The following is a 57671-nucleotide window of genomic DNA, read 5'->3' as shown; positions in this document are numbered from 1 at the left end:
CAACTTCGGCGTCGCCGCGCACCTGAAGACCTGGGTCGACGCCCTGATCACCGACCCCCGGTTCGCGCCGGGCGGCACGCCCCTCGCCGGCCGCCCGGTCGTGCTCGTCGTCTCCCGGGGAGGCGGCTACGGGCCGGGCACCCCGCGCGAGGGCTGGGACCACGGATCCGGCTGGATCACCCGCATCCTGCGCGACGTGTGGGGTGCCGACGTGACCGTCGTGGAGACGGAGCTGACCCTGGCCGACGTGGTGCCCGCGATGAGCGAGCTGCGCCCGCTGGCCGCGGAGAAGCGCGAGCGCGCCCGCATCGACGCCCGGACGGCCGGGGAGCGGGTCGCCGCGGTGACGTCGGCCGCGTGAGGCCCGGTCAGGGGGCGGCGCGCAGCGCGGCGAGCCGTTCCCGGGCGTAGCCGGGCTCGACGGTCCAGCAGACGGCGACCTCCCACGCGTCGACGGCACGGCGGGCCTCGCGGGCAGCCCCGGGCCCACCGTCGAGGTCGAGCGCCGCCCGGTCCACCCGGCACTCGTCCCAGTCGAGCAGGCCCGGACGTCCGTCCCGGACCCGGATGTTGCCCGGACCGGGATCGCCGTGGACGACGGCGACCGGACCGCCCACCACGGCCCACGCGGCCCGGCACTCCGCGACGACGTCGGACGGCATCGCGGTCAGGTCCACGTCCCCGCCCCGGACGGCGCCCGCGAGCAGCTCGACCGTGCCCACGAACCCCGGCCGCTGGCTACGCCCCGAGGTGAGGGCGTGCAGCCGGTGCAGCTCGGCGGCGACGGCTGCCTCGTCGCCCGGCCCGGGTGGGTCGCCGTCGAGCCAGGTCCGGACGACGACCGCCCCGCACCGCCGCCGTCCGTCACCGGTCGGGACGACGTCGGGTACGCGGAAACCGTGGGCCCGCAGCTCGCCGGTCAGGTCGAGCTCCCAGTCCAGCGCCGCGGGTGTCCGCCCGCTCCGGTGGACCACCAGCCGCCGGCTCCCGTCCGTCGCCGCCCAGACCGCGCCGCGGTGCCCGCCGCCGAGCCGGGCCGTGATGCGCAGCCCCGGCCAGGCGGCGAGCCCGGGCGGCGTCAGCCGGCCTTCGGCTCCCACAGCTCCGGCCGGTCGGCCAGCTTCAGCGGCAGCCCGAAGTAGCCGAACAGCTCGGTGTTGAGGAAGATGCTCAGCCCGGTGACGGCCCCGTCCTCGATCCGCAGGGCCGTGATGCCCCAGGCCTCGAACTCGCCGTTCGGCCCGGACGGCTTCCACTGGGCGAAGCCGACCGTCCCGTTGATCTCCACCGGAGCCACCCGCGACCCGCGGCAGCCCTGCCCGGGGCCGGTCGCCATCCAGGCGATGACGTCGTCCCGGCCGCGGAACCAGAGCTCCAGCGGGGGCATGTTCTGCTCGACGTCCTCGTGGAGCAGCGCCGTCAGTGCCTCCATGTCGAACGCCTCGAACGCTGCCATGTAGCGCATCAGCAGCGCGGTCTGCGCCGGGTCCATCGCCGGGGAGGTCTGCGGCGCCGCCTCGGAGATGCCCTGTTCGCCCAGGGTGGCGCGGGCGCGCTGCAGGGCGCTGTTGACCGACGCGACCGACGTGTCCAGCAGCTCGGCGACCTCGGCGGCCTTCCAGCACAGGACCTCGCGCAGGATCAGGACGGCGCGCTGGCGGGCCGGCAGGTGCTGCAGCGCCGCGATGAACGCGAGCCGGATCGTCTCCTTCGCGACGGCCTTGTCCGCCGGGTCCCCGGCCGGCGTCGACACCCGGGCGTCGGGCATCGGTTCGAGCCACTCGGCGTCGGGCAGCGGCTCGCGCAGCGACTCGGCGACCGGGGCGCCGGGGCCTCCGATGTCCATCGGGACGGCGCGGCGCTTGCGCCCGTTCAACGCGTCGATGCAGACGTTGGTCGCGATGCGGTACAGCCAGGACCGCAGCGAGGAGCGACCGTCGAACTTCGCGACGCCCTTCCAGGCCCGGACCATCGTGTCCTGCACCGCGTCCTCGGCCTCGAAGGCCGAGCCGAGCATCCGGTAGCAGTAGCCGGTCAGCTCGCGCCGGTGGTCCTCGAGGCGTTCCTCGGGTGGCCGCTCGTCCACGGTGGTGTCGGCGGCCCGTGCGGGTGCGCTCATGGTTCCCCCTCGACGTACCCGTCCGGGTGGGTCCCGGTCCGTCTGGCCGCGAGTGTGCCGCGCCACACCGACAAAGTGGAGGGCCCGCGCGACGAACGGCCGCCGAACAGGGGCGACGTGCGCCGACGGGCCGGCCGCGACGTGGGATGATCGGGGTCGACGGCGTTCCGCTCGACCCTCCCGGTCCGCCGGTCGCAGGCACGACGGAGGAGTCGAGGAGCACGGCGGGGCGACGATGTCAGCGGTGACCGAGAACGACGGGATCGGGAGTACCGGCGGGGGCGGGGCGCGCCGCGCCGGTCGTCGCCCGGTCACGTCCCGCTCGGAGATCGAGCACATCGCGCTGGAGATGTTCAGCGACCAGGGGTTCGAGCACACGACCGTCGACGACGTCGCGCACGCCGCGGGGATCGGGCGTCGCACGTTCTTCCGGTACTTCGCCTCCAAGAACGACATCGCCTGGGGCGCCTTCGAGGAGCAGCTGGTGCGGATGCGCGCGGTGCTCGCGGCCCAGCCGTCGGACCTGCCGACGCTGGAGGGGGTCCGGCGGGCGGTGCTGGAGTTCAACCACGTCGAGCCGGACGAGCAGCCCTGGCACCGGCGCCGGCTGCGGCTGATCCTGCAGACCCCGGCGCTGCAGGCGCACTCGACGCTGCGCTACGCCTCGTGGCGGGAGGTCGTGGCCGACTACGTGGCCGAGCGTCGTGGCGAGGACGCCTCGGAGCTCGTCCCGCAGAGCGTCGGACACGCCTGCCTGGGCGTGTGCATCGCGGCCTACGAGCGCTGGCTGGCCGACGACGGCTCCGAGCTCGCCGACCTCCTCGACGAGGTGCTGCGGGCGCTGCAGCGGGGCTGGGCGACCGAGCTCCCCTGAGACGCACCGCGACGGCGCCCCGGTGCGGGACGCCGTCGCCTGGTCGTGCCTGCGTCGCAGGTCAGCGGGTGGTGCCGAACAGTCGCTCCCACAGGCTCGGGCGGGTCGGCGCGGCGTCCCGGGTCCGGGCGTCGGCCGGGGCCTGCGGAGCGGCGGTGCCGTCCGGGGCGGTGGCGACGGCCGGGGCGCCCGGTGCTGCCGGGGCCGCGGGCACGGCGGGAGCGGCCGGGGCGCCCGGAGCGGCAGGGGCAGCCGGAGCGCCCGGGACGGCCGGGGCCGACGGAGCGGTGGGCGCACCCGGGACGGCGGGCACCGCCGGGGCCGCGGGAGCACCCGGGACGGCCGGGGCCGCCGGCGCCTGCGGGAGGGCCGGGGTCTGGGGGGCCGCCGGGGTCTGCGGAACGGCCGGAGCGCCCGGGACGGCCGGGGGCTCGGGGGCCTGCCCGACCGCGGTGTCCGAGGTGACGGCGACGGCCGGGGTCACCGAGGCGGCCGGCGCCGCGGGGGCGACCGGGGCGGCCGGCGCCGCGGGGGCTGCCGGGGCGGCGGGCGCCGCGGGGGCGACCTGCGCCACCGGAGCGGCCGGAGCCGCCGGAGCCGCGGGCACGGCGGGCGCGGCCGGCGTCCCCGGGACGGTGGGGGTGGCCGGCACCGCGGGAGCGGCGGGGGCCGCGGGCACGGCCGGAGCGGCGGGCGCAGCCGGGACGGCGGGCGCGGCCGGGACGGCGGGCGCGGCCGGTGCCGCCGGCGCCCCCGGAACGGCCGGGGCGGCGGGAACCTGCGGCGCGGCCGGCGCGCCGGGGACGGCCGGCGCGCCGGGGACGGCCGGAGCGGCCGGGGCGCCCGGAGCCGCCGGAACGCCCGGGGCGGCCGGGGTCGGCACGTCCTGGACGGGGACGGTGGTGTCCGCGGGCGTCGCCGGGGCGGTCGCCGCGCCGTTCCCGAAGAGCGTGTCGAACAGCCGGTCCAGCGGGCCGTCGGACGCCGCGGCGGGCGCGTGGGTGACGGTCGCGACCGGGGCGGAGGCACGAACGGGCTCGGCCGCGCCGGCCACGCCGGCGCCGTACACACCCAGGGTGCCGATCATGAGGGTCAGGGCGACGGAAGTGGTGACTCGGGATCGCACGGTCTCTCCAGTTCGCTGTGCTGCTGCACGGGGTGACGGACGGCGCCGAGCTTGCGGTCACCGGGCGTCGTCCACCAGTGGCCCGATCGTGGCCACACGAGTCACAGGGGCCCCATCGGTCACGCTGCGAGCCGATCGCACCGCAACGCACCCGGAACGGGCGACCCCGTCCGGGGGCGGAGGAGGCCGCCGGACGGGCCCGGACCGCCGTCACCACCCGAATCGGGGAGGGCGGGCGCCCGGCGCTCACCCGACGGCGTGGAACACGTCCTGCGCTCACCCGTTCGGGACGGCGATGACCGCCCGTCGCCGATCGGCGGATCGGATCTCACGTTCCGTGATCGCGCCGGAATGGTGCGACGGGCGGTCGGCGTCGCGGAACGGGCCCGTGCGGGGGCGTCGAGTGAGGACGGTCGACGTGCCGGAGAGCCGTGGTAGCGTCCGCGTCGGTTGCAGTCGTTCTTCTCCGATCGCCGCGAAGCGTCCGTGTGAAGTTGTGACGGTGGGCGTCGTCGATCGGTGCTGAGGTGCCACGGCGGTGTCCACGCGACCTCCGGCTCTTGCTGTGAGGGCCGGAACCGCTCCATCTGAGAAGGACACACGCTATGCCGCAGGGCACCGTCAAGTGGTTCAACGCCGAGAAGGGCTTCGGCTTCATCGCCACCGACGACGAGGGACCGGACGTCTTCGTCCACTACTCCGCCATCGAGTCGAACGGATTCCGCACGCTGGAGGAGAACCAGCGCGTCGACTTCCAGGCCAGCCAGGGCAAGAAGGGCCCGCAGGCCGACTCGGTCCGCGTGATCTGACTTCTGCGCGGGCACGACCCGCGCACCGCGACGGCGCCGGCTCCCCTCGGGGACCGGCGCCGTCGTCGTTCTCGGGGTCAGCCGAAGGCCGGCCGCAGCCCCTCCCGCGCCCGCAGCGCCGCCGCGACGACCACCGCCACGACGCCGAGCGCCGCGACCACGGTCACCGGCACCGTCCCGGCCCCCAAGGACTCCACCGCGACCCAGACCAGCGCCCAGACGGCCGTCGCCGCGTAGGGCAGCGCCGCCGTCGTCCGCCGGGCCGCGACGCCCGCGGCCAGCACACCGGCACCGAGGAGTGCCGCGGCCGTCACCGGGCCGAGCGGCGCGCCCCAGTAGGTCAGCGTCACCGAGAACCCGGCCACGGTCGCGAGTGACACCCAGCCCGTGTAGAAGGCCAGCGGGCCGTGCAGGAGTGCCCGGTCGGCCAAGCCCTCGGCGGGGAACGCGGCGAGCCGGTGCAGCACCACGGCCAGGGTCACCAGCAGTGCCACGATCAGCAGCTGCGCGGTGCCCAGGAGCTCCTGGGAGAACACGACGATCCAGCCCGCGTTGAGCGCCGCCGTCGCCACGAACAGCCAGCCGGTCGCCCGGTGCACCGGGCGCGACCGCTGCCCGGGCAGCGACTGGTACACCGCGTACACGAGCAGGGCCAGGTAGATGAGGCCCCACACGGAGAACGCCACCGTCGCCGGGGTGACCAGTGAGGGGTAGCGGTCGCTGAGCACCCGCTGCGACTCCCCGAACGTCCCGCTGCCGCCGAGCGAGCCCGCCACCGCCTGCAGCACCGCCGCGGCGAGCACCGCCCAGGTGCGTGCCGTGTCCATCCCGGTGGCCGGGCCTGCCGTGCGGCCCGCCCTCGCCGTCGTCGACGCCATGTCCAGTCCTTCCGATCGTCGCAACCATCTCGATGATAAAGACAATCGACGCACGAGGCATGTCGAGCGGTACGACGACCGGCACTGCGCCGGACGGCGGCGGGGTTGCCACCGGTCGTCGGTCCGCTGCGCCCGGTCACCCGCCGTTCACCGGTGGTCGCGACGCCGTGCGGTCGGCGTTCCCCGCTCGTCTCGCCGCTGCGCACCCTCGCCGCGTACCCCTCGCGAACTCGTGCCCGGAGCCCGATCCTGGTGTTGTACTTCACAGGGAAAGCGGCACCACAGGGGTTGTCGCACAAGCGGAAGGAAGTGACCTCCATGTCCTGGTGGGACAGCTACCGAGCCGTCTACGGCGCGGAGCTGCGAGCGGCCGCTCGCGAGTACGCCGACCACGGTTGGCCGCTCGTGCCGGGGCCGGGCGCGGAGGTCATGCTCGCGACGGGCGACGTGCTCGACGTGGTCGAGGTCCCGGCGGCCATCGGTCGCCAGGTCTGCCGGACGCTGCGTGAGGCTGGCGAGGTCGTGCCGGTCGCCGCGACGCCCGAGGACACCTGGTGGTTCCCGATGAGCCCGCGGCACGCGCTCCCGGCCGAGCTGAGCCTGCACACCGACGTGGTGCTGCACACCGACGGCATCGGCGTCGTCGCCCCGCCGACCGAGCGGCCAGAGGGCTGGGTGCAGTGGCGCGTGGCCCCGGCGCGGGTCGGCTACCGGGTGCCCGAGGCCGCGGTCGTCGTCGAGGCGATCTGCGACGCGGTGCGCCGTCGCGACAGCGAGCAGGCCCTGCCCGACGAGCAGGAGGCGCGGGTCGAGCAGTCCGGCGTCCCGGGCGCCCTGCGGCGCTGACCCTCCCGCGCGGCCCGGACGGAACCGAGGATCCGGCCCGCGCGACCGCGTACCGCCCGCCCGGGTTCCGTCCCGCTGCCGTCCCCGCCGATCACCTGCGGGGGACGCCGGGACCGGCCGGGCGGTACGCCCGGAAGCGGCGCCCGAGGGGGCACTTCTCCCTCGCCGCGCAGCCGCTCCACCGGCCACGGCCGGGTCCGGCGGGACATCCCCCGGGCCCGGCCGGGACCCACGGCGCATGCCCCCGCCGCCCGATGTCGGTGTCCCCGGGCACTATGGGTGTGTGCAGACCTCCCGCGCGCCGGAGCGCCCGACCCCCGTCCCGCAGCGGGACCGCACCGTCGGGTCCGTTCCCAGCGTCCCCCTCGGCGGCTTCGGCCCCGGTGACGAGCAGAAGCGGCGCGACCTGCGGCGCATGAAGGCCGTCGCCACCGGGTTCCTCCTCGGCGCGACGGTCGTGTTCTTCGTCGCGAAGTACTTCGAGGTCGTCCGCGGTGTCCCCGGGGCGGACTACGTCCGGGCCGCCGCCGAGGCCGGCATGGTCGGTGCGCTCGCCGACTGGTTCGCGGTGACCGCGCTGTTCCGGCACCCGTTGCGGATCCCGATCCCGCACACCGCGATCATCCCGCGCAAGAAGGACATGATCGGTGACAGCCTGGGCGACTTCGTCGGGGAGAACTTCCTGTCCGAGTCCGTCGTCCGCGACAAGCTCGAGCGGATCGGGGTCAGCGAGTCGGTCGGGCGGTGGATCGCCGAGCAGCACAACGCCGACCGGATCACCACCGAGCTGGTCACCGCCGCGCGGGCCCTCGTGACCGTGCTGCGCGACGAGGACGTGCAGAACGTCATCGAGACCGTCGCGGTGCGCAAGCTGATGGAGATCCCGGTCGGTCCGCCGATGGGCAAGGCGCTGGAGGGCGTCCTGGCCGACGGCGCCCACCGCAGGCTGGTCGACCTCGTCTGCGACCGCGCCTACGACTGGGTCGCCGACAACCAGGAGATGGTCCTGCGGGTCGTGCACGACCGCGCACCGTCCTGGACGCCGCGCTTCGTCGACGACCTCGTGGCCGACAAGTTGTTCGCCGAGATCCGCGGGTACGCCTGGGCGGTCAAGACCGACCCCGAGCACCCGCTGCGGCACGCCGTGGACCGCTACCTCGCCGAGTTCGCCCGCGACCTGCAGCACGACGCGACGACGATGGAGCGCGCCGAGCAGGTCAAGCGCCAGGTCGTCGAGCACCCGGAGGTGCAGCACTTCATCGGCCGCGCCTGGACGGTCGTGAAGTCCATGGTCCTCGACGCGGCCGACGACCCGTCGAACGAGCTGCGCCTGCGCGTGCGCGACGGCCTCATGGCCTTCGGGCGGCGGCTGGGCCGCGATGCCGAGCTGCGCGCGAAGCTCGACGGCTGGCTGGCGGACGCCGCGTCGTACGTCGTGCGGCACTACCGGCACCAGATCACCACCCTGATCACCGAGACCGTCGCCCGCTGGGACGCGGAGGAGACCTCGCGCAAGATCGAGCTCCAGGTCGGCCGGGACCTGCAGTGGATCCGGATCAACGGCACCGTCGTGGGGGCGCTCGCCGGCCTGGTCATCCACGCCGTGGGGGAGCTCGTCATCGGGTGATCGGTCGGGGGTCCCCGGATGACATCGCACCGTCACCGGGCCGTCACCGACGTGGCGCACGCCACGTGACCAGCGCTAGCACCGTGCTTGCAGGAGCTAGCAGTACCGCGTACGGTCGATTCCGTCAGTGAGGAACGGATCGAGGCGGAGGTGAGACGGATGGCCACCGAGCGCAAGCACGGAGAGCGTGAGTCCGTCGAACCCGTCGAGCGCGTCGCGCAGGCCGTCGAGAGCGTCGGTCAGACCGTGGGGCACGCGGTGGAGGACATCGGGTCCTACATCCGCGCCCAGCGCGAGGCCGCCCAGGTCTCCATGCGGCAGCTGGCCCGCACCGCGGGCGTCAGCAACCCGTATCTCAGCCAGGTCGAGCGCGGACTGCGCAAGCCGTCCGCCGAGATACTGCAGCAGATCGCCAAGGGGCTGCGGATCTCCGCCGAGGCGCTGTACGTCCGCGCCGGGATCCTCGAGGAGCGGCCCGCCGGTCAGGTGACCGACGCGGTGCTCACCGATCCGACTCTCAACGAGCGGCAGAAACGTGTGCTGCTCGATGTCTACGAGTCCTTTCGCAGGGAGAACGGCCTCTCTGCCGGCACCACCGACACCCCCACCGATACGAGGAAGTGATCACCATGGCCGTGAACCTCCCCACCAGCGCCGACGTGCAGAAGCTGCGTGAGCAGACCGCCGAGCAGGCCGAGGTCGTCCGCACCCCGCTGCTCGCCGTGCTCGGCGCCGGCGACTTCGCCGTCACCACCGTGAGCAAGGCCGTCACCGACGCCCGCTCCACCGCGACCAAGCGCGCCGAGGAGGTGCAGACCCGCGTCCAGGAGCTCCCCGACGAGCTCAAGGAGCTCCGCGGCAAGCTGTCCTCGGACAACATCCGCAAGCAGGTCGAGGAGTTCCGCTCCGAGGTCGAGGGCGTCTACGTCGGATTCGCCCAGCGCGGTGAGAAGGCCTGGGGCCGGATCCGCAAGCAGCCGCAGGTCAAGCAGGCCATCGCGACCGTCGAGGGTCTGACCGAGAAGTTCGACACCCGCGTCGACGAGTTCGTGGACGAGACCCACGACGTCGCCGTCAAGACCCTGGGTGCGGTCACCACGCAGACCCGCTCGGTCGGTGAGAAGGTCGCCCGCCGCGCCCAGACCGCCGCGAGCGAGGCCGCCGAGGTCGTCACCGAGGTCTCGAAGGAGGCCGCCGAGGCGATCGAGGAGGCCGGCGACGAGGTCGCGTCGACCACGCGCTCGACCGCGCGCCGCACCGCCGCCAAGACCGACCCGAAGACCGCCACCGGCGCGAAGGTCCCGGCCCGCAAGCCGACCACCCGCCGCGGCACCTCGACGGCGTCGGCCAAGAAGTGACACCCGCCGGGCCCCGCGCCCGGTGAGCACGACCCGCGCCCCCGGCCGATCCCGATCGGCCGGGGGCGCCGTCGTGTGCGGATGCGGATCGTCCTGCCCGGATCCGGCGCCGGACGTGACCGGCGCCCGGGTTGTCCGTACCCTGGCCGAGTGCTGTCACTGCCAGGTGCCCCCGATGAACTGATCATCTTCGTGATCAAGTGGATCATGGTCGTGGTCGGCGGGTTCTCGTTCGGGCACGCACTGATGCAACGTGCGGACGCCTTCACCGCGGCGGGCAAGCTCACCAAGAACGCATGGCTGGGCATCACCGGCGTCGCGCTGCTGCTCCTGATCATCACGAACGGCCCGATGTTCGGCGGTGCCATGTTCTGGCTGGCCGCCACCGTCGCGACGCTGGTCTACCTGGTCGACGTCAAGCCCGCGGTGATGGAGGTCCAGGGCGGCGGACCGCGCTGGTGAACCACCTGGTCCTCGGGACGCTCACGGCCGTCCCGGCGCCGGCCCGGCCCGACCTGCTCGCGGAGCCCGTCGCCGTCGCGCCGGCGGAGTTCGACGCGGGCCGGATCGCCGTCGCCGAGATCGATCCCGACCTGGCCGGCACCGCCGCGTTCTGAGCCGCCTACTCCTCCCGGTCGAACGGGCCGCGAACTGCGCGGTCGTCGCCGGGAGGCGTGGCGGCGAGACCCGGTACGTCGCCTGCGTGGTCCTCGCGACGACCCGGGTCGACGTCGACGGCGCGGTGAAGCGCCGCCTCGACGTGCGCACGGCGTCGTTCGCGCCGATGGACGACGCCGTCGCCGTGACCGGGATGGCCCACGGCGGCATCACCCCGATCGGGCTCCCCACGGACTGGCCGCTCCGGCTGTCGCCCGGGGTCGCCGGGGCCGACGCCGTCGTCGCCGGGAGCGGGACGCGGGCGGGAAGCCGGCGGTGCCCGGCGACCTGCCGGCGTCGCTGCCCGGCGCCGAGGTCGTGCCGGACCTCGCGCGCTGAGTCGGCAGCCCGTGCTGCGGGCGGCCTCCGCGGCGGTGCACCCCAGCCGGTGGCCACCCCCGCGGGGGAGCGGGACGGCGGGCCCGTCGGCCGAGGTCCAGCCCGCGGGCAGCAGCAGGAACTGGCCGCCCGCGGAACCCGGTGTGCCCACGGTCGCCGTGACGTGCTCCGGTGGTCGCGTTCGCCCTGAGCGGACACGACTCAACTCCGGGAAGCGGAGGACCCTCCGTGTGGTTGGGCAGGGCATGAGTGACGTGCTGACGCTCCCGGTCCTGCCCCTCGACGACGCCGTGGTCCTGCCCGGCATGGTCGTCCCCGTCCGTCTCGACGACTCCGACACCCGTGCCGCGGTCGACGCGGCCACCGCCGCGGCCCAGGACCGCGACGACGGGAGACGGGTGCTCGTCGTGCCCCGCATCGACGGCCGCTACGGCGCCATCGGCGTCGTCGCCGTGCTCGAGCAGATCGGCAGGCTCCCCAACGGGGACCGGGCCGCCGTCGTGCGGGGTGAGCGGCGCGCCCGCATCGGGTCGGGGGTCTCCGGCCCCGGCGCGGCGCTCTGGGTCGAGGCCGAGCCGGTCGACGCCGGCGAGCCCACCGGCCGCACCCACGAGCTCGCCCGCGAGTACAAGGCCCTGGTGATCGGCATCCTGCAGCAGCGGGGAGCCTGGCAGGTCATCGACTCCGTGCAGCAGACGAACGACCCGGGCGCGCTCGCCGACCTCGCCGGGTGGGCGTCGTGGCTGGACGTCGCGCACAAGGCCGAGCTGCTCGCCGAGACCGACCTCGACGCCCGGCTGGAGAAGCTCCTGAGCTGGACCAAGGAGCACGTCGCCGAGCAGGAGGTCACCGAGAAGATCTCGAACGACGTCCGTGAGGGCATGGAGAAGCAGCAGCGCGAGTTCCTGCTCCGCCAGCAGCTCGCCGCGATCCGCAAGGAGCTCGGTGAGGACGACCCGGAGGGCTCCGACGACTACCGCGCCCGCGTGGAGGCCGCCGACCTGCCCGACGACGTCCGCAAGGCCGCGCTGACCGAGGTCGGCAAGCTGGAGCGCTCCTCGGACCAGAGCCCGGAGTCCGGCTGGATCCGGACCTGGCTCGACACCGTCCTCGACATCCCGTGGAGCACCACGACCACCGACTCGTCGGACCTCGTGGAGGCCCGCCGCATCCTCGACGCCGACCACGCCGGTCTCGACGACGTGAAGGAGCGTCTCGTCGAGTTCCTCGCCGTGCGCGCCCGTCGCGAGCGCAAGGGTCTCGACACCGTCGGCGGCCGCGGCTCGGGCGCGGTGCTCTCGCTGGTCGGCCCGCCCGGCGTCGGCAAGACGTCGCTGGGGGAGTCGGTCGCCCGCGCGCTCGGCCGGAACTTCGTCCGCGTCGCGCTCGGCGGCGTCCGGGACGAGGCGGAGATCCGCGGCCACCGGCGCACCTACGTCGGCGCGCTGCCCGGCCGGATCGTCCGCGCCATCCGCGAGGCCGGCTCGATGAACCCCGTCGTGCTGCTCGACGAGATCGACAAGGTCGGCAGCGACTTCCGCGGTGACCCGACCGCGGCGCTGCTGGAGGTCCTCGACCCGGCGCAGAACCACACGTTCCGCGACCACTACCTGGAGGTCGACCTCGACCTGTCGAACGTCCTGTTCCTGGCGACGGCGAACGACGGCTCCGCGATCCCCGGCCCGCTGGCCGACCGCATGGAGATCGTGACGCTCGACGGCTACACCGAGCCGGAGAAGGTCGCGATCGCCCGTGACCACCTGCTGCCGCGCCAGGTCGCCAAGGCCGGTCTCGACGACGGCGACGTCGAGTTCACCGACGTCGCGCTGTCGATGATCGCCGCCGAGTACACCCGGGAGGCCGGGGTCCGGCAGCTGGAGCGGGGCCTGGCGAAGGTGCTGCGGAAGGTGGCCGTCCAGCTGGACGCGTCGGAGACCGAGCGCCCGGTGCACGTCGACGCCGACGCGCTCGTCACCTACCTCGGCCGTCCGCGGTTCACGCCGGAGTCCGCCGAGCGGACCTCGGTGCCGGGCGTCGCGACCGGGCTGGCGGTGACCGGTGCCGGTGGTGACGTGCTGTTCATCGAGGCCACCTCGATGGACGGCGAGCCGGGCCTGCAGATCACCGGGCAGCTGGGCGAGGTGATGACCGAGTCCGTCTCGATCGCGCTGTCCTACCTGCGCTCGCGCGGGCTGGCCGGTGACCTCGCGTCGCGCAAGCTGCACGTGCACGTCCCGGCCGGTGCGGTTCCGAAGGACGGCCCGTCCGCCGGCGTCACGATGACGACGGCGCTGGCGTCGCTGGCCTCCGGACGTCCCGTCCGCAGCTCGTTCGGCATGACCGGTGAGGTGACACTGCAGGGCAAGGTCCTGCCCATCGGCGGGGTGAAGCAGAAGCTGCTCGCCGCGCACCGGGCCGGACTGACCGACGTGATCATCCCGAAGCGCAACGAGCCGGACCTGGACGACGTCCCGGCCTCGGTCCGCGAGGAGCTGCGGGTGCACCCGGTCGCCGACGTCTCCGAGGTCCTGGCGATCGCCCTGGAGCCCGCCCACGACGCGGCGACGGCCGAGCAGTCCGCGGCCTGACCTCCGTCCGACCCGCGGCCCGAGCCGCACGATCCGGCGCCCGTCCCGCAGCACGCGGGGCGGGCGCCGTCGTGTGCCCCCCGGGGGGGGAGTTCGCCGAGATGCAGCTCAGCGGGAATTGTCGATCTCCATGACCCGCTGAGCTGCATCTCGGCGAGTGCGGTCGAGGGCCCGGCCCACCTCGGCGACGATCTCGTCGGGCCGTCGGTGCATGTCCGGTGCGGTGTAGCGCAGCACCCGCCACCCCGCCGCGACGAGTCGGGTGTGCCGCCCGGCGTCGGCGCGGGCCGCCTCGGGCGTCGCGAAGTGGCCGCCGCCGTCGTACTCGACGCCGAGGTGGTGGTCCGGGTAGGCCAGGTCCAGCCACAGCGCCGTGCGCCGGGCGTCGTCGAGGACCGGGTGCTGGGGCACCGGCCGCGGGAGGCCACCCCGGACGAGGATCAGCCGGAGCCGGGTCTCGGGCGGGGAGCCGGCGCGCGGGTCGGCCCACGCCGTCGCGTCGACCACCCGTCGGACACCCCGGGCGTGGGCGTGCCGGACCGCGAGGTTCAGCAGCACGTCCGGGGCGAACGACCCGCGGGACAGTGCGTCGACGGCGACGACACCCTCGGTCGGGGACAGACGCCGCGCGAGGTCGAACGCGGTGCGGACACGCGTGGTGACCCGGACGCCGCGGACCTCGGTCACCTCGTCGGGGTGCAGGACGTCGCGGCGGACGAGCACACCGTCACGGGAGCGGGCTCCGGGGTGCGCCGCACCGACGGTCACCTCGGCCGGTGCGGCCCACGGTGCGCACGACGCGCCGAGCAGCTCGGCGGCCGAGTATCCGCTGAGCACGGCGTCCGATCCGGCCCAGCGGTGCGCCGCGAGCGAGCGGAGCCGTAGGTCGGGGCGCAGGTCGGCCGGCGCGTAGGTGTCCGGGAACAGCCGGCGGTAACGGGGCCCTCGTAGAAGGTCGGGCGTGACGAGACCCGCCGCCACGGCCGCGGTCCCGCGGAACACCTCGGGCCATCCGGGAATCGTCACGCGCTGATCGTGCGCCGGCTGCCCCGGCCGACGGACCCGATCGGCCGGACGCCATCGCCATCGCGATCGAGGACGTACGCCGAGATGCAGCTCGGCGGGCCACGGAGATCCACGATTCCCGCTGAGCTGCATCTCGACGACACTCCGCTGCGCGCGACCCGGCAGGGCCGCAGGGCTGCGGGCTCAGCGGAAGACGACGGTCCGGTTGCCCTGGATCAGCACCCGGTCCTCCAGGTGCCACCGCAGCCCCCGGGCCAGCACCAGGCGTTCGATGTCGCGTCCCCGTCGCACCATGTCGGTCGCGGTGTCCCCGTGGTCGACGCGGGCGACGTCCTGCTCGATGATCGGGCCGGCGTCGAGGTCGGCGGTCGCGTAGTGGCAGGTCGCGCCGATCAGCTTGACCCCGCGCCGGTGGGCCTGGTGGTACGGCCGCGCCCCGGCGAAGGACGGCAGGAAGCTGTGGTGGATGTTGATCGCCCGCCCGGCCCAGGCCTCGCACAGGTGCGCGGGCAGGACCTGCATGAAGCGGGCGAGGACGATCGCGTCGGGGGAGTCGTCGTCGACGAGCTTGCGGATCTCCTCGAACGCGGTGACCTTGCCCTGCTCGCGGGCCGGGTCGCCGGGCGCGGGGAAGGGTACGTGGTGGAACGGCACCCCGTGCGCGGCGACGACCGGCTCCAGCGACGTGTGGTTGCCGATCACGCGGGTGATCTCCACCGGCAGCTCGCCCGCCCACACCCGGCCGAGGATGTCGTGCAGGCAGTGCTGGTCGCGGGTCACCAGGAGCACGGCGCGCTTGCGGACGCCGGTGTCGGAGATGCGGTGCTCACCGCCCAGCTCGGCGGCGACCGGGGCGAACCGGGCGCGGAGCTCGTCGACGCCGAAGGGGACCGACGCGGCGTCGACGACCTGGCGGGTGCAGAACACCCCGGCCTCGACGTCGGCGTGGTACGCGGCCTCGGTGATCGAGGCGCCGAGCTCGGCGAGGAACGTGCTGATCCGCGCGACGATGCCGGTGCGGTCCGGACAGGACAGGGTGATCACGTAGTGGGGCATCAGGAGATCCGGGAGAGGGTGAACTGGGTCTCGGCGGCGAGCAGCTGCTCGATCTGCCCGGCGACCGCCTGCTCGATCTTCGCACCCACCAGCGGGACCTTGACCGTGACCTCGGCCCGGATCCGGACCTCGCTGCCGCCGTCGACGTCGGCGATCCGCATCACCGACCGTGCGGTGGCGGGGGTGCCGATGACCTTCACGGAGCCGGTGCCGTCGTAGACGCCCGAGTCACCGGCCCGCCACTGCTCGCTGCGGTCGATCTGCAGGTCCCCGCCGGGCACGAACGACGACACGATCGACGGCAGGTGCTCGCCCGGGATCCCGTGCCGCAGCGTGTAGCGGACGCCGTCGGCGGTGGTCTCGTACGCGGTCACCCCGGCACCGGGGCCGCCGATGTGACGCAGCTGCTCCTCCAGGAGATCGCGGTCGACCATCGCCGCGTAGACCTTCGAGGCCGGATGCGCGGACGTTGCGCGGTAGTCGATCGAGCGCGGCATGGGCGAAGGCTACCGTTGCGGTCGTGAGTTCCCCCGCTCCGACAACGGTCGACCCGATGCTCAGTGCGCACACCACACTGCGCCTCGGCGGGCCTGCCTCCCGCATCGTGCGCGCCGAGGGCGCGGCCGAGGTGGTCGACGCCGTCGCCGCGGCCGACCGGGCCGGGGAACGGGTGCTGCTGGTGGGCGGCGGGTCGAACCTCGTCGTCGCCGACGCCGGGTTCGACGGCACCGCCGTGCTGCTGGCGGGGCGCGGCATCGGCCACGAGCGCGACGGCGACCGGGTGCTGCTGACCGTCGAGGCCGGTGAGGACTGGGACGACGTCGTCGCCGCGACCGTCGCCGACGGGCTCGGCGGGCTGGAGTGTCTGTCCGGGATCCCCGGGCGGACCGGCGCGACCCCGGTGCAGAACGTGGGCGCCTACGGCGTCGAGGTCGCCGACCTGCTCGTCGACGTCGACCTCTACGACCGGCGCACCGGCACCGTCCGCGAGCACGTGCCCGCCTCCGACCTGGGGCTCGCCTACCGCACCAGCGTCCTCAAGGGCAGCGACGCCGCGATCGTCCTGCGGGTGCGCTTCGCGCTGCACGCCGACGGCCGCTCCGCCCCGATCCGCTACGGCGAGCTCGCCCGCACCCTCGGCGTCGACCCGGAGACGCGGACCGACCCGGCCGCCGTCCGCGAGGCGGTGCTCGGGCTGCGTCGCGGCAAGGGCATGGTCCTCGACGCCGAGGACCACGACACCTGGTCGGCCGGCTCGTTCTTCACCAACCCGATCCTGCCCACGGACCGGGCGCCGCAGGTCGACGGCCTGGCCGCGTGGCCCGCGGGAGAGGGCCTGGTCAAGCTCAGCGCCGCCGGGCTGATCCAGAACGCCGGGTTCGGCCGCGGGCACGCCGGCCCCGGCGGCCGGGTGTCGCTGTCGACGCGGCACGTCCTGGCCCTGACCCACCGCGGCGGCGGGACGACGGCCGACCTGCTGGCCCTGGCCCGTGAGGTGCAGGGCGGCGTCGCCGAGCGGTTCGGCGTCACCCTGCATCCCGAACCGGTACTGGTGGACTGCGCCGTCTGACACCCTCTGTACATCGACGTCCGGTTCACGTTGCGCCGCACGGGGGAGCACCGTCCTCCTGCCGATCACGTGGACCGGATCCCGGCGTACGGTCGGTGCGCAACGCAGGAGATCGAGTACGCGGGGGAACGGTTGCGACGGGTACTGATCGTCGTGGTGGCGCTGATCGGCGCGCTGGGCGTCGTCGGGGCGGTGGCCCTCGCGGCCCCGCCGCAGGACCCGGCGGTGCCGCAGGCCGCCCCGGCCCCGGCCGGACCACAGGTGAGCTACCAGCCGGCCGCCTCGGCGTCGTCGGCCAACCCGGCGCAGCCGGTCTCGGTCCGCGCGGCGGGCGGCACGCTGGACGGGGTGTCGCTGACCGGCCCGGACGGCGACGCCGTCGACGGCGCGCTGTCCCCGGACCGCACCACCTGGACCAGCAGCGGTGACCTGGATTTCGCGACCACCTACACCTGGCACGGCCGCGCCGTCGCGCCGGACGGCACGGCGACCCCCGTGCAGGGCACCGTCGCGACGCTGGAACCCGCCCGCACCGTGCGCGGCACCCTGAACATCGGCGACGACCGCACCGTCGGCATCGCCGCGCCGATCGAGATCCAGTTCGACCGGCACGTCGAGGACCGCGCCGCGATCGAGAAGGTCCTGAAGGTCACGACCTCGAAGGAGGTCGAGGGCGCGTGGGGCTGGCTGCCCGACGAGAACGGCGGCTCGCGCGTGCACTGGCGGCCGAAGGAGTACTGGCCTTCGGGCACGGCGGTCACCGTGGACGCGCCGCTCAAGGGCGTCGACTACGGCGGCGGCAGCTACGGCGCCGAGGACCTGACCACGTCGTTCGCGATCGGCCGCGCCCAGATCGTCAAGGCCGACGCCCGATCGTTCCGGATGATCGTGATCCGCGACGGCAAGCAGATCGCGGACTACCCGGCGTCCTACGGCCTGGCCGACGACCCGAACCGCAACACGCGCTCGGGCATCCATGTCGTCACCGAGAAGTTCACCGACAAGCGGATGGTCTCGCAGCAGTACGGCTACGACGTCGTCGAGAAGTGGGCCGTCCGGATGAGCAACAACGGCGAGTTCATCCACGCCAACCCGGTGTCGGCCGCCGCGCAGGGGGCCGCGAACGTCACCCACGGCTGCGTGAACCTGTCGATCGAGAACGCCAAGGCGTACTACGACACCGTGCTCTACGGCGACCCGGTCGAGGTCACCGGCACCCCCGTGCAGCTCTCCGCCCGCGACGGCGACCTGTGGGACTGGACGCTGTCCTGGGAGAAGTGGAAGGGGTTGTCGGCGCTGTCCTAGCGGGTACCCGCCCGCCATGAGCGTTCCCGACGACCGCGCCGCCAGCCGTTCCACCCCGCTCCCGGAGGAGGAGGGCACCGAACCCGGTGCCGAACAGATCCTGCGCGAGTCCGAGGAACGGATCGCCGGCGCCGCCCGGAGCGAGAGCCCCGGTGACGACGCCGACCAGAACCGCCGGTCGGAGGAGACCCTCTAGCGCCGGTGCCGCCGCGTGCCCGACGCCTGGTCACGCGGCTTGAGCACGATCTGGTCCAGGTTGACGTGCGACGGCCGGGTCGCGGCGAAGACGATCGTGTCGGCGACGTCGTCGGCGGTCAGCGGGGTCAGGCCCTCGTAGACCTTCGCCGCCTTGTCGGCGTCGCCCAGCCGCACCTCGGAGAACTCGGTCTCCACCATGCCGGGGCAGATCTCGGTGATCCGGATCGGCTCGCCGAGCAGCTCCCCGCGCAGGGTGCGGTGCAGCATCGCCTGGGCGTGCTTGGCGCCGGTGTAGCCGGCGCCGTTGTCGTAGAAGTCCAGCGCGGCGATCGAGGTCACCGTGACGATGTGCCCGTCGCCCGACGCCCGCAGCTTCGGCAGGAACGCCTGCGTCAGACGCAGCGTGCCGGCGACGTTGGTCTCCCACATCCAGCGCCAGTCGTCCTCGTCGGCGTCGGCGACGGGCTCCAGGCCCTTCGCGCCACCGGCGTTGTTGACCAGCAGCTTCGCCTCGGGCACGGCGTCGGCGAACGCGCGGACGGACTCCCGGTCGGTGACGTCGAGGGACAGCGCCGTGCCGTCGATCTCCTTCGCGATCTCCTCGCAGCGCTCCACCCGGCGGGCCCCCAGCACGACGTGGAAGCCGGCGGCGCCGAGCGCACGGGCGGTGGCGGCGCCGATCCCGGAGGAGGCCCCGGTGACGACGGCGGTCGGACGGTCGTTCGCGGTCATGCCGCTGAGCCTATGACCTACCTCGGCTCGACGCCGCGCTGCGCCGACCGGTCCCCGCGCCGGGCCGCGGCGCGCTGCGCCGAGAACACCGCGGCGCCGAACAGACCCACCCCGACCCCGGCGATGCAGGTCCAGAACCAGGCGCCGGCGCCGGTCGCGGGATCGAACCCGGAGCCGGTGACCATCACGAACGCGGCGGCGACGCCCGCGCCGACCGCCCACAGCAGCATCCCGCCGAGGATCACCGGCGGGGACTCGTAGAAGCGCGCCGGCAACGGCGGCGGGGGCGGGGGGTCGCTCGCGCGCTCGCTGTCGTGGGCCGTCACGGGGCCGTAGCCTAAACGGTGCACGTACGGAACCCGCAGCGTTGCACCGCGTCTAGGGTGTCGCCGTGATCGAGCGCCTGTTCCGCGTGTCCGAGCGCGGCTCCACCGTCTCCCGCGAGCTGCGCGGGGGTCTCGTCACGTTCATGGCGATGGCCTACATCATCGTCCTGAACCCGCTGATCCTCGGCAGCGTCACGCCGGGCGACCCGTCGGCCAAGGCCGACGCGCTGGGCGGGATCCTCCCGGTCGCGCAGGTCGCCGCGGTGACAGCCCTGGTCGCGGGCGTGATGACCATCATCTTCGGCGTCGTCGCGAACTACCCGTTCGCGATCGCCACCGGCCTGGGGATCAACACCCTGCTGGCGGTGACCATCGCGCCGCTGATGACCTGGCCCGAGGCGATGGGCCTGGTCGTCATCAACGGCGTCATCATCGTGATCCTCGCCCTGACCGGTTTCCGGACGGCGGTGTTCAACGCCGTCCCCACCGAGCTCAAGACGGCGATCGCGGTCGGCATCGGCGCGTTCATCGCGCTGATCGGCCTGGTCGACTCCGGCTTCGTGCGCCGGCTGCCCGACGCGGCCAACACCACGGTCCCGGTCGGGCTGGGCACCGGCGGCTCCATCGCCTCCTGGCCGACGTTCGTGTTCGTCGTCGGACTGATCATCGTCGGGGTGCTCGTCGCCCGCGGTGTCCGTGCGGGCATCCTCATCGGCGTCGTGGTGAACACGATCATCGCGATCGTCGTCGAGGCGATCGTCCGGGTCGGCCCGGGCGGCCCGACCAACCCCGGCGGCTGGTCGCTGGCCGTGCCCGCCATCCCGGACCGGATCGTCGGGCTGCCGGACCTGTCGCTGGTCGGGCAGGTCTCGCTCGGGGCGTTCACCCGGCTCGACGTCATCACCGTCGTCCTGCTGATCTTCACCCTGGTGCTGGCGAACTTCTTCGACGCGATGGGCACGCTCACCGGTCTCGGCCGCCAGGCGGGCCTGACCGACTCCGACGACAAGCTCCCGGACGTCGGGAAGGCGCTGGTCGTCGAGGGCGCGGGCGCGGTCGCCGGTGGTGTGGGGTCGGCGTCGTCGAACACGATCTTCGTGGAGTCCGCGGCCGGCATCGCCGAGGGCGCACGGACCGGTCTGGCCAACGTGCTGACCGGTGTCCTGTTCCTGCTGGCGATGTTCTTCACGCCGCTGTACGCGATCGTCCCGGTGGAGGCCGCGGCCCCGGCGCTGGTGGTCGTCGGCGCGCTGATGTTCCGACAGATCACCTCGGTCTCGCTCGACGACCTGCGCACCGCGATCCCGGTGTTCCTGACGATCACGGTCATGCCGTTCACCTACTCGATCGCGAACGGCATCGGCGCCGGTTTCATCAGCTACGTCGCGCTCGCCGCGGCCACCGGTCGCGCCCGGCAGGTCCACCCGCTGATGTGGGTCGTGGCGGTGCTGTTCGTGGGGTACTTCGGCGTGGGACCGTTGCGGGAGCTGCTCGGCTGAGAACCCACCCCTTGCGCCCTCGACGAAGGTTAGGCTAACCTCAATCTCGTCGCTTCGTGGTGGGAGCGGCGCGTCAGTTCGGGACAGGAGAAGGCCCCGGACCCCACAGGGTCCGGGGCCTCCTTCTTTCCCCAGTCACACCCGACCCGCCGCCGAGCGGGTCAGGGCGCGTAGATGCGGACCCAGTCGACCTGGAAGTCGAGCGAGTCCGGCGTGGTCGCGTCCGGAGCGGGGATCCAGTCGTCGCCGTAGGGACCGATGTCCTGCTGCATCGCCAGGTGCATCGACCGCGGCGGGATCTGCTCCGGATCGGTGGTGCGGAAGACCTCGGCGCCGTCGATGTAGAACACGACCCGGTCGGGCAGCCACTCGACGGCGAAGGTGTGCCACTGCGTGAAGTCGCCGCGGACGGTCTTGCCGACCTGGCTGTTGTCCTCACCGTAGTGGACGATCGTGTGCGTCTCGTCGCGCTGCGGCTTCGGGATCTCCATGAAGTTGAGCTCGCCGCCCTCGGGCCAGTCCTCGGCGTCCGGCCAGAGCAGCGCCACGTCGCCGTAGCCGACGGCGGGGTTGGTCTTCGCCCGGATCTCCCAGCGCCCGTACTGCTGGCCGCCGCGCCAGGCCAGACCGGCGGACGTGCGCCCCCGGCTGGTCAGGACGAGCTCGCCGTTGCGCACGGAGATGTTCTCCGCGAGGTGCCGACCGTTGCCGCCGGTGGTCTCCCCGGTGTACGGGCTCCAGCGCGTGCGGTCGAGCGCGGCGCCGTCGAACTCGTCGTGGTCGGTGAGACGCCAGCCGTTGCGCACCGCCGCCTCGGTGTCCGAGCGCGCCGCGGGGTCGAGCTCGCCGACCTCGGTCGGGCGTTCCTGGTCGTGCATCCCGCCCGGCGGCGTCGCCGGGGCCGACGGTGCGGGAGTCGGGGTCGAGGAGCCGGTGAGCAGCGACGGGTCGGTGGCGACGGTGACGACACCGGCCAGCACGGCCAGACCCGCCACGATGCCGACGACGGCGGGCCAGCGGCGTCGCGTCGGTGCCTCGGGGTCGTGCTCGGGCTCCTGCTCCGTCTGTTCCGGCACGACCCCCTCCTCACTGGTCGACGGCGGGTCGGCGGCAGCCTAGGAGGGGACGGCTGTGGGGGAGCTGAGAAGTCCGGGCCACCTCCCGCGGCGGGGCCGGTCGGGGGGCTCCATGATCGACGGTTGTGGAGCGCAGGGTGCGCTTCGTGTACCTCCGTACTCCACAACCGGTGATCATGGTCGGGCTCAGCCGGTCGAGCCCGTGGTCCCCCCGCTGCCGGTGGCGCTGCCGCCGTCCGCCGCTCCGCCGGCTGCGCCGCTGTCGAGGGTGTACTGGCGGACCCAGTCGACCTGCATCTGCGTCTCCTTCCCCGACCCGCCCTTGGGGAACCAGTCGAGCTGGATGCAGAGGTGCATCGGCCCCGGCGGCTGCACCTTCTGCTCGGTGGTCTCGAACCACTTCTCGCCGTCGACGTAGGCGGTGATCCGGTCCGGGGTCCACTCCAGGGCCCAGTTGTGCCACTGCGTCGCGTCGATCTCGACCGAGCCCTCGACCTGGGAGTTGTCCGCGCCGTAGTGGAAGAACGCGTTGGTCTTCTGCCGCTCGGGGTCCATCATCTCCATGAAGTCGAGCTCGCCGCCCTCGGGCCAGTTCTCCGCGGTGGGCCAGAGCAGCAGCAGGGCGTTGTACGACGGGTCCCCGACCGGCGCGCGCACCCGCCCCTCCCAGCGTCCGTACTGCTGGGAGCCCTCCTTCCACGCCATGCCCGCGGTGTTGCCCTGGCTGTCGCCGGTGATCGTCAGGACGCCGTCGGCCACCGTGGCCGCGTCCGGGGTGCGACGGCCGTTGCCCGCGTGCCCGGCGCCGTCGTAGATGCTCCAGCCGTCGGTGCCGTTGTCGAACTCGTCGGCGCGGACGGGCCGGCCCCAGCCCAGCTTCGCCGCCGCGGTGGTGCCCTCGGCCGCCGTCGCGCCGCCGCCGGTGGTCGCCCCGCCCGCCTCCGGGGTGCTCCCGGTGGCGGGCGCGGGATCGGCCGCGCCACCCGAGCCGGTGGGGCAGGGGGCGGGGGTGGGCCGGCCGCCGGTGCCACCGGTGAGGAGGCCCGCGGCGGCGTCGTCGCTGGTGCCGTAGGCGGTGGCACCGGACTCGTCGGGGGCGCCGGAGGCGGTGCCGCTGCTGCCCGAGCCGCTGCTGCCCGAGCCGCTGCTGCCCGAGCCGCTGCTGCCCGAGCCGCTGCTGCCCGAGCCGTTGCCCGCGTCGCTGTCGCCGGGGCCGTTGTCGTCCGAACCGGAGCCTCCGGAGCCGCCGCCGCCGGGCCCGGTGCCCCCGGAGCCGCTGTCCCCGGAGCCGCTTCCCCCGGAGCCGCTGTCGTCCGATCCGCTGCCGCTCCCGGAGTCGTCCGACCCGCCGGCTCGGGGCCGGCCGTCGGAGTCGCCCGACCCGTCGGAGCTGCCGGCCCCGCCGTCGCGACCTTCCTCCGACCCGCCGGCCGGGTCGCCGCCTGCCCCGGTGGACCCGGACCCGTCGGCCCCGGACCCGCGCTCGCGATCCCCGCCGCCCGAGCTGTCGGAGCCCGACCCGGAGTCGGGGCCCGACCCGGACCCGCCGGAGCCCGACCCGGCCCCGGCCCCGGAGGACCCGCCCGACCCGACGCACACCTCACCGTCGGCGCCCAGCTCCAGATCCGGACGCGGCGCACCGGCGGCGTCCTGCCCGGAGCTCACCGACGGCGTCGCGGACCCCCCGGGTTCCACCCCCACCAGCTCCCCGGCAGGGCCCAGCGCCAGCAGGACGACCGTGACCCCCTTGGCCAGCAGGGACTTGAGCAGCTGCTCGAGCTCGTCGGCGGTCATCGCCCACTCCAAGGTTCGGTCACGTCAGTCGTCCACGTCGGGGGTGTCGGTGGTGATGGGGGTGTCGGCGGTCACCAGCCAGTGGCCCGCCGCGTCGAGCGCCACGACCACGCGGGTACGCCAGCGCCGGACCTCGGGGGCCGCGCCGGGGCCGGCCGTCGTCGTGCGGACGGTCGCGACGAGCGCGGTACGCCCGCGGGCCCAGTCGGTGGCGCCCTCGTCGAGGTCCTCGACCTCGGCGGTCCGTTCCGCGCCGGGCGGCGGCGGGTCGAGGACGGGCGCTCCGGCCGCGGCCGGGCTGCCGGGCAGTGCGTACGGGGTGCCGTCGAGGGTGGTGCCCGCGGCCGCGCCGGCCCGGGTGCCGTGCGCGGCGACGAGGTAGGCGCGTGCCACCGCCCCGGGCGACGACGGCCGCGTCGCCGGCACGGGTGGCTCCGCTCCGCGGACGGGACCGGGATCACCGAGGGCGTCCCGGTCGGCCGAGGTCAGCACGGCCTGCGACGGCGGTCCGGGCAGCAGCGCCGGCACCAGCAGGGCCAGGGGCACCGCGAGGACCGCGGCGAGCACGAGCAGCGGCAGGGAACGTCGCACGGGATCACTCCGCGAAGCTGATGTGGATGTGGTCGTAGTGGCCGCCGGTCGCGTCGGAGGTGTCGTAGACCCCGCCGCCGGTGTAGCGACGGCCCCAGCCGGAGCCGTCGGCGCGCACCGAGGGGTCCCAGTAGCGGCCCTGCCAGATCAGGTACTCGACCTTCAGCGGGGCCGCGTTGCGTTCCAGCCAGCGCGCGATCGCCCAGCCCTCGTCGAGGTCGGCGCCCTTCGCGAACGCCCCGGCCTTCCCGGTGAACACGTCGCAGGCCCTGCCCTTCGGATGGTCCGACCGCGGGTTCTGCAGGTGCTCGTCCCAGCAGCCGACCGTCTCGATGGTCGGGCCGAAGACCGCCCGGACCGCTTCGAGACCGTGCTCCGTCGCGCCGGTCAGGCAGCCGTCGGAGCGCACCGGATCGGGTTCGTGGCAGCCCGTCGCGCCGCCGGTCCAGGCGGGTGCCGGCGCCGACGCGGCGTCCTTCGCCGCCGGTGCCCTCGCGGCGTCCTTCGCCGCCGGTGCCTTCGCCGGGGCGGCCTTCTGCGGCGGTGGCGGGGACGACTCGCGGTCGTCGACGGCCGTCGTACCGGAGTAGTCCGCGACGAAGCCGTGCACCGCGTCGAGATAGCGCCGGACCGCCGACGCGCACGCCTGCGAGCAGTCCGCCTCCCCGCCCGTCGGGACCCCCGACGCCGAGCCGGTGACCCGGCTGCAGCCCGCGATGTGGCAGACCAGCATCGCGTCGAGCACCGGCACGTCCTTCGGGGTCGTCGCCAGGTACCCGGCGGCGGCGCGCAGCGTCGAGCAGAGCCACGGCACGACGACGCGCAGGTGCCCCTCCGGCTCGGTCAGCGCCGCGTCCGGCCATGGTGCGCCCCCGGCCGCGACCCAGGTCCGTTCCGAGACCTGCAGCAGCCCGGCGGCGCTGCCGGTGCGCAGCCCCGGATCCCATCCCGACTCCGCCTGCACCTGCGCGACCACCCAGGCCGGTGGCAGCTCCGGGCAGCCCTGCGAGGTCAGGCCCGTGACCAGGTCGAGGTACGGCCGCGCCGCCTCCGGCACGCGAGCCGCGTCGACGCCCGAGGTGACCGGTTCCGCGGCCGGTGCGGCCAGGACCTGCCCCGCGGCCCCCAGCAGGAGTGCGACGACGACCGGCACGATCAGCAGCGCTCGCACGGCTCACCGGACCGGCCCGGTCGGGACCGCCAGCACCCCGCGCAGGGGTCGCAGCCCACCGACGCCGGCCGGGGTGAGCGGCCGGTCGAGCCGGCCGGACGTCGTCAGCGCGGTGACGATCCGGCCGATCGCGTCGGCGTAGCGGCGGACCGCGGCCGAGGGCCCGGGCCGGGTGAGCACCCCGGCCGCGTCCGACCACGGGTCGGCCGAGCGGGCCCAGCCCGGCACCGCGGGCAGCGCGACGACGGCCGCCCAGCCGGGCCCCGCGGCGTCGGCGTCGATGCCGTCGGGGTCGGCGGTGCCGGGGTGCAGGACGAGGACCGGCGCGCCCGGCCCGGGCGCCGGGGCGACGAGGGCCGCCGCGGCCAGCCCGGCCACGGTGTCCCGGGTGACGACGACGTCGGGCAGCAGGTCCGGCCCGCACACCCGCCCCAGGTCACGGCCGTGCAGGGCCCGGGCGACGGTCGTCGTCCCGACCCCGCCGGCCAGACCGCCGACGACCGGCATCCGCCCGCTCACCGCGCACCGCCCCGGGCGAGGTCGACCGGCGACGGTCGCCGGGCCGGCTCGGCCTCGGGCCCCGCGTCGACGACGAGACCGTCGCCGGTGAGGACCACGCCCACCTCCAGCCGGACCCATCGCGCGGCCAGCCCGCGCCAGCCGCGCGCGGCCGGGGCCGGGGCACCGGCGGGTGCCCCGATCGGGTCGTCGGGTTCGGGTTCCGGCGCGGCCGTCCCGCGGGCGTCGACGCGGCGGTAGGGCACGACCCGCACCCGGACGTCGACGACGGCCCGGCCGCCGTCGGTGCGGACGCGGCCCGGCAGCACGAGGTCGGCCCGCTGGCGTCCGGATCCGGTCCAGCCGAGCAGTCCGTCGGCCGCGGTCGTGGGCAGGTAGGCGGAGAGGACGCGGCCGCGGCGGGCGACGTCGTCCTCGTCCCAGGACAGCAGGTCCGCGGCGAAGGCCCCGGCCAGCGCGGACGCCTCGGCGGGGTCGACGAGCGGTGACGGGGCCCCGGCCGGCGCTCCGGCCGAGCGGGACACCGGACCGTGATCGGACGGTGCCGGGCCGGACAGCGCCTGCGTGGCGGGCGCCGATCCCGAGGACGCCGGGCCGGCGGGCACAGCGGGCGTCGCCCGTCCGGACGGCGCCGCCGAGCCGGACGAGTCCGGGTCAGCGGGTGCCGGGCCGGACGCAGCGGCCGCGGTGTCGGACGCGGAGGGCGGTACGCCGGGATCCGCGCCGCCCTGCGTGCCGTCGGCCCGCGGCGTCGCGGCGGGCGCCCACGCCGCCCAGGCCGCGGCGACCTCGTCGGAGACGGGGGCGGTGGCGGGGACCGGGGCGACGGCAGGGGGCGGCCCGGCCGGCGGCACCGGCGGGAAGCCGAAGGGATCGGTGACCGGCTCCGGCTCCGCGACCGGTTCCTGTGGCGGCCGCCGCGGCGTCCAGACCGCCGGTCGCGCCGCCGCGGTCGCGGGGCCCTCCGCCGCCGGAGCCGCGGGTGTCCCACGGGTCGACGGAGCCGGGGCGGCCTCCCGGGGCGCGGCGGGCCGTGGAGCCGGGGCGGGGGCCGGGTCGTCGAGCCACGGGTCGGGGCCGTCGTCGAGGGGGCGCCCGTCGCGGGCGGTGCGGCCGAACAGCCGGAACGGGGACATCGTCGTCGCCCGGGTCATCGACGCCGGTCGGGGTGGTGCTGGATGGACATGTCCCTCCGTCCCGTACGCACACCCGGGGCGGGTGTGCGGAGGGGGACGGTAGGAACGTGCGGGCGGTGAGCGGGCCCGGTCGCGGAGAATGCTTCGCGATGGTGAAGCCGATCAGCCGGGGATCTCCCAGGTGTGGACGGGCTGGTTCGCGGTCGAGTGCGCCAGGTAGCGCTCGAGCATGCCGCGCAGCGCGGTCATCCGGTCCGCGCCCCGCGCCTCCAGCGCGGCGACGGTGTCGATCTGCCACGACGACCCGGTCCGACGCGTGACGCAGCGCCGCTCCAGCACCGTCAGGTACCGGTCGCAGACCGCGCCGGAGACGCCCCAGCGGGCGAGACCCTCGTGGGCCAGGGGGAGCAGCTTGCGCAGGGCGAGCTCGTCGGGGAGCACCCAGCCGGTGCCGGGCCAGTACAGGGGAGCGTGCATGCCGTGCTTGGCCGCCGTCTGGAAGTTCTCCCGCGCCGCCTCGAACGACACCGACCGCCACAGCTGCTGGTCGGCCTCGACCAGGGTGCGCAGCAGGCCGTAGAAGAACAGCGCGTTGGCGACCATGTCGACGGTCGTCGGCCCCGCGGGGAGCACCCGGTTCTCGAGCCGGACGTGCGGGGTGTCGCCCGTACTGTCGTAGATCGGCCGGTTCCAGCGCCAGATCGTGCCGTTGTGCAGGGTCAGCTCGGGCAGGTCCGGGAAGCCCTTGTCGCGCATCTGCGTCGCCGGGTCCACATCGGACGTCAGCGGCATCAGCGCCGGGAAGTAGCGGGCGTTCTCGGAGAACAGGTCCAGGACCGAGTCGATCCAGCGCTCACCGAACCAGACCCGCGGCCGTACCCCCTGGTTGTGGAACTCGGGGGTCCGGACGTCGCAGGACTGCTCGAACAGCGGGATCCGGGTCTCCGACCACAGCTGTGACCCGAGCAGGAACGGCGAGTTCGACCCGAGCCCCAGCTGGACACCGGCCAGGCACTGCGCGGCGTTCCAGTAGCGCCCGAAGTTGGCGGGGGACACCTGCAGGTGCAGCTGCATCGACGTGCAGGCCGCCTCGGGAATGATCGTGTCGAAGTCGGCGTTCACCCGCTCCTCCGGCGAGCAGCCGGCGATGTCGATCCGGATCGGCTCGCCCCGGGCGTTGAGCATCTGGTCGTTGAGCGCCTCGTAGCGGTCCTCGGCGGAGATCGCCTCGGCGGTCATGTGTGCCGGGTCCAGCGTCGGCAGGATCCCGATCATGACGAGCTGGGTGCGCAGGTCACCGGCCTTCGCCCCGGCGCCCGCGAGCAGGTCGAGCAGCTCGTGCTCCAGCTGGCGCCACTGGTCGCCGGGCAGCGGCCGGGGCGGCAGGTTCAGCTCGAGGTTCCAGCGGCCGAGCTCGGTCTGCCACTCGCCCGAGTTGATCGTGTCCAGCACGTCGCTCCCGTTGAGCGACGGCGCCAGCTCCGTATCCACCAGGTTGAACTCGATCTCGACGCCGGTCATCGGCTCCGTGTCGGAGAACGGGTAGCTGCTGAGCAGGTCACCGAGAGTGTCCAGGCAGCGCTGCACCTTGATCCGGTACCGCTGGCGGTCGCGCCGGCTGAACGTCGTCCGGTCGACCACCTGACCCATGCGCGAACCGACCTCCATCGAACGGGGAGCGCCTTCTCACTCACACGGCGGAGGACCGTGCCGAAGGAGGCGGCACTACACCGTGTCATATCGCCGGACCGGGCGGTACCGGCTGACCGGGCGACCAGGCGCGGCGAACGGTCCGTGACGTGGGACGATCGGGCGTCGTGGCCATACTCACCACGGTCGAGCACTCCGACGACCCCCGAATCGACGACTACCGCGACCTCACGACCGCCGATCGGCGCCCGGATCGGCCCGGTGGGCGCGGGCTGGTGATCGCGGAGGGTGTCGTCGTCGTGCGCCGGCTGCTCGACTCGCCGTATCCGGTGCGCTCCCTGCTGGGGGTCCCGCGTCGCCTCGACGAGCTCTCCGACGACCTCGCCGGCGTCGACGTCCCGGCCTACGCGACCGACGCCGACACCATGGCCCGAGCGGTCGGGTTCCACCTGAACCGGGGGGTGCTCGCCGTCGCCGACCGGGCTCCGGCGCCGTCCCTCGACGACGTCCTGGCCCGCGCCCGCACGCTGGCCGTCTGCGAGGGGGTGGGGGACCACGAGAACCTGGGGTCGTTGTTCCGCAACGCCGCCGCCCTCGGCGTCGACGCGATCCTGCTCGGCCCCGGCTGCTCGGACCCGCTGTACCGGCGCAGCGTCCGCGTCTCGATGGGGCACGTGCTGCGGGTCCCGTTCACGACCCTCGACGGCGCGTGGCCCGCCTCGCTGGACCGGCTGCGGGAGGCGGGTTTCACCGTCGCCGCCCTCACCCCGTCCGCCGACGCCGAGCCCCTCGCCACGGCCGGTCTGGGTGGCCGGAAGGTCGCGCTGCTGCTGGGTGCGGAGGGTCCCGGCCTCACCGACGAGGCACTGGCCGCCGCCGACCGCCGGGTCCGGATCCCGATGGCGAGCGGCGTGGACTCGCTCAACGTCGCGACGGCCGCCGCCGTCGCCTTCCACGCCGTCACCGGCGGGGGCTGACCGCGGGCGCGGCCCCGCACCGGATCCGTGCTCCCACACGGGGCCGGCTCCGGCGCGGGAGACCGGACGCCGTGCGGGAACGTGTCAGCGCTGGCCGCGGACGCCGAGCAGGACCTCGTCCCACGACGGCATGACCGGCTTGCCCTTCTTCGTCCGCCGCGACCCGGCGGTGGACGGGCGGCGCGGGGCCGCGCTCTCGGTGTCCTGTGCCGGAGAGGGGTCCGTCTCCTGCTCCGAGCCGTTCGACGGCGACGTGCCCGGTGCCCCGGTGGCGGCCGCGGCGGTCCCGGTGGGTGCGTCGGTCCCCTCGTCGGGGGCGTCGCCCGACGCGGCCGGGGAGGCCTCGCCGTGGTCGGCGGAGGTGCTCGTGGAGCCCGCGGCGGTGCCCGCGGACGCCGGGGTGGTCGGTGCCGGGGTGGTCGGTGCCACGGTGGTCGACGCGGCGGTCCCGGTGTCCTGCGCCGGGGCCGCCGTGGTCGAGCCCGGGTTCGTCGTGGTCGGTGCGGCGGCGTCCGACGCGGGGGTGGCCGTGGCCGCTTCCGGCGAGGTCGTCGCCGACGACGCGGCCGGGCCCGCCGCGTCGCCCGCAGACCCGGAGTCCGTGGCGGACGTCTCCGCACCGGACGCGGTCGTGTCGCCTGCGTCCGTGGCGGCCGGGGCCACCGCGTCCGTGGCGGCCGCGTCCGTGCCGGTCCCGTGGGGGGCGGCGGAGCCGGTGCCTGCCGACACCGGGGTGGCCGGGTCGGCGTCGGCGGTGTCCGAGGCCGTCGAGTCCCGGCCGGTCGGGGCCGCGCCGACCGGTGCCGCGGCGGCCGTGGCCGAGACGTTCGAGGAGGCGCCGTTCGAGGAGACGTCGTCCGGCGAGGTGCCGGTCGAGGCGGAGCCGTTCGGGGCCGCGCCGGTCGTGCCCGTACCCGTGCCGGCCGCCGCGGTCGTGTCGGCGCCGGGAGCGTCCGCAGTGGCGGTCGAGGCAACCGTGCCGTCGGTGGTCGCGGAGTCGGCCTGCGAGGTGTCGGCCGCAGCGGAGGACCCGGCGTCCTCGACCTGCTCGGCGCGCTGGGGAACCACGGGCGCCGCGGCGGCCGGGGCCCGGGTGTCGTCCGGGCGGGCGCCCACGGTGCGACCGGGCGTCTCGACGCGGGTCCGGGGCGGCGGGGGGCTCGCCCGGCGCTGCTCGGGCGCGATCCCGCGCCCGGCCCAGGCCTCGGGCTGCTGCCCACCGGCGGCTGCGACGGCGCGCGCCGGAGCGGCGGTCGTCGGGGCCTGGGAGGTGTGGTCCTCGTCGCGGGCCATGTCGACCACCGCGCCGAGCGGACGCAGCGGGCGTGCGGGCAGACCCTCGACGAGGTCGGAGGCGTGCTCGTCCAGCGCGACGACGGTGCCGCCGTGCGCGCCGGGCTGGAACGCCCAGTGCGCGGCGTTGTCCGAGCGGCCGGTCTGCCACGTCAGGACGACGACCCACTTGCCGTCCTCGCCCTTCCAGGAGTCCCAGCCGGCTCCGCCGTAGTCCTGTCCGCGCAGGCCGAAGGTGTGCGCGACGGTCTCACCGAGCGTGCGCGAGTCGGGTCCGTCGGCGCGCTGCGGGTGGGCGCCCTGGGCCAGCTCGGCGGTCCGCGACCGTTCGAGCAGGACGGGATAGGCGAAGCGTTCGATCTTCTGGGTCGGGACGCCGGCCGCGGCTGCGACCTCGTCGACCGACGCGCCACCCCGGATTCGGGCCTGGATCTCCCGTGGGCGCAACTGGCTCTCCAACTCGATCGCGATCTGGCCGAGCCGGGTCACGTCACCCCGTGCCGCGGCCCGCAGCTGCTCGTCGGCCGGCACCGTGTAGCGCTCGCGACGCCCCGGGTCCTCGAGGACGACCGAGCCGTCCCCGGTCACCCCCACGACCCGCAACGCGCGCATCGACCTGACCTCCTGCTGTCGTCCCCGTCCGGGTGACGGTAGATGGCGAGGGGTCCGTGCCGGGTGAGGCGCGCCGGGCGAGTTCTGCCTGGTCGACAACACCTACTCGCCCGGGGGACCGCCGAGCCGTTCTCACTCACCGTGCGCAGCGTCGCACAGTTCGTGACTCACGAGGTAATTGGGGCGATTGATACGTGTGTGACTACAACGAGTTGCTATCGATCACGCAACGACGCTGCGCCGCGACACAACCCGGTGTGCGCGGTGCCGGAGCCACCCCGATGCGGAACGGGACGGCCGGGACGTATCCCCTCGGCGCGGTGTCACGACGGGGACGGCGGCGGGGCCGTCGTGGCGGGTGGACGCGAGGCACCTGCGGGCGCGCTCCTGCCGCGGTGACCGGAGCCGCCCGGCGATCCCCCGCCCGCGCGGTGATCCCCCGCCCGCGCGGTGATCCGCGGTCCGCGCGGTGATCGGCGGCCCGCGCGCGTCCGGACGCGCGCTCACGACGGAGCTGCGCGCGCCATGTGGATCACCGGCCGACGCGCACGCGGGCGCCCGCTGTCCGCCGCGCGTCGCCCCGGGCGGCGCGGCCGTCCACCGCCGGCGTGGGTGATCCCCGCCCGCCCCGACCCCGGCCGGATCCGCCCGAGGCCGGGTTCGCGACGCCGGCACGGCGTCGGCGGCGTCGCGGGACGACATCGCCCGCAGGCCGGGGGCGCGTGGACTCCGAGGGCGCGACGGCGACGAGCAGAAGAGCGGCCGCGGGCGGCCGGGACCTGTCCGGGAGCGGCGCCCCGGTGGCGACGGTCGGGACGGTCGGGGTGTCGGCGGGCACCGCCGCCACGACGAGGGCCGCCGCCGGGTGGGCCGACCGCAGCCGGTCGACCCACCTCGGTGGACGGTCCTCGTTCACCCGGGAGGGATGCCCTCCCGGGGCACGGTCAGGAACCCAGCCGCTCCACGACCCAGTCGATGCACGCGGTCAGCGCCGAGACGTCCGACGGCTCCACGGCCGGGAACATCCCGATCCGCAGCTGGTTGCGGCCCAGCTTCCGGTACGGCTCGGTGTCCACGATCCCGTTCGCGCGCAGCGCCTTCGCCACCGCGGCGGCGTCGACGGCGTCGTCGAAGTCGATCGTGCCGACCACCAGGCTGCGGTGCGCCGGGTCGGTGACGAACGGCGTCGCGAAGCTGCTCTTGTCGGCCCAGGTGTAGAGCCGGTCGGAGGAGTCGCGGGTGCGTGCGACGCAGCCGTCGAGCCCGCCCAGCGCGTTCATCCAGCGGACCTGGTCCTCGAGCAGGAACAGGGTCGCCAGCGACGGCGTGTTGTAGGTCTGGTCCTTACCGGAGTTGTCGACGGCGGTGGCCAGCGACAGGAACGGCGGGATCCAGCGGTCCGACGCGGCCAGCTCGGCGACCCGCTCCAGGGCCTTCGGGCTCATGATCGCGAGGAACAGGCCGCCGTCGGAGGCGAAGCCCTTCTGCGGGGCGAAGTAGTAGACGTCGGACTGGGTGATGTCGACCGGCAGCCCGCCGGCGCCCGAGGTGGCGTCGATCAGCACGAGCTGGTCGTCGGTGGTGCCCGCGGGCCGGTTGACGGGCACCGCGACGCCGGTCGAGGTCTCGTTGTGCGCCCACGCGATGACGTCGACCGACGGGTCGCTCACCGGCTCCGGCGCGCTGCCCGGGTCGGCCTTGACGATCACCGGGTCGGCCAGGAACGGCGCGCCGGTGGTGGTGTCGGCGAACTTCTGGGAGAACTCGCCGTAGGTCAGGTGCAGCGAGCGCTCACGGACCAGGCCGAACGCGGCCGCGTCCCAGAAGGCGGTGGAGCCGCCGTTGCCGAGGACGACCTCGTAGCCGTCGGGCAGTGAGAACAGCTCGGCCAGCCCGGACCGCACCCGTCCGACGAGCTCCTTCACCGGCTTCTGCCGGTGCGAGGTGCCCATCAGGGAGTCGCCGGTCGCGGCGAGGGCGGACAGCTGCTCGGGGCGCACCTTGGACGGACCGCATCCGAAGCGGCCGTCCTGCGGAAGGAGATCGCCGGGGATCTTCAGATCGGCAGGGGAGGTCACCCCACCAGTGTCGCAGCCGGACCGGCGTGCCGTGCGACGAGTGCTGCGTGCCACCCGCCGGCGTCACCGGGTGACGGCGGGGGCGCGGTGCGAGCGCCGGTAGGCGAGCGGGGCCATCCCGATGTCGGCGTGCAGCCGCTGGCGCAGCGCGGCGGTGGTGCCGAAGCCGGAGCGGGCCGCGACCTGCTCGACGGGGAGGTCGGTGGTCTCCAGCAGGCGTCGCACGAGGTCGAGGCGGCGCGCGGACAGCCAGCGCCCCGGGCTGGTGCCGGTCTCGGCGCGGAAGCGGCGGGTGAAGGTCCGCACGCTCATGGACGCCCGTTCCGCCAGCTCCTCGACGGCGAGCGGCCGGTCGAGGTGCTGCAACGCCCACTCGCGCACGGCGCGGGTGTCGGGGCCGCCGCCGGGGTCGGGGACGTGGGACTCCACGAACTGCGCCTGCCCGCCCTCCCGCCACGGCGCGACGACGTTGCGCCGGGCCGTCGCCGCGGCGGTCCCGGCGCCGTGGTCGCGGCGCACCAGATGCAGGCAGAGGTCGAGGCCCGCGGCGACGCCCGCCGAGGTGAGGACGTCGCCGTCGTCGACGAACAGCACGTCGGGGTCGAGCTCGACGTGCGGGTACAGCGCGCGGAAGTCGTCCACGTGCGCCCAGTGGGTGGTGGCGCGGCGGCCGTCGAGCACTCCGGCGGCGGCGAGGGTGAACGCGCCGGTGCAGATCGCGACCACCCGCGCGCCGCGGTCCACGGCCCGGCGCACCAGGCCGAGGACGGCCGAGCCCGGGTCGCCGGTGTTCGGGCCGCGCACGGCCGGCACGACCAGGGTGTCCGCGCGCTCCAGCGCCTCGATCCCGTGTTCGGGCAGCACCCGGTACCCGGCACTGGTGCGGACCGGGCCGCCGTCGACGGTGGCGACCCGCACGTCGTAGAGCGGGGTGCCGTCCGCCGTGGTCGTGGTGCCGAGGATCCGCTCGGGGATGCTCAGCTCGAAGGCGATCACCCCGTCGACGGCGAGCACTCCGACCCGGTGCATGGCCGAATTCTTGCACATGTCGTCCGAGCGGCCACTGTTGCGCATCGCAGCGCCACCGCACGATGGAGCCATGACGACAGCGCCCGCGACGGCGGACACGCAGCGGCGCCGGGTGCACCCGGCCTGGTGGGCGGCCGGAGCGACGTTCCTCGCCCTGCTCGGCGCGGCCGGGTTCCGCTCCACGCCGGGCGTGCTGGTGGAGCCGCTGCACGCCGAGTTCGGCTGGGGCATCGGGTCCATCTCCTTCGCGCTCGCGGTGAACCTCGCCCTGTTCGGGGTGACCGCGCCGTTCGCGGCGGCGCTGATGGAGCGCTTCGGCGTGCGCCGCGTGGTCGCGACCGCGCTGGTCATGGTGGCGGTCGGCGCGGGCACGACCGTGTTCATGACGGCGGTCTGGCAGCTGGTGCTGCTGTGGGGCGTCGTCGTCGGGCTGGGTACCGGGTCGATGGCGATGGCGCTGGTCGCGACCGTGGTGAACCGCTGGTTCGTCGCCCGTCGCGGCCTCGTCTCCGGCGTCCTCACCGCCGCCACCGCCACCGGGCAGCTGGTGTTCCTGCCGCTCGTCGCGGCCGTCGTCGAGTCGGGCGGGTGGCGGCCCGCGGCGCTGATCACCGCGGGCGCGGCGCTGGCCGTGGTGCCGGTCGTGCTGCTGTTCCTGAAGGACCGCCCCGCCGACGCCGGGGTCCTGCCCTACGGCGGCACCGAGGCCGACGTCGTCCCGCCGCAGCGCACGGGTGCCGCGCGGCTGGCGCTGCGGGCCCTGGCCGACGCCTCGCGCACCGGCACGTTCTGGCTGCTCGTCGGTGGGTTCTTCATCTGCGGCGCGACGACGGCCGGGCTGGTCCAGTCCCACTTCGTCCCCGCCGCGCACGACCACGGCATGCCCGCGACGACGGCGGCCTCCCTGCTCGCCCTGGTCGGCATCTTCGACCTGCTCGGGACGATCTTCTCCGGCTGGCTGACCGACCGCGTCGACCCGCGGCTCCTGCTGGGCGCCTACTACGCGCTGCGCGGGCTGTCGCTGTTCCTGCTCCCGCCGCTGTTCGGGACCGATCTGAACGCGAGCATGCTCGCGTTCGTCGTGTTCTACGGCCTGGACTGGGTCGCGACCGTCCCACCGACGATGGCGCTGGCCCGCGAGGCGTTCGGCGCCCGCTCGGCGGTGGTGTTCGGCTGGATCTTCGCCTCGCACCAGATCGGGGCGGCGTTCGCCGCACTCGTCGCGGGGCTGGTCCGCGACGCGCTGGGCAGCTACGACGCGGCCTGGTACGGCGGCGCCGTCCTCTGCGTCGTCGCGGCCGGGCTGTCGCTGGCGATCCGGCGCCGGCGGGTCCCCGCGCCGCTGCCCACCGGCTGATCACCATCGGCTCACGATCGCCGGAGATCCCGCCCGGGGGCCCCGATGTCCGGTAGGGCAGAACCGGGCGGACAGAGGTCGACCGTGACCGAGAACCAACCCGGCAAGCTCGGGGGAGGGGTCCCGTACGACGCACGGGCGCGGGTCCCGGTCAGCGGGCGACGACCGAGTCCCAGCCCTCGACCTCCTGCGGACGGCGCGGGCCCGGGCCGATGTACTGCGCGCTCGGGCGCACGAGCTTGCCCTCGCGCTTCTGCTCCATCACGTGCGCCGACCAGCCCGCGGTCCGGGCCGAGGTGAACATCGCGGGCATCATGTGCGGCGGGACCTCGGCGAAGTCGAGGATCACCGCCGCCCAGAACTCGACGTTGGTCTCGATCGGACGGTCCGGGCGCCGCTCGCGCAGGATCGCCAGTGCCGTGCGCTCCAGCTCGGCGGCCACCTCGTAGCGCGGGGCGTTCAGCTCCCGGCAGGTGCGGCGCAGCACGCGGGCCCGCGGGTCCTCGGCCCGGTAGACCCGGTGCCCGAAGCCCATGAGCTTCTCCTTGCGGTCCAGCAGGCCCGTCACCAGCGCCCCGGCGTCGCCGGTGCGCTCCACCTCGTCGATCATCGGGAGCACCCGGGCCGGGGCGCCGCCGTGCAGCGGGCCGGACATGGCGCCGATCGCGCCGGACAGCGACGCGGCGGCGTCGGCGCCGGTGGAGGCGATCACCCGGGCGGTGAAGGTCGAGGCGTTCATGCCGTGCTCGGCGGCGGACACCCAGTAGGCGTCCACGGCGGCGACGTGGCGCGGGTCGGGCTCGCCGCGCCAGCGGGTCATGAAGCGCTCGGTGATGGTGGAGCACTCGTCGATGCGCGACTGCGGCACCGCGGGGACACCGATGCCGCGGGCGGACTGCGCGACGTAGGACAGCGCCATCACCGAGGCGCGGGCCAGGTTGTCGCGGGCCTCGGCGTCGTCGATGTCGAGCAGCGGGCGGTAGCCCCAGTACGGGGCGAGCATGGCCAGCGCCGCCTGCACGTCGACCCGGACGTCACCGGTGTGCACCGGGATCGGGAACGGCTCGGCGGGCGGCAGGCTCTGCCCGAACCGGCCGTCGACCAGCAGGGCCCAGACGTCGCCGAAGGTCACGGTGCCGGCGAGGTCCTCCAGGTCGACGCCGCGGTAGCGCAGCGACCCGCCGTCCTTGTCGGGCTCGGCGATCTCGGTCCGGAACGCGACGTGGCCCTCCAGCCCGGACGTGAAGCCGGGCGGCGGCGGGGGCACCTCGTGCGCGGTCGTCTCGGTCACCGGGTCTCCTTCGGCTCGGATCGTCGCCGTCACCCTGCTCCGAACGGGTCAGCGGGGCAACGCGACCGGCCGGTGGCGTCGATCACGAACCGGACTCCCGTCCGTGAACACCGGTCGCGACCACTCCGATCGGCGGGTGCACACGCGGCTCCGGCGCGCTTACCGTGCGAGACGCACGCACCTGTCCGGAAGGGGAACCGATGACCGACGCGCCCGCCCTCGCGAGGATGCGGACGGACTACTCGAGCCGCCCGCTCGACGTCGACGACCTGGCTCCGACCTGGCACGAACAGCTCACCGCGTGGCTGGAGCAGGCCCGTGAGGCCGGGCTGACCGAGCCGAACGCGATGGTCCTGGCGACCTCGGACCCGGACGGGGTGCCGTCGTCGCGCACCGTCCTGTGCAAGGGCCTCGACGCCGGCGGGATCGTCTTCTACACCAACTACACCTCGGCCAAGAGCCACGACCTGAACCGCACGCGCGTCGCCTCGGTCACCTTCCCCTGGTACGACCTCCAGCGGCAGGTCCAGCTCTCCGGCCGGGTGGAGCGCTGCTCGGACGCCCAGTCCGACGCCTACTGGGCGCTGCGCCCGCGCGGGTCGCAGCTGGGTGCCTGGGCGTCGGCGCAGTCGACGATCGTCGCCGGGCGCACCGTCCTCGACCAGGCGCTCGCCGGGGTCACCCGCCGCTTCGACGGCGTGGACGAGATCCCGCGGCCCCCGCACTGGGGCGGCTGGCGGATCGTGCCGTGGCAGGTCGAGTTCTGGCAGGGCCGCGCCGACCGGATGCACGACCGGCTGCGGTTCGAGGTCGGCCGCGACGACTCCTGGTCCGTGCGGCGGCTCGCCCCCTAGGGAGATCCCGGAGGCGCGTCGTCGGGGCGTCCGTGTACACCTTGACGTCGTGAGCACGCGCAACGATCCCGGCGAGGGGCCGACGCAGCCCGTGCCCGGTGCGGAACGGGACACCCCGACCCGCCCGGTCCCCTCCGCCGCGGACCAGGGCCCGACCGTCCGCACCCGCGCGTCGCGGATCACCGGGCTGCTGCGGTCGACCTTCGCCGACACCACCCCGCTGCGCACGCCCGCCTACCGGCGGCTGTGGGTGGCCGGGATCGTGACGGTGATCGGTGCGCAGCTGTCGGTCGTCGCCGTGCCGATCCAGATCTTCCAGCTGACCGGCTCGTCGGCCTACGTCGGACTCACGGGGCTGTTCGGCCTGGTCCCGCTGGTGGTGTTCGGGCTGTGGGGCGGCGCGGTCGCCGACGCCGTCGACCGCCGGGTGATGCTGCTGTTCACCGGGTCGGGCATCGCGCTGAGCTCGCTGGCGCTGTGGGTGGTGTCGGCCAGCGGCGCCGGCAACGTGTGGGTCGTGCTGGTGCTGTTCGCATTCCAGTCGGCGATGCTCGCGATGAACCAGCCCACCCGCAGCGCGGTCATCCCGCGCCTGCTGCCCGCAGAGCAGCTGCCCGCGGCGAACGCGCTGAACATGACCGTCGTGCAGGTCGGCGCGGTGCTCGGGCCGCTGCTGGCCGGGGTGCTGATCCCGTTCATCGGGCTGTCGACGCTCTACCTGATCGACGCGATCTTCCTGCTGGCGACGTTGTGGGCGACCTGGCGGCTGCCCGCGCTGCCCAGCTCCGCGCAACGGGTGGACGGCGCCCGCCCGAAGGTGGGGCTGCGCTCGGTCGTCGACGGTTTCCGCTACGTCGGGACGCAGCGCATCCTGCTCGTCTCGTTCCTGGTCGACGTGATCGCGATGGGTCTGGGCATGCCCCGGGTGCTGTTCCCGCAGATGGCGGTGGACACCTTCGGCGGGTCGGCCGACGGTGGTGTCCAGCAGGGTCTGCTGTACGCCGCGATCCCGATCGGGATGGTCGCCGGCGGAGTGCTCTCGGGCTGGCTGCAGAAGGTGCAGCGCCAGGGCGTCGCGGTCGTCGTCGCGGTGTGCGTCTGGGGTGGCGGGGTGCTCGTGTTCGGGCTCACCGGGTCGCTGTTCCTCGCGGTGCTCGCGCTCGCCGTCGCCGGTGCCGGTGACCTGGTCAGCTCGGTGTACCGGTCGTCGATGCTGCAGACCGTCGCCACCGACGAGATGCGCGGCCGGATGCAGGGCGTGTTCATCGTCGTCGTGGCGGGTGGGCCCCGGCTCGCCGACATGTGGCACGGGTCGGTGGCCTCGCTCGTCGGGCCCGGCCCCACCGCGACGCTCGGCGGCCTCGCCGTGATCGTCGGCGTGCTGCTGTGCGTGTGGCGCTTCCCGGAGTTCCTCCGATATCGGGCACCCCGCGACGGAGGGTGAGAATCGTCGCCGCGTTCTGCGGAATCGCCCCGGCGGGCTAGCGTGTGCCCGAGACCCGATTGATCCCCGCTGTGAGAGGGAACCTCCACATGTCCGACGAGACCGCCGCCAAGTCCGACACCGCCGTACTCCGGTACTCGGGCGGCGAGTTCGAGACCGCGGTGCACACCCCGACGGAGGGGTCGCAGGCCGTCGACGTCAGCAAGCTGCTCGGCAAGACCGGCCTGGTCACCTTCGACCCGGGCTTCACCAGCACCGCTGCCTGCTCGTCCGCGATCACCTACATCGACGGTGACGCCGGCATCCTCCGCTACCGCGGCTACCCGATCGACCAGCTGGCCGGGAACTCCACGTTCCTCGAGGTCAGCTACCTGCTGATCTACGGCGAGCTGCCGAGCCAGCAGCAGCTCGACGCCTTCACCAACCGGATCAGCCGGCACACCCTGCTGCACGAGGACCTGAAGCGCTTCTTCGAGGGCTTCCCGCGGGACGCGCACCCGATGCCGGTGCTGTCGTCGGCGGTCAGCGCGCTGTCGACCTTCTACCAGGACTCGCTGGACCCGCACGACGAGGAGGCCGTCGAGCTCTCCACCGTGCGGCTCATGGCGAAGGTCTTCACGATCGCGGCCTACGCGTACAAGAAGTCCGTCGGGCAGCCGTTCCTGTACCCGGACAACTCCCTGGGTCTGGTCGAGAACTTCCTGCGGATGACCTTCGGGTTCCCCGCCGAGCCCTACGAGCTGGACCCGGACATGGTCCGTGCGCTCGACACGCTGCTGATCCTGCACGCCGACCACGAGCAGAACTGCTCCACCTCGACGGTGCGGCTGGTCGGCTCCAGCCAGGCGAACCTGTTCGCCTCCATCTCCGCCGGCATCAACGCGCTGTTCGGCCCGCTGCACGGCGGCGCCAACCAGGCGGTCCTGGAGATGCTGACCCGCATCAAGGACGTCGAGGGCGGCAACGTCGACGACTTCGTGAACCGGGTCAAGAACAAGGAGCAGGGCGCGAAGCTGATGGGCTTCGGGCACCGGGTGTACAAGAACTACGACCCGCGCGCGAAGATCGTCAAGGAGCAGGCCGAGACGATCCTCAAGAAGCTCGGCGTCAACGACCCGCTGCTCGACATCGCCATGACGCTCGAGGAGAAGGCGCTGGCCGACGACTACTTCGTCGAGCGCAAGCTCTACCCGAACGTCGACTTCTACACCGGCGTCATCTACCGGGCGATGGGCTTCCCGGTGAAGATGTTCACCGTGCTCTTCGCGCTCGGCCGGCTCCCGGGCTGGATCGCGCACTGGCGCGAGATGATGAACGACCCGCAGAACAAGATCGGGCGTCCGCGCCAGCTCTACACCGGTTCCGCGGAGCGGCTGTACGTGCCCGTCGGGCAGCGCTGACCGCGTAGCCCCACCGCCTCGCCCCCCGAGCGGGCCGGTCCCACGACCGGCCCGCTCGCTCGTTCCGGGGAGCCGCCGCCCCGCCTCGCGCACCGCCGCCCCGGCGCTCCCAGGGGAACCCTCGTAGCGCTCTAAGCCACGAGAGTTCCCCTGGGGGCACACCGGAGGGGTGCGACGGCTCGGCGGGCGGCGCGGCGGTGGCGCCGCTAGCGTCGACCGGCATGGCGCCGAGTACTGCTGTCGTCTGGTTCCGGCGCGACCTCCGGGTCGCCGACCAGCCCACGTTCCTCGCCGCGGCCGACGCCGCCGACCGCGCGCTCGCGCTGTTCGTGCTGGACCCGGCCCTGCTGTCCCCCTCCGGTGCGGCCCGCGCGAACTTCCTCTTCGGGTGTCTGCGCGAGCTCGACGAGGCACTCGGCGGGAAGCTGCTCGTCGTGAAGGGCGACCCGGCCGACGTCGTCCCGCGGATCGCGAAGGCCGTCGGCGCACAGACCGTGCACGTCGCGGCGGACTACGGCCCCTACGGCCGCGAGCGCGACGAGCAGGTCGAGAAGGCGCTCGCCGAGGACGACGTCGAACTCGTCCGCACCGGCTCGCCCTACGCCGTCGCACCCGGCCGGGTGGAGAAGGGCACCGGCGGGCCGTTCAAGGTGTTCACCCCGTTCAGCCGCGCCTGGGCCGACCACGGCTGGCGCGCCCCGGCCGACACCGACGCGTCGACGTGCACCTGGATGGATCCGTCGGACAAGGACGGCGGGCCCCGCGCGGTGAAGGTCCCCGACGACGAGCCGGTCGAGGCCGAGCTGCCCGAGGCGGGGGAGTCCGCGGCACTGGCCCGCTGGAAGGACTTCCTCGACGAGGGCGTCGAGGACTACGGGTCCGCCCGCGACCTGCCGGCCGAGCGCGGCACCTCGGGCATGTCGCCGTACCTGAAGTACGGCTGCGTCCACCCGCGCACGCTGCTCGCGGACCTGGCGAAGCGGAAGGGTGACTCGGTGAAGACCTACCGCACCGAGATCGCCTGGCGGGACTTCTACGCCGACGTGCTGTACCGGCGCCCGGACTCCGCGCGGGGGAACTACGACACGGCCTTCGACCACCTGCCGCTGCGCACCGGGAAGGCCGCCGACGCCGACTTCGAGCGCTGGTGCGAGGGCCGGACGGGCTTCCCGATCGTCGACGCCGGGATGCGCCAGCTGCGCGGCGAGGCGTGGATGCACAACCGGGTGCGGATGATCGTCGCGTCGTTCCTGGTCAAGGATCTGCACATCCCGTGGTGGCGTGGCGCGCGGCACTTCATGGCGCTGCTCGTCGACGGCGACCTGGCCTCCAACCAGCACGGCTGGCAGTGGACGGCCGGGTCGGGGACGGACGCGTCGCCGTACTTCCGGGTCTTCAACCCGATCACCCAGGGCGAGCGGTTCGACCCCGACGGCGACTACGTGCGCCGCTGGGTGCCCGAGCTCGCCGACGTCGAGGGGAAGGCCGTGCACCAGCCGTGGAAGCTGACGGGCGGCATCCCGGACGGGTACCCGGAGCCGATGGTCGACCACAAGGCCGAGCGGGAGGACGCGCTCGCCCGCTACGACCAGGTCAAGGCCGCCCGGTCCTGAGGGCGTCCCGCCAGCGGACCCGCGCCCCGGTGCGCAGCACCGAGTTGCGGTAGACGCGGGCCGACAGCACCACCATCCCGGCCAGCGCGAGCAGCGCCAGCACGAACGCGACGACCGGCTCCCACCACGCGGTGACCCCCAGCGCGGTGCGGGCCGGCATGAGCGTCTGCGACAGGTACGGCACGAACGACAGCACCGTGGTGACGGGGTTGCGCGGGTCCACGGGCAGCACGGCGACGGCGAGCAGGAACGGCACGAGCAGCACGACGGCGATCGGCGCGGTCACCGACTGGAGCTCCTCCTGACGGGACACGAGCGCCCCCGCCGCCGCGTAGAGCGTCGCGAACAGGAAGAACCCGACCAGGTACCAGACCAGCGCCGACACCAGCGTCGGCAGCAGCAGCGCCGGGACGGCCAGCGCGCCCGTGCCCACCGCGACGGCCGCGCCCACCGCGCCGAGGATCAGCAGCTGCAGCAGCCCGACCAGACCGAGGCCGAGCACCTTCCCCGCGAGCAGCTGCCGGGCCGGGATCGTCGCGAGCAGCAGCTCCACCACGCGCCCGGACTTCTCCTCGACCACCCCCTGCGCGACGGCCGCGCCGTAGGCGGTGACCGAGAAGAACAGCAGGAACGTCACCATGAACGCGGTCCCCACCCGCTGGCCCAGCTCGGTGTCGACCGGTTCGAGGGTGCGCACGCCCACCCCGGACAGCGTGCTCACCCGCTCCGGGTCGGCGCCGGCGGCGAGCAGCGACTCGCGCACGGCCTGCTGCTCGACGACGTCGGCGACCAGCGACCGCAGCCCCGGGGCGACGTCGTCGAGGCCCACGAGCTGGTAGGTACCCGGCGCGCCGGTGAGCATCGCGTCGGCCTCGCCGGTGCGGACCATCGACTCGGCGGTGGCCCGGTTCCCGGCCTCGGTCAGCCGCAGCGCGGTGCCCAGCCGGTCCGCGGTGCCCTGCAGCTCGCCGCGCAGCTCGCGGGCCGGCCCGTCGAGCACCAGCGACGACGACGAGCTCTGCGACCCGGCGAACACGATCACCGCGCCGTAGCCGCCGAACACCAGCAGCATCAGCAGGATCCCGACGACGAACGTCCGCGACCGCAGCTGGGTGGTGATCTCCCGCCGCGCGACGAGCAGCACCGTCCTCATCGGGCACCGTCGGTCGCCGGGACGGCGCGGTCGCGCACGGCGTCGCGGTACAGCTCGGTCAGCGGCGGCCGGTACGGACCGAACGCGTGCACCGGTCCGGCGGCCAGCGCCGCGGCGAGCAGCGTCTGGTCGTCGGTGCCCGGCGCCAGCTCGACGCGGGTGCGGTCGCCCTCGGTGCCGACGACCCGCACCCCGGCGACGGTGTCGGCCCAGCCGGGCGGCGGGCCCGTCACGTCGTAGCGGTCGGCGGCCCCGGCCCGCAGTCCGTCGACCGTCCCGACCGCGGCCATCCGGCCCGCCGAGATGATCCCGACCCGGTCGCACAGCCGCTCCACCAGCTCCAACTGGTGGGAGGAGAACACCACGGGCACCCCGGCCGCGGCGCGTTCGCGCAGCACCGCCCCCAGGGTGTCGACGGCCGCCGGGTCCAGCCCGGAGAACGGTTCGTCGAGGACCAGCAGGTCGGGGTCGTGCACCAGCGCGGCGCACAGCTGCACCCGCTGCTGGTTCCCCAGCGACAGCTTCTGCACCTCGTCGCCGCGGCGGTCGGCGAGCCCGACCCGGTCGGTCCAGGTCTCGGTGGCGGCGAGCGCGGCCGACCGGGACAGCCCGTGCAGCCGGGCCAGGTAGACGAGCTGCTCGGCGACCCGCATCCGTGGGTACAGACCGCGTTCCTCGGGCAGGTAGCCGATCCGGCGCCGTTGCGCGGGACCGAGCGGGCCGCCCTTCCAGGTGACCGCGCCGGCATCGGCGTCGAGGACGCCGAGCACGATCCGCATCGTCGTCGTCTTGCCCGCCCCGTTGCCGCCGACGAAGCCGAACACCTCGCCCGCGCCGACCGTGAAGCTCACCCCGTCGAGGGCGGTCGCGGAGCCGAACCGCTTGGCGAGGCCGTCGATCGCCAGCACCCCGGCGACGCTACACGGGGTGGGTGTCGCGCACCGGTATCGATCACCGCGCGTGGGTGGCAGCCCCTCTTTCGGCTCTGTAGGCTCCGCACACCGCAATGGTGCTGGATATGTCGATCGTGTAACGAAATGCGCTTCCGGTAGCGGTTTACGCATTGCGCGAGTGGGGGTCCTCGAATGTCATCGGTTCCGGCAGGTGCTGGTCAACAGAGTGGCGAGAACGACGTGGAGCCCTCCGTACTACGGAGGGCGGTCGCCGCGTCGGCGATCGGGAATGCGACGGAATGGTTCGACTACGGCATCTACGCCTATCTGACGGTCGAGCTGACGCAGGCGTTCTTCCCGGGTGAGCTGGGCTATCTCGGCACGCTGCTCGGGTTCGCGATCTCGTTCGTCCTGCGGCCGCTCGGCGGCTTCGTGTGGGGCCCGCTCGGTGACCGCATCGGCAGGCAGAAGGTCCTGTCGATGACGATCATCCTGATGGGTGTCGCGACGTTCCTGATCGGCGTCATCCCGTCGTACGAGACGATCGGCTGGGCCGCCCCGGCGCTCCTGTTCCTGCTGCGGATCATCCAGGGCTTCTCCACCGGCGGTGAGTACGGCGGCGCCGCCACGTTCATGGCGGAGTACGCGCCGGACCGCAAGCGCGGCTTCTGGGGCAGCTTCCTGGAGTTCGGCACCCTGGCCGGCTTCACGCTCGCGGTGCTGGTCGTCTTCGGCCTGGAGACCGCGATCGGCGAGCAGGCCATGCTCGACTACGGCTGGCGCATCCCGTTCATGATCGCCCTGCCGCTGGCCATGATCGGTCTCTACATCCGGACCAAGCTCGAGGACACCCCGGTGTTCCGGGACCTGGAGGCCGCCGGCGAGTCCGAGTCCGCCGCGACCGGAGCGCTCAAGGACCTCATCGTCCGCTACTGGCAGCCGATCCTGGCGCTGTTCGGACTGGTCATCGCGCTGAACGTCATCAACTACACGCTGCTGACCTACATGCCGACCTACCTGCAGACGACGCTGTCGATGGACTCGGCGAGTGCGGACACCGTCGCCGTGGTCGGCCAGGTCGTGATGATGCTGTTGATCCCGTTCGCCGGTGCGCTGTCGGACCGGATCGGCCGCAAATCGTGCTGGTGGATCTCACTGGTCGGCATCTTCGTGCTGGCGATCCCGATGTACATGCTGATGGCGGTGAGCGTGCCGCTGGCGATCCTCGGGTTCACCGTGCTCGGCCTGATCTACCTGCTGCAGCTCGGGACGATCTCCGCGACGTTCCCGGCGATGTTCCCGACCCACGTCCGGTTCGCCGGCATGGCGATCTCCTACAACGTGGCGACGGCGGCGTTCGGCGGCACCGCGCCGCTGATCAACGAGGCGGCCATCGAGGGCACGGGCGACGTCCTGTTCCCGGCCTACTACATGATGGGCGCCTGCGTGGTCGGCATGATCGCGCTCTACTTCGTCATCGAGACGAAGGGTGTGTCGATCGCCGGCCGGGACGTCCCGGGGCTCGCCGAGCACCGCGCGCGGCAGGCCGCGAAGACCGGCTCCTGAGCCGCACCACCGGTCCGCACCGGGCCCGTCCCCGTCGGGGGCGGGCCCGGTCGGCGTCTCAGGGGGCCGGCCAGCCGCGGGGCAGCGGCACGTGCCCGTCCCGCGCGGCCGTCCACACCCAGGCCCAGCACACGGTGCCGTCGCCGAGGACCACCCGGGACCGCGCGTACTCGGGGCCCTCGTAGGCGTCGAGCGCGGCGAGCGCGGTCTCCGGGTCGGCCAGCTCGACGACCCAGCCGGGTACCCCGTCGCCGGTGTCGAGGGTCAGCGCGGGATACCCGAGACCGGTGTCGGCGACCCCGCCCGTCGGCAGCAGCACCGGCTGCGGCAGCACCCCCGAGGCGTGCTCACGCAGCATCCCGAAGGCCCGCCGGCCGGGCATGAGGGTGCCGTAGACGAACACCCGCGACGGCCACTGCTCCGGCACCGGCACACCGTCGACGGTCCGTGCGTCCAGACCGTCCGGGCCGGGGGTACCGGTGAGCGCGACGGCTCCGGCCTGGTCGAGGTCGGCGCAGCGGACCGGTGCCCCGTCGACGTGCAGCGGGCGCCGGTCCGTCCGTGGGTCGCCGGTGGGGACCTCCGGGGCGAGGTAGGCCCACGGCCGGTCGAGCTCCCCGGCGGCGTCGACGAGCGTGACCCGTCCGGTCGCGACCCGGGCCAGGCGGTAACGCGGCGGTTCGGCGTCGCGGCCCTCGACGGTGTCGAGTGCCGCGAACTGGTCCGGAGCCGCCAGCCAGACCGCGTGCTCCTCGGTCACACCGGGCACGGCCGCGAGCGTCGCGGGGCGCTGGTCGTCGACCACCCGGCGCCCGGCCGACCACACCGCGGCCAGGCCCTCGGTCCGGACCCGCAGCACGACGACCGGACCGGTCAGCCCGCGCTCCCCGCGCATCCAGGAGACCTTCGACGGGCAGGCGTTCGAGCCGTAGGCCAGCAGCGGGACGCGCGCGGCCAGCGGCGGTGCGCCGAGGTCGGCGAGCACGTCGTCGAGGCAGCGGTCCGCAGCGCGCCAGCCGGAGGTGGCCGACGGGGCGGCCGCCAGCGGACGGGTGCGGCCGCCGACGTGCAGGAACGAGCACGGCGGCCGGGCACCCGGGTAGGGGTCGGCAGGGAACGCCGAGTCCGGCCACGAGGCGGCGATGTCCGTTCCCGTCATGGGAACGGACCGTAGATCAACGACCCGGGGCCGGCGGTACGCGCCCGGGTGGCGCCGACGCAGCCCCGGGCGGGCCTCAGCCCGTCCGCCGACGTCCGCCCTGCGCCGCCGCCCGGCGCAGCAGCGCCGCGGTCAGCAGCATCAGGCCCAGCACCGCGAGCGCGGACAGCACCACCCGCAGCCACGTCGGCGCCGTGTCCGGCAGCAGCATCGCCACGACGAACACCCCGGCCATCGAGCTGCTCAGCAGGATCATCACCAGCAGCGGGGGCGGCATGCCCTCCGGGAAGGAGAACGCGCGGACGATGCGGCTGCGGCGACCCACGCCGCGCAGGCTACCGGGACATCCCCGCCCCCTCCGGCGTCGCGATGCCGTAGCCGCGGATCTTGCGGTAGATCGTGGCCCGGCTCATCCCGAGCCGGCGCGCGGCCTCGGCCTTGTTGCCGTCGGCGTCGAGCAGGGCGTCGACGATGGCGTCGCACTCGATCGACTCCAGCGGGGTCAGCACCCGCCGGGCCAGCACCCGCGTCTCCGGCGGCAGGTCCTCCAGCCGGATCACCCCGGTGCGGCGACGGCTCACGACCTTGCGCAGCACCTGGTAGAGCTGCTCGACGTTGCCCGGCCACCGGTGCCGCATGAGCACCCGCAGGGCCTCCGGGGCACAGGTCAGGTCGGCGCCGCGCGTCAGCCGGGCGAGCAGGTACGGCACCAGCTCGGCGACGTCCTCCACGTGGTGGCGCAGCGGCGGGACCTCGATGGTGCGCGGGAAGCAGTCCAGCAGCGACGCGAGCTCGGGTGAGTCGGTCGTCCGGGAGCTGCCGCGGGTCGCGACGACCCAGGCCCGCTCCGGGTCGGTCGACTCGCGGTGCGGCTCGAGCACGTCGGCGAGCGCCGCCGCGGCGGCCGGGGGGAGCCGGTCGACCTCGCGCAGCACCAGCGTCCCGCCGCCGCCCTCGAGCTCGTCGGACACCTCGGAGAGCCAGCGCGGGCCCACGTCGCCGGCGTCGAGCACACGGACGTGCCCGGCGGGGGAGTGGAGGTGGTGGGTGGCGCGGGCCAGCGTGGTCCGGCCGGAGCCGTGCTCGCCCTGCAGCACCAGCCACTCGTTGGTGCGGAAGTGCCGGTCCACCGCCTGGGCGCACTTGGTCCACAGCGCCCCCGAGCCGACGGCGGTCGGCAGCGCGGTGGTGATCGTCGGGGTCGCGGAGCCGCGGCCGACGGTGTCGCGGTGGGTCAGGCTCACCTGCAGGATGCCGCCCGCCGAGCCCGCCTCGTTCCAGCTCGGCCGGCACTGCACCCGGGCGGTCGCCCCGCTCGGCAGGTCGACGACGAGCTGGCGGTTGCGTCCGGCCCGCAGCGCGTCGGTCGCCCCGGCGAGCAGCGGGACCTGGTCACCGGGTGCGATGAGCTCGCGGGCGCGGTCGTTCATCATCACGAGGTCGTCGCCGACGGCGAGCACCGCGGAGTCGCCCCCGCGCTGGACCGCGGTCAGGTAGTCGTGCAGCAGCGTCAGCTCGTGCCGCCCGGACGCGGCGAGCAGCGCCTCCTCGATGCGGCGGGCCGTCGTCGCGGCGGTGGCGACCATCAGCGCGTTGGCCTCGCTCCGCCAGCAGGTCAGGTCGACGACGCCGAGGATCTTGCCGGTCACCGGGTGCCGGATCGGGGCGCCGGCGCAGGCCAGGTCCTCCAGGTGCTCGACGAAGTGCTCGTGCCCGAACACCTCGGTCGGACGCCTGCCCTCCAGCGCGGTGCCGATGCCGTTGGTGCCGACGTGCTGCTCGGCGTAGGAGAAACCGGGGACGAGCCACACCCGGTCCAGGTGCTGACGCAGCGCCGAGTCACCGGTCCGGCGGTCGAGGACGACACCGTCGCCGTCGCAGAGGATGAGGCTGACCGGCTCGGTGGCGAACTGGTCGCACAGCTCGGAGACGATCGGCGTGGCCGCCCGCATCAGCGGGCTGTCGGTCTCGCGGCCGATCTCGGGCAGGTCGATGGAGTCGGGCGCGACGTCGCTGTCCCGCGACCGGATCCAGGACGCCAGGATCGGCGGGCGCACCGCGTCCTCGCGCATCTGCTCGTGGTGCAGGAACGCGTCGCGGGCCGCCGCGATCCGTTCGGCCGCGGCGCTGGTGCTGGTCCTGGTGGCGGGTGCGGGCGCCGAGCCGGTGACGGGGGAGTCCCGTCCGTCCCCGGGCTGTCGCGGGCGCGGCGTCGGCCGGCCCGCCCGGGTGGCGCCCTGCGCGCCGTCGGGCAGGGGTCTCACACACGGCCTCCTCGCCTGTGTCGAGCTCGGGACACGACCACCGAGGACCCGTGTGCAACAGCGGTGACCTGCCCGGATCCCGTGGTCACGGCGACGGTACGCGCCGTGAGAGCAAGATCACCACAGGTGGCGGGGCGGAAGAGTCTCATATTGAGACCTCGAATGCCTGTCGAACCATGTGTGATTCGCAGCACGGAGGAGAGACGGCATCGCCGGGTGCGGCAGCCAGCCACGCCGCCGGGCCGTCCGACCTCCGCGTTCGACCACGACATCGGGCTACCCGCGCTCGCCCGCTGATCCGACCACAACCCACCACCGTGAGGAGACGACGTGAGTCGGCAGAGTTTGGCGAAGGCTCACCAGAAGATCCAGGAGCTTTCCTGGGAGCCGCAGTACCACGAGCCGTACATGAAGTACGGAACCGACTACACCTTCAAGAAGGCGGCGAAGAAGGACCCGCTCAAGCAGGTCCTGCGCTCGTACTTCCCGATGGAGGAGGAGAAGGACCACCGCGTCTACGGCGCCCAGGACGGTGCCATCCGCGGCAACATGTTCCGGCAGGTGCAGGAGCGCTGGCTGGAGTGGCAGAAGCTCTTCCTGTCGATCATCCCGTTGCCGGAGATCTCGGCGGCGCGCTCGATGCCGATGCTGTTCCACGTGGTTCCGAACCCGGAGCTGCACAACGGCCAGGCGATCCAGATGATCGACGAGGTTCGGCACAGCACGATCCAGCAGAACCTCAAGCGCCTGTACATGAACAACTACATCGACCCGGCGGGCTTCAACAACTCGCTGCGGAACTTCCAGTCGGACTACTGCGGCACCATCGGCCGCCAGTTCGCGGAGGGGTTCATCACCGGTGACGCCATCACCGCCGCGTCGATCTACCTGACCATCGTCGCGGAGACCGCGTTCACGAACACCCTGTTCGTGGCGATGCCGGCAGAGGCGGCCGCCAACGGCGACTACCTGCTGCCGACGGTGTTCCACTCGGTGCAGTCCGACGAGTCGCGGCACATCTCCAACGGCTACGCCACGCTCCTGATGGCGCTGTCGGACGAGGACAACCGCCAGCTGCTCGAGCGCGACCTGCGCTACGCGTGGTGGAACAACCACCGCGTCGTCGACGCCGCCATCGGTACCTTCATCGAGTACGGGACGAAGGACCGCCGCAAGGACCGCGAGTCCTACGCGGAGATGTGGCGCCGCTGGATCTACGACGACTACTACCGCAGCTACCTGCTGCCGCTCGAGAAGTACGGCCTGGTGATCCCGCACGACCTGGTCGAGGAGTCCTGGAACCAGATCTGGAACAAGGGCTACGTCCACGAGGTCGCGCAGTTCTTCGCCACCGGCTGGTGCGCCAACTACTGGCGCATCGACGGCATGACCGACACCGACTTCGAGTGGTTCGAGTACAAGTACCCGGGCTGGTACGACCGGTACGGCAAGTGGTGGGAGAACTACAACCGCCTCGCCAAGCCGAACGGTCACCACGCCATCGTGGCCGAGGACGTCGACTACGTGTACCCGCACCGCTGCTGGACCTGCATGGTCCCGTGTCTGGTGCGCGAGGACATGGTCGTCGACAAGGTGGACGGCCAGTGGCGCACCTACTGCCACGAGGTCTGCCGCTGGACCGACGCCGAGGCCTTCCGGCCCGTGTACCAGGGTCGCGAGACCCCGAACATGGGCAAGCTCGTGGGTCACCGCGAGTGGGAGACGCTCTACCACGGCTGGAACTGGGCCGACGTCATCCAGGACATGGGCTTCGTCCGTGACGACGGCAAGACCCTCACCGCTCAGCCGCACCTCGATCTCGACCCGAAGAAGATGTGGACGCTGGACCACATGCGGCGCATGCCGCACCTGGCCAGCCCCAACGTCATCCTCAACGAGATGAGCGACGCCGAGCGCGAGGCGTTCGTGGCGGACTACAACCGCCAGGGGCCGGGAGGCCGGCCCGCGCCCACCGACGCCTGAGCGCGGGTCAGGCGAGGGGAGGGGGTTCCCGTCACGCCATGACGGGTCCCCCTTCCCGCGGCCCGGCCGGGGGGTCGTCTTCCCCGGCCGGGTCACCCCGGGACTCCCGTCCGCCGGGCGGAGCCCGGGGCGACGCCTGCCCACATCTGTCCGATTGGTCTTTTTTCTCACGCCACTAGTCACGCCAAGAGAGGTGGTCTGCACTCGTGGGCGACAAACACGTCGTGCGGTTCGAGCCCGTCGGCATCGAGATCGAGGTCGACGAGGACCAGAACATCCTCCGCGCCGCGGCCGAGCAGGGCGTCCAGCTCATGCACGGCTGCAAGGAGGGCCAGTGCTCGGCCTGCAAGTCCTTCGTGCTCGAGGGCGAGGACATCGAGTACGACAGCTACTCGACCTTCGCGCTCCCGGACTACGAGAAGGAGGAGGGCCACACCCTCCTGTGCCGGGCACATGCCTACGAGGACCTGGTCATCGAGCTGACCAACTACGACGAGGAGATCATCCGGTCCGGCCTGCCCCTCACCAAGGGCGTGGTCGAGGTCGTGTCGGTCGAGGCCGTCACCCACGACATGCGGCACCTGACCGTCAAGCTGGTCGAGCCGTCGGAGATCAAGTTCTTCCCCGGGCAGTACATGGACCTCGTCTGCCCCGGGACCGAGGAGAGCCGTTCGTTCTCCATGGCCAACACCCCCAACCGGGACGGCACCTACGAGTTCGTCATCAAGGTCTACCCGGGTGGGCTGTTCGGGACCTGGCTCGACGAGAAGGCCGCTCCCGGTGACCGGCTCGACGTCGAGGCGCCCTTCGGCACCTTCACCCTCCGCCAGAACCGCAGCTCGCCGATCGTCTTCGTCGGCGGCGGCGCCGGCATGGCGCCGGTACTGGGCCTGCTGCGGGCGATGGCCGAGGGCGGAGTCGAACGACGGGCCACCTTCTACTACGGCGCGCGCACCGCGGGCGATCTCTGCTTCGAGAAGGAGATCGCCGAACTGGCGCCCCAGCTGAACGGCTTCCGGTACATCCCCGCCCTGTCCGACGGCGACGGCGGGGACTGGGCCGGCGAGACCGGCCTGATCACGGAGGTGGTCAGGCGCAACGAATCCGATCTGAAGGGAGCGGATGCCTACGTCTGCGGTCCCCCGCCGATGGTCGACGCGGCGATCGCGACGCTGACCCAGCTGGGTGTGAGTGAGACCAACATCTTCTACGACAAGTTCACCACGACCGGTGAGCAAGAAGGCGAGGACGGACAGCAATGACTCAGTCCCCCACCACACAGGACACGTCGTCCGGTTCGCAGCGCAGCGTTCCCAAGCCCGTCTTCACCGACGCGGAGGCCGGAGCGCGGGAGTTCCCCGACTCGAGCTCGAACGCGCGCCGCTACAACTACTACACCCCGGCCAAGCGGAAGCAGACGCTGTACGAGGACACCACCGTCGAGGTCCAGCCCGACCCGCGGCACTACCTCTCGCAGGGCTGGATCTACGGCTTCGCCAACGGCGAGGGCGGCTACCCGCTGCACTGGACCAAGCTCAAGGCCTGGGGCGTCGACGAGCCCGAGCCGCAGCGCGGCATCGGCAGCGGCGGCATGCACGTCAAGAACTGGCCCGCGCACGGCTGGCACGAGTTCCGCGACCCGAACGAGGAGTGGGAGCAGAGCCTCTACCGGTACAACGCGAACGTCGTCCGGCAGCTCACCCAGAACATCGAGAACGCCCGCAACGCGAAGGCGTTCGAGCTCTGGAACCCGAACTGGGTGCGCTTCGTCGAGCGCAACGTCGGCGCCTGGATGCACATCGAGCACATCCTCGGCCTCTACGTCTTCGCGTCCAACGAGCGATCCGCGCCGACCAACATGCACAACACGGCGCTCGCGGCGAACTCCACCCGCAAGATCCGCTTCGCCCAGGACCTCGCGCTCTACAACCTGACCCTGTCGGAGGAGATCGACGGGTTCGACGGCGCGGCCCACCTCGACGCGTGGGACAACGCGCCGGAGTGGCAGGGCGCCCGGAAGATGACCGAGGCCCTCACCGCGGTCCAGGACGACTGGGGCGAGGCGATCTTCGCGACCAACTGCGTCTTCGAGCCGCTGGTCGGGGAGCTGTTCCGCTCCAACCTGGTCATGCAGTCCGCCGCCCAGAACGGCGACTACGTGACGCCGACGGTCATGGGCGCCGGCGAGTACGACTACGCCCAGCGCGACCTGCGCTGGTCGATCGCCTGCTTCGCGCCGCTCACCCAGGACCGCGAGTTCGCCGAGCACAACCGCTCGCTGATGAGCGGCTGGCTGCGGACCTACGTCCCGCAGGCACTGGAGGCCGCCCGGACCATGCAGCCGATGTGGTCCCAGTCGGACTCGAAGCCCCCCACGTTCGAGGACTCCCTCGACCGCGCCAAGAACCGGTTCGCCGGGATCTGCAGCGATCTCGGTCTCGACGTCCCCGAGGAGCTGAAGCAGTGACCAGCACCAGCCCGTTCAAGCAGGACAGCACCGCGTCGAACATGTGCGGCTTCACGCTGATGAACAACCAGATCGGCGCGGTCATCGCGACCGTTCTGGATCGTCAGGACAACGTGACCGTGCAGCACCTTCCCTCGATGATCCGCGTCGACGGCACGGGCAAGTTCGAGCTGGACTACGTCGCGATGGACGAGGAGGCCGGCCAGGAGGAGGGCTGGTTCGACGCCGCCCAGTTCGAGGAGAACATGTCCACCCACTACGGGCGGATGGTCCACCTCGACGACAAGACGATCATGTTCGCCAATCCCGAGGACGCCGCCGAGTACATCGACTTCGACCTGAAGCCGGTGTAGGACCCGCTCCTCACCCGGAACGCACCGCCCGGGACGACGACCCGTCCCCGGCCCACCACGGCCGGCGACGGCCCGGGCGGTGCGCTCCACCCGCGCAGCGCGCCTGGACGGCGCCACGGCTGCGCACGTTGATCCGCACCCGCGCACCTGGACCGACTCTTTCTCCGGGAGGACCCACCATGGCCAAGGAACTCCGCTTCGGCGCCGAGGGCCGTCATCTGCTGCAGGCCGGCGTCGACCAGCTGGCCGAAGCCGTCAAGAGCACGCTCGGTCCGAAGGGCCGCAACGTCATCCTGGAGAAGATCACGGGCTCGCCCGAGGTCACGAACGACGGCGTCACGATCGCCCGCGAGATCCATCTGCGCGACCCCTTCGAGAACATGGGCGCCCAGCTGGTCAAGGAAGCGGCGGTCAAGACCAACGACACGGTCGGCGACGGGACCACCACCGCGACCGTCATCGCCCAGGCCATCGTCCGCGAGGGCATGAGCGCCATCGAGCGCGGCGGCAACCCGGTGCTGGTCAAGCGGGGCATCGACATCGCGGTGAACGCGCTCGTCGACCGTCTGCAGACGGTGTCGCACCCGGTCAGCACCGAGGAGGACTACGCCCGCGTCGCGTCCATCTCGGCCAACGACGACTACACGATCGGCCGCGTCGTCGCGAGGGCGCTGCACACCGTGGGCGACGACGGCGTCGTCACCGTCGACGACACCCCGCTGCCGGGCGTCTCGGTGGACTTCGTCGAGGACTTCGAGTTCGACAACGGGTACGTCTCGCCGTACATGGTGACCAACCCCGGCACGCTCGAGGCGATCGTCGACGACCCCTACATCCTCTTCACCGCGCACAAGATCAAGGATGTCCAGCAGATCATGCCGGTGCTGGACCGGATCATGCGCAACGACCGGCGACCGCTCGTCATCGTCGCGGAGACCGTCGAGGGCACCGCCCTGCAGATGCTGGTCCACAACCACGTCAACGGGCACTTCCAGGCCGTCGCGATCAAGGCGCCGGGCTTCGGCGAGAAGCGCATCCACCTGCTGGAGGACATGGCCGCGCTCTGCGGCGGGCAGGTGCACTCCAAGAGCTCCTCGTTCTCGCTCGAGCAGATCGACGTCGAGCACCTGGGGCGCGCCGTGCAGGTGCAGGTCACCAGCGAGGGCACCACGATCATCGGCGGGCACGGCGACAAGCAGAAGCTGGAGTACCGGCTGTCGCAGCTGCGGGCCGAGCTGGCCCGCGCGACGATCGGCACCGACGAGGACTTCTTCTCCGACCGCATCGCCCGGCTCTCCGGGAAGGCCGCGATCATCTCGGTCGGAGCGCCGACCAACGCCGAGGCCCGCGAGATCCGGCACCGGGTGGACGACTCGCTGCAGGCGACCCGGGCCGCGGTGGCCGAGGGCATCGTCGCCGGTGGCGGATCGGCGCTGCTGCACGCCGAGCCCGCGCTCGACGAGCTGGACGTGACCGGGGACTACCGGATCGGCGTCGAGATCGTCCGGCACGCGCTCACCGAGCCCGTGCACCTCATCGCCTCCAACGCCGGCTACGACGGCGACGAGGTGGTCAAGCAGGTCACGACCATGGGCGTCGACGAGGGCTTCGACGCCCTGGAGGGCCGCTTCGGGGACATGGTCGAGATGGGCATCATCGACCCGCTGCGGGTCGTACGCTCCGCCCTGCAGAACGGCGCCTCGGTCGCCGGGCTGATCCTCACCACCAACTCGCTGGTGGCCGAGGAGGTCACGCCCTGGAACAAGGCGCTCATGACCGAGTTCGGCCAGCTCGACGAGGGCATCCCGCAGCCCAGCCCGGACTCGAGCACGCCCCAGTCGATGGGGCTCGGCCCGTCGGTCGGATAGGTACCGGCCCGTCCGGTCAGGGGAACAGTGGGGAGCGGCCCGGCACGCGCTGCGTGTGCCGGGCCGCTCCGCGACAGTGGAGAGGTGGTCGTCGTGGACCGGTGCTGCGGAGCGCCCCAGGGGCGTGGTGGTCTCCCGGCGGTCGTCGACGCCCAGGTGCACGGCTGGGACGGCCGGCCGCACAACCAGGCGGGCCCGGCGGGGGAGCAGTTCGTCGCCGACCTGCTGCACCGCCACCGGATGGTCGACCCGTCGCCGCGCCCGCTGACCGCGGACGCGTTCGAGCTGGTCACGCCGCAGGCGCTGGCCGCGCACGTGCTCTCCGCGGTGGACCGCGCGGTGCTCGTCCCGGCCGGCTTCGAGGACCTGTTCGTGCTCGGGTTCGCCGCACCGGCCTGGCACGCCGAGCTCGCCGCCGAACACCCCGGGCGGCTCGCGCTGGCGGGGGAGCTCGACCCGGCCGACCGGGCCCGCGCCCGCGGCATCGGGGCCCGGGTCGGCCGCGACGGTCTGCGCGCGCTGACCGTGCTGCCCGCCCGTCGTCCGGAGACCGCGCTGTCGCTGCGGGCGCCGTGGCTGCGCCGCACCCTGATCCGGGCCGAGCAGGCCGGCGCCGGGGTGGTCCACATCGGGGTCGCGCCGACCGCGCGACCGTCGCGCGCGGCACCGGAGTGGGCGCACGCGGGCGTCGTCGCCGAGGGCGACGCCGTGCCGCGGCCCCGGTGGCCGGAGTGGGCCGAGCCGGTCCGCGCCGGGTCCGCGCTCCCGGTCCGGGTGCGCAGCGCCGGGCCGCTGCCGGCCGGTGCCGTCGACGTCACCGAGGTCGCCGCGCTGGCCACGGCCCTGCCCAAGATCCGGTTCGTGGTCGGCGCCGCCTGCGCCCCGACCGCGTCGCTGGTCCGGCTGGCCCGCCTGCCCAACGTCTACGTGCTGCTCACCGACCTGCTGATCGCGTTGCGCCGGCACCGGGTGCCCGCCGCCGAGGCGCTCGGCGAGCTGCTGGCCGCCTACGGCCCGGACCGGCTGATGTTCGGCAGCGGCTACCCGCTGGTGCGCCCGGCGCGCCTGATCCGCGACCTCATGACCTTCCGCTACCCCGAGGAGCTGCGCGGACGGTTCCCCGAGCTCGACGACGACGTCCGCGCCG

At 73.7% G+C, this 57671-nt stretch carries 51 protein-coding genes and 1 pseudogene (2 of these 52 running past the window's edge); 27 read left to right on the top strand and 25 right to left on the bottom strand.

All coding sequences use genetic code 11. The features are described from left to right. Positions 1-361: the 3' portion of an FMN-dependent NADH-azoreductase gene (locus KPF22_RS27255; protein WP_224403695.1), read on the top strand. 290 nt of this gene lie to the left of the window's left edge; the window shows 361 of its 651 coding nt (coding positions 291-651); its start codon lies off the left edge, out of view; its stop codon occupies positions 359-361. Positions 362-368: 7 nt separating this feature from the next. Here KPF22_RS27255 and KPF22_RS27250 read toward each other — a convergent pair whose 3' ends face one another. Together KPF22_RS27250 and KPF22_RS27245 are read right to left on the bottom strand one after the other, a co-directional pair. Further along, the gene (locus tag KPF22_RS27250; RefSeq protein WP_224403694.1) at positions 369-1100 is read right to left on the bottom strand and encodes a phosphotransferase enzyme family protein; all 732 of its coding nucleotides are present in this window, start codon (positions 1098-1100) and stop codon (positions 369-371) included. Then, the gene (locus KPF22_RS27245) at positions 1079-2119 is read right to left on the bottom strand and encodes a sigma-70 family RNA polymerase sigma factor (protein WP_208824582.1); all 1041 of its coding nucleotides are present in this window, start codon (positions 2117-2119) and stop codon (positions 1079-1081) included. Before KPF22_RS27245 ends, KPF22_RS27250 begins: the two co-directional genes overlap by 22 nt. Before the next feature lie 235 nt (positions 2120-2354). Here KPF22_RS27245 and mftR point away from each other — a divergent pair, with 235 nt between their 5' ends. Then, on the top strand, positions 2355-2993 hold the full coding sequence (gene mftR, locus KPF22_RS27240) for a mycofactocin system transcriptional regulator (protein WP_208824584.1): 639 nt from the start codon (positions 2355-2357) through the stop codon (positions 2991-2993). A gap of 61 nt (positions 2994-3054) precedes the next feature. Here the strand turns inward: mftR and KPF22_RS27235 are convergent, their stop codons facing one another. Continuing rightward, entirely contained in the window at positions 3055-4080 is a 1026-nt protein-coding gene (locus KPF22_RS27235) for a hypothetical protein (protein WP_224403692.1), read from the bottom strand. 644 nt (positions 4081-4724) lie between these two features. On the opposite strand from KPF22_RS27235, the gene KPF22_RS27230 reads away from it, so the two are divergent. Continuing rightward, positions 4725-4928 (top strand): cold-shock protein, encoded by a 204-nt coding sequence (locus KPF22_RS27230; protein WP_020627638.1) that lies wholly within the window; start codon positions 4725-4727, stop codon positions 4926-4928. 77 nt (positions 4929-5005) lie between these two features. On the opposite strand, the gene KPF22_RS27225 is transcribed toward KPF22_RS27230, so the two are convergent. Beyond that, positions 5006-5806 carry a TspO/MBR family protein gene (locus KPF22_RS27225; protein WP_224403691.1) on the bottom strand — a complete coding sequence of 267 codons (801 nt, stop codon included), beginning with the start codon at positions 5804-5806 and terminating at the stop codon, positions 5006-5008. A 153-nt stretch (positions 5807-5959) separates the two neighbouring features. Between KPF22_RS27225 and KPF22_RS27220 the strand changes: the two genes are divergently transcribed. The 7 genes and pseudogenes from KPF22_RS27220 (at position 5960) to lon (ending at position 13221) form a co-directional block, all read left to right on the top strand. Beyond that, a complete protein-coding gene (locus tag KPF22_RS27220; RefSeq protein WP_368858481.1) occupies positions 5960-6652 on the top strand; it encodes a bifunctional DNA primase/polymerase in 693 nt (230 codons plus the stop codon). A 283-nt stretch (positions 6653-6935) separates the two neighbouring features. Further along, positions 6936-8279 carry a DUF445 domain-containing protein gene (locus KPF22_RS27215; protein ID WP_208826569.1) on the top strand — a complete coding sequence of 448 codons (1344 nt, stop codon included), beginning with the start codon at positions 6936-6938 and terminating at the stop codon, positions 8277-8279. Between the two features lie 159 nt (positions 8280-8438). Continuing rightward, a complete protein-coding gene (locus KPF22_RS27210; RefSeq protein WP_062399838.1) occupies positions 8439-8903 on the top strand; it encodes a helix-turn-helix domain-containing protein in 465 nt (154 codons plus the stop codon). 5 nt (positions 8904-8908) lie between these two features. Next, positions 8909-9637, top strand: coding sequence for a hypothetical protein (locus KPF22_RS27205; RefSeq protein ID WP_224403690.1), 729 nt, complete (start codon positions 8909-8911; stop codon positions 9635-9637). A 207-nt stretch (positions 9638-9844) separates the two neighbouring features. Further along, complete coding sequence (locus KPF22_RS27200) at positions 9845-10099, top strand: DUF2516 family protein (RefSeq protein WP_062404096.1); 255 nt, start codon at positions 9845-9847, stop codon at positions 10097-10099. Beyond that, positions 10096-10633: pseudogene (locus tag KPF22_RS27195) on the top strand (YbaK/EbsC family protein). Before KPF22_RS27200 ends, KPF22_RS27195 begins: the two are co-directional and overlap by 4 nt. Positions 10634-10878: 245 nt before the next feature. Next, the gene (gene lon, locus KPF22_RS27190; protein ID WP_224403689.1) at positions 10879-13221 is read left to right on the top strand and encodes an endopeptidase La; all 2343 of its coding nucleotides are present in this window, start codon (positions 10879-10881) and stop codon (positions 13219-13221) included. Between the two features lie 108 nt (positions 13222-13329). Here the strand turns inward: lon and KPF22_RS27185 are convergent, their stop codons facing one another. The 3 genes from KPF22_RS27185 to KPF22_RS27175 form a co-directional block, all read right to left on the bottom strand. After that, positions 13330-14247, bottom strand: coding sequence for a DUF559 domain-containing protein (locus KPF22_RS27185; RefSeq protein WP_224403688.1), 918 nt, complete (start codon positions 14245-14247; stop codon positions 13330-13332). A 183-nt stretch (positions 14248-14430) separates the two neighbouring features. Further along, positions 14431-15303 (bottom strand): formyltetrahydrofolate deformylase, encoded by an 873-nt coding sequence (gene purU / locus KPF22_RS27180; protein WP_208826575.1) that lies wholly within the window; start codon positions 15301-15303, stop codon positions 14431-14433. After that, entirely contained in the window at positions 15303-15800 is a 498-nt protein-coding gene (locus tag KPF22_RS27175) for a DUF2505 domain-containing protein (protein ID WP_062399848.1), read from the bottom strand. Before KPF22_RS27175 ends, purU begins: the two co-directional genes overlap by 1 nt. A gap of 56 nt (positions 15801-15856) precedes the next feature. Here KPF22_RS27175 and KPF22_RS27170 point away from each other — a divergent pair, with 56 nt between their 5' ends. The 3 genes from KPF22_RS27170 to KPF22_RS27160 all read left to right on the top strand — a co-directional run bounded on the left by KPF22_RS27170 (position 15857) and on the right by KPF22_RS27160 (position 18374). Continuing rightward, a complete protein-coding gene (locus KPF22_RS27170) occupies positions 15857-16873 on the top strand; it encodes a UDP-N-acetylmuramate dehydrogenase (protein ID WP_255625295.1) in 1017 nt (338 codons plus the stop codon). Between the two features lie 132 nt (positions 16874-17005). Continuing rightward, positions 17006-18178 (top strand): Ig-like domain-containing protein, encoded by a 1173-nt coding sequence (locus KPF22_RS27165; protein ID WP_224403686.1) that lies wholly within the window; start codon positions 17006-17008, stop codon positions 18176-18178. A 16-nt stretch (positions 18179-18194) separates the two neighbouring features. Further along, complete coding sequence (locus KPF22_RS27160) at positions 18195-18374, top strand: hypothetical protein (protein ID WP_208827061.1); 180 nt, start codon at positions 18195-18197, stop codon at positions 18372-18374. Here KPF22_RS27160 and KPF22_RS27155 read toward each other — a convergent pair. Then, positions 18371-19108, bottom strand: coding sequence for an SDR family NAD(P)-dependent oxidoreductase (locus KPF22_RS27155; protein ID WP_208827059.1), 738 nt, complete (start codon positions 19106-19108; stop codon positions 18371-18373). The two genes, KPF22_RS27160 and KPF22_RS27155, sit on opposite strands and share 4 nt — an antisense overlap. Before the next feature lie 17 nt (positions 19109-19125). Continuing rightward, positions 19126-19434, bottom strand: coding sequence for a DUF2530 domain-containing protein (locus KPF22_RS27150; protein ID WP_224403685.1), 309 nt, complete (start codon positions 19432-19434; stop codon positions 19126-19128). A gap of 65 nt (positions 19435-19499) precedes the next feature. On the opposite strand from KPF22_RS27150, the gene KPF22_RS27145 reads away from it, so the two are divergent. Continuing rightward, a complete protein-coding gene (locus KPF22_RS27145; RefSeq protein WP_208827057.1) occupies positions 19500-20933 on the top strand; it encodes an NCS2 family permease in 1434 nt (477 codons plus the stop codon). A 161-nt stretch (positions 20934-21094) separates the two neighbouring features. Here the strand turns inward: KPF22_RS27145 and KPF22_RS27140 are convergent, their stop codons facing one another. The 7 genes from KPF22_RS27140 to KPF22_RS27110 form a co-directional block, all read right to left on the bottom strand. Further along, positions 21095-22009: a family 16 glycosylhydrolase gene (locus tag KPF22_RS27140; protein ID WP_208827055.1), complete on the bottom strand. Its 915-nt coding sequence runs from the start codon at positions 22007-22009 to the stop codon at positions 21095-21097. Positions 22010-22195: 186 nt separating this feature from the next. Beyond that, the gene (locus tag KPF22_RS27135) at positions 22196-23803 is read right to left on the bottom strand and encodes a glycoside hydrolase family 16 protein (protein WP_224403684.1); all 1608 of its coding nucleotides are present in this window, start codon (positions 23801-23803) and stop codon (positions 22196-22198) included. Between the two features lie 24 nt (positions 23804-23827). Beyond that, complete coding sequence (locus KPF22_RS27130; protein WP_208827096.1) at positions 23828-24394, bottom strand: hypothetical protein; 567 nt, start codon at positions 24392-24394, stop codon at positions 23828-23830. A gap of 4 nt (positions 24395-24398) precedes the next feature. Further along, complete coding sequence (locus KPF22_RS27125) at positions 24399-25565, bottom strand: hypothetical protein (protein ID WP_224403683.1); 1167 nt, start codon at positions 25563-25565, stop codon at positions 24399-24401. A 3-nt stretch (positions 25566-25568) separates the two neighbouring features. After that, on the bottom strand, positions 25569-26084 hold the full coding sequence (locus KPF22_RS27120) for a hypothetical protein (protein WP_224403682.1): 516 nt from the start codon (positions 26082-26084) through the stop codon (positions 25569-25571). Beyond that, entirely contained in the window at positions 26081-27220 is a 1140-nt protein-coding gene (locus tag KPF22_RS27115; RefSeq protein ID WP_224403681.1) for a hypothetical protein, read from the bottom strand. The genes KPF22_RS27120 and KPF22_RS27115 overlap by 4 nt, the downstream gene beginning before the upstream one ends. 162 nt (positions 27221-27382) lie before the next feature. Then, positions 27383-28870 carry a glutamate--cysteine ligase gene (locus KPF22_RS27110; protein ID WP_224403680.1) on the bottom strand — a complete coding sequence of 496 codons (1488 nt, stop codon included), beginning with the start codon at positions 28868-28870 and terminating at the stop codon, positions 27383-27385. Positions 28871-29037: 167 nt separating this feature from the next. Between KPF22_RS27110 and KPF22_RS27105 the strand changes: the two genes are divergently transcribed. Then, positions 29038-29847 carry an RNA methyltransferase gene (locus KPF22_RS27105; protein WP_208827030.1) on the top strand — a complete coding sequence of 270 codons (810 nt, stop codon included), beginning with the start codon at positions 29038-29040 and terminating at the stop codon, positions 29845-29847. An 84-nt stretch (positions 29848-29931) separates the two neighbouring features. On the opposite strand, the gene sepH is transcribed toward KPF22_RS27105, so the two are convergent. The 3 genes from sepH to KPF22_RS27090 form a co-directional block, all read right to left on the bottom strand. Next, a complete protein-coding gene (sepH, locus tag KPF22_RS32415; protein ID WP_244327536.1) occupies positions 29932-31752 on the bottom strand; it encodes a septation protein SepH in 1821 nt (606 codons plus the stop codon). 944 nt (positions 31753-32696) lie between these two features. Next, positions 32697-33830, bottom strand: a complete 1134-nt coding sequence (serC, locus tag KPF22_RS27095) for a phosphoserine transaminase (RefSeq protein ID WP_178374680.1) — start codon at positions 33828-33830, stop codon at positions 32697-32699. A gap of 63 nt (positions 33831-33893) precedes the next feature. Next, entirely contained in the window at positions 33894-34859 is a 966-nt protein-coding gene (locus tag KPF22_RS27090) for a GlxA family transcriptional regulator (RefSeq protein ID WP_224403679.1), read from the bottom strand. A 70-nt stretch (positions 34860-34929) separates the two neighbouring features. Between KPF22_RS27090 and KPF22_RS27085 the strand changes: the two genes are divergently transcribed. After that, entirely contained in the window at positions 34930-36216 is a 1287-nt protein-coding gene (locus KPF22_RS27085; RefSeq protein ID WP_224403678.1) for an MFS transporter, read from the top strand. A gap of 151 nt (positions 36217-36367) precedes the next feature. Here the strand turns inward: KPF22_RS27085 and KPF22_RS27080 are convergent, their stop codons facing one another. Further along, on the bottom strand, positions 36368-37507 hold the full coding sequence (locus KPF22_RS27080; protein ID WP_208824598.1) for a citrate synthase 2: 1140 nt from the start codon (positions 37505-37507) through the stop codon (positions 36368-36370). 200 nt (positions 37508-37707) lie between these two features. Between KPF22_RS27080 and pdxH the strand changes: the two genes are divergently transcribed. From pdxH to KPF22_RS27060, 4 genes are all read left to right on the top strand, one after another. Continuing rightward, the gene (gene pdxH, locus KPF22_RS27075) at positions 37708-38361 is read left to right on the top strand and encodes a pyridoxamine 5'-phosphate oxidase (RefSeq protein ID WP_224403677.1); all 654 of its coding nucleotides are present in this window, start codon (positions 37708-37710) and stop codon (positions 38359-38361) included. Positions 38362-38410: 49 nt separating this feature from the next. Then, positions 38411-39805, top strand: a complete 1395-nt coding sequence (locus tag KPF22_RS27070; protein WP_224403676.1) for an MFS transporter — start codon at positions 38411-38413, stop codon at positions 39803-39805. A gap of 89 nt (positions 39806-39894) precedes the next feature. Then, a complete protein-coding gene (locus KPF22_RS27065; RefSeq protein WP_062399893.1) occupies positions 39895-41205 on the top strand; it encodes a citrate synthase in 1311 nt (436 codons plus the stop codon). 221 nt (positions 41206-41426) lie between these two features. Further along, positions 41427-42818 (top strand): deoxyribodipyrimidine photo-lyase, encoded by a 1392-nt coding sequence (locus KPF22_RS27060; RefSeq protein WP_224403675.1) that lies wholly within the window; start codon positions 41427-41429, stop codon positions 42816-42818. Here KPF22_RS27060 and KPF22_RS27055 read toward each other — a convergent pair. Then, entirely contained in the window at positions 42799-43971 is a 1173-nt protein-coding gene (locus KPF22_RS27055) for an ABC transporter permease (protein ID WP_224403674.1), read from the bottom strand. The genes KPF22_RS27060 and KPF22_RS27055 overlap by 20 nt on opposite strands. After that, positions 43968-44879 carry an ABC transporter ATP-binding protein gene (locus KPF22_RS27050; RefSeq protein WP_224403673.1) on the bottom strand — a complete coding sequence of 304 codons (912 nt, stop codon included), beginning with the start codon at positions 44877-44879 and terminating at the stop codon, positions 43968-43970. The genes KPF22_RS27055 and KPF22_RS27050 overlap by 4 nt, the downstream gene beginning before the upstream one ends. Positions 44880-45104: 225 nt before the next feature. Here KPF22_RS27050 and KPF22_RS27045 point away from each other — a divergent pair, with 225 nt between their 5' ends. Beyond that, a complete protein-coding gene (locus KPF22_RS27045; protein ID WP_224403672.1) occupies positions 45105-46430 on the top strand; it encodes an MFS transporter in 1326 nt (441 codons plus the stop codon). A 58-nt stretch (positions 46431-46488) separates the two neighbouring features. On the opposite strand, the gene KPF22_RS27040 is transcribed toward KPF22_RS27045, so the two are convergent. The 3 genes from KPF22_RS27040 to KPF22_RS27030 all read right to left on the bottom strand — a co-directional run bounded on the left by KPF22_RS27040 (position 46489) and on the right by KPF22_RS27030 (position 49853). Then, positions 46489-47589 carry a gamma-glutamylcyclotransferase gene (locus KPF22_RS27040; RefSeq protein ID WP_224403671.1) on the bottom strand — a complete coding sequence of 367 codons (1101 nt, stop codon included), beginning with the start codon at positions 47587-47589 and terminating at the stop codon, positions 46489-46491. A gap of 76 nt (positions 47590-47665) precedes the next feature. Continuing rightward, complete coding sequence (locus KPF22_RS27035) at positions 47666-47914, bottom strand: hypothetical protein (RefSeq protein ID WP_224403670.1); 249 nt, start codon at positions 47912-47914, stop codon at positions 47666-47668. Between the two features lie 10 nt (positions 47915-47924). Beyond that, on the bottom strand, positions 47925-49853 hold the full coding sequence (locus tag KPF22_RS27030) for a helix-turn-helix domain-containing protein (protein ID WP_224403669.1): 1929 nt from the start codon (positions 49851-49853) through the stop codon (positions 47925-47927). A 345-nt stretch (positions 49854-50198) separates the two neighbouring features. Between KPF22_RS27030 and KPF22_RS27025 the strand changes: the two genes are divergently transcribed. From KPF22_RS27025 to KPF22_RS27000, 6 genes are all read left to right on the top strand, one after another. Continuing rightward, complete coding sequence (locus KPF22_RS27025) at positions 50199-51836, top strand: methane monooxygenase (RefSeq protein ID WP_043276429.1); 1638 nt, start codon at positions 50199-50201, stop codon at positions 51834-51836. 206 nt (positions 51837-52042) lie between these two features. Beyond that, on the top strand, positions 52043-53098 hold the full coding sequence (locus tag KPF22_RS27020) for a 2Fe-2S iron-sulfur cluster binding domain-containing protein (protein ID WP_224403668.1): 1056 nt from the start codon (positions 52043-52045) through the stop codon (positions 53096-53098). Beyond that, positions 53095-54303, top strand: coding sequence for a toluene hydroxylase (locus KPF22_RS27015; RefSeq protein ID WP_224403667.1), 1209 nt, complete (start codon positions 53095-53097; stop codon positions 54301-54303). Before KPF22_RS27020 ends, KPF22_RS27015 begins: the two co-directional genes overlap by 4 nt. Then, positions 54300-54656 (top strand): propane 2-monooxygenase effector subunit MimD, encoded by a 357-nt coding sequence (gene mimD / locus KPF22_RS27010; protein WP_350589363.1) that lies wholly within the window; start codon positions 54300-54302, stop codon positions 54654-54656. Before KPF22_RS27015 ends, mimD begins: the two co-directional genes overlap by 4 nt. A gap of 179 nt (positions 54657-54835) precedes the next feature. Continuing rightward, positions 54836-56524 carry a chaperonin GroEL gene (gene groL, locus KPF22_RS27005; RefSeq protein ID WP_208824612.1) on the top strand — a complete coding sequence of 563 codons (1689 nt, stop codon included), beginning with the start codon at positions 54836-54838 and terminating at the stop codon, positions 56522-56524. A gap of 84 nt (positions 56525-56608) precedes the next feature. Beyond that, positions 56609-57671: the 5' portion of an amidohydrolase family protein gene (locus tag KPF22_RS27000; RefSeq protein WP_208824615.1), read on the top strand. Its footprint extends 95 nt past the window's final position; only the first 1063 of its 1158 coding nucleotides appear in the window; it begins with the start codon at positions 56609-56611; its stop codon lies off the right edge, out of view.

The organism is Pseudonocardia sp. ICBG1034, assembly GCF_020131375.1.
Classification (GTDB): Bacteria; Actinomycetota; Actinomycetes; order Mycobacteriales; family Pseudonocardiaceae; genus Pseudonocardia; species Pseudonocardia alni.
Note: the sequence above shows the minus strand (reverse complement) of the source record. Positions and strands in the feature narration are given on the sequence as shown.

Excerpts from the sequence above, each read along its gene's own strand:
- KPF22_RS27170 (WP_255625295.1), top strand. The coding sequence starts at position 15,857 with ATGCTCAGTGCGCACACCACACTGCGCCTCGGCGGGCCTGCCTCCCGC.
- KPF22_RS27110 (WP_224403680.1), bottom strand. The coding sequence starts at position 28,870 with ATGGGTCAGGTGGTCGACCGGACGACGTTCAGCCGGCGCGACCGCCAG.
- KPF22_RS27060 (WP_224403675.1), top strand. The coding sequence starts at position 41,427 with ATGGCGCCGAGTACTGCTGTCGTCTGGTTCCGGCGCGACCTCCGGGTC.
- KPF22_RS27230 (WP_020627638.1), top strand. The coding sequence starts at position 4,725 with ATGCCGCAGGGCACCGTCAAGTGGTTCAACGCCGAGAAGGGCTTCGGC.
- KPF22_RS27015 (WP_224403667.1), top strand. The coding sequence starts at position 53,095 with ATGACTCAGTCCCCCACCACACAGGACACGTCGTCCGGTTCGCAGCGC.
- KPF22_RS27135 (WP_224403684.1), bottom strand. The coding sequence starts at position 23,803 with ATGACCGCCGACGAGCTCGAGCAGCTGCTCAAGTCCCTGCTGGCCAAG.
- KPF22_RS27115 (WP_224403681.1), bottom strand. The coding sequence starts at position 27,220 with ATGTCCCCGTTCCGGCTGTTCGGCCGCACCGCCCGCGACGGGCGCCCC.
- KPF22_RS27055 (WP_224403674.1), bottom strand. The coding sequence starts at position 43,971 with ATGAGGACGGTGCTGCTCGTCGCGCGGCGGGAGATCACCACCCAGCTG.
- KPF22_RS27175 (WP_062399848.1), bottom strand. The coding sequence starts at position 15,800 with ATGCCGCGCTCGATCGACTACCGCGCAACGTCCGCGCATCCGGCCTCG.
- KPF22_RS27210 (WP_062399838.1), top strand. The coding sequence starts at position 8,439 with ATGGCCACCGAGCGCAAGCACGGAGAGCGTGAGTCCGTCGAACCCGTC.
- KPF22_RS27085 (WP_224403678.1), top strand. The coding sequence starts at position 34,930 with ATGACGACAGCGCCCGCGACGGCGGACACGCAGCGGCGCCGGGTGCAC.
- KPF22_RS27200 (WP_062404096.1), top strand. The coding sequence starts at position 9,845 with ATGGTCGTGGTCGGCGGGTTCTCGTTCGGGCACGCACTGATGCAACGT.
- pdxH (WP_224403677.1), top strand. The coding sequence starts at position 37,708 with ATGACCGACGCGCCCGCCCTCGCGAGGATGCGGACGGACTACTCGAGC.
- purU (WP_208826575.1), bottom strand. The coding sequence starts at position 15,303 with ATGCCCCACTACGTGATCACCCTGTCCTGTCCGGACCGCACCGGCATC.
- mftR (WP_208824584.1), top strand. The coding sequence starts at position 2,355 with ATGTCAGCGGTGACCGAGAACGACGGGATCGGGAGTACCGGCGGGGGC.
- KPF22_RS27040 (WP_224403671.1), bottom strand. The coding sequence starts at position 47,589 with ATGACGGGAACGGACATCGCCGCCTCGTGGCCGGACTCGGCGTTCCCT.
- sepH (WP_244327536.1), bottom strand. The coding sequence starts at position 31,752 with ATGCGCGCGTTGCGGGTCGTGGGGGTGACCGGGGACGGCTCGGTCGTC.
- KPF22_RS27090 (WP_224403679.1), bottom strand. The coding sequence starts at position 34,859 with ATGCACCGGGTCGGAGTGCTCGCCGTCGACGGGGTGATCGCCTTCGAG.
- KPF22_RS27225 (WP_224403691.1), bottom strand. The coding sequence starts at position 5,806 with ATGGCGTCGACGACGGCGAGGGCGGGCCGCACGGCAGGCCCGGCCACC.
- groL (WP_208824612.1), top strand. The coding sequence starts at position 54,836 with ATGGCCAAGGAACTCCGCTTCGGCGCCGAGGGCCGTCATCTGCTGCAG.
- KPF22_RS27205 (WP_224403690.1), top strand. The coding sequence starts at position 8,909 with ATGGCCGTGAACCTCCCCACCAGCGCCGACGTGCAGAAGCTGCGTGAG.
- lon (WP_224403689.1), top strand. The coding sequence starts at position 10,879 with ATGAGTGACGTGCTGACGCTCCCGGTCCTGCCCCTCGACGACGCCGTG.
- KPF22_RS27065 (WP_062399893.1), top strand. The coding sequence starts at position 39,895 with ATGTCCGACGAGACCGCCGCCAAGTCCGACACCGCCGTACTCCGGTAC.
- KPF22_RS27155 (WP_208827059.1), bottom strand. The coding sequence starts at position 19,108 with ATGACCGCGAACGACCGTCCGACCGCCGTCGTCACCGGGGCCTCCTCC.
- KPF22_RS27235 (WP_224403692.1), bottom strand. The coding sequence starts at position 4,080 with ATGATCGGCACCCTGGGTGTGTACGGCGCCGGCGTGGCCGGCGCGGCC.
- KPF22_RS27160 (WP_208827061.1), top strand. The coding sequence starts at position 18,195 with ATGAGCGTTCCCGACGACCGCGCCGCCAGCCGTTCCACCCCGCTCCCG.
- KPF22_RS27245 (WP_208824582.1), bottom strand. The coding sequence starts at position 2,119 with ATGAGCGCACCCGCACGGGCCGCCGACACCACCGTGGACGAGCGGCCA.